Annotated in this window: 59 protein-coding genes (1 of these 59 cut by a window edge); 29 read left to right on the forward strand and 30 right to left on the reverse strand. The window is 50.9% G+C overall.

Annotated features, from left to right (window positions below; translation table 11 throughout):
• Positions 1-9: 9 nt before the first annotated feature.
• Both PsAD13_RS05250 and PsAD13_RS05255 read right to left on the reverse strand, forming a co-directional pair.
• The gene (locus PsAD13_RS05250) at positions 10-753 is read right to left on the reverse strand and encodes a VOC family protein (protein ID WP_063317486.1); all 744 of its coding nucleotides are present in this window, start codon (positions 751-753) and stop codon (positions 10-12) included.
• A 42-nt stretch (positions 754-795) separates the two neighbouring features.
• A complete protein-coding gene (locus PsAD13_RS05255; protein WP_193777028.1) occupies positions 796-1254 on the reverse strand; it encodes a nuclear transport factor 2 family protein in 459 nt (152 codons plus the stop codon).
• Between the two features lie 108 nt (positions 1255-1362).
• Between PsAD13_RS05255 and PsAD13_RS05260 the strand changes: the two genes are divergently transcribed.
• From PsAD13_RS05260 to PsAD13_RS28035, 5 genes are all read left to right on the forward strand, one after another.
• Positions 1363-2268 (forward strand): LysR family transcriptional regulator, encoded by a 906-nt coding sequence (locus PsAD13_RS05260; RefSeq protein ID WP_063317487.1) that lies wholly within the window; start codon positions 1363-1365, stop codon positions 2266-2268.
• Between the two features lie 182 nt (positions 2269-2450).
• The gene (locus PsAD13_RS05265) at positions 2451-3329 is read left to right on the forward strand and encodes an alpha/beta fold hydrolase (protein WP_063317488.1); all 879 of its coding nucleotides are present in this window, start codon (positions 2451-2453) and stop codon (positions 3327-3329) included.
• A 110-nt stretch (positions 3330-3439) separates the two neighbouring features.
• Positions 3440-3934, forward strand: a complete 495-nt coding sequence (locus tag PsAD13_RS05270; protein WP_063317489.1) for a DUF2165 domain-containing protein — start codon at positions 3440-3442, stop codon at positions 3932-3934.
• Between the two features lie 137 nt (positions 3935-4071).
• Positions 4072-4731, forward strand: a complete 660-nt coding sequence (locus PsAD13_RS05275; RefSeq protein ID WP_063317490.1) for a hypothetical protein — start codon at positions 4072-4074, stop codon at positions 4729-4731.
• A gap of 118 nt (positions 4732-4849) precedes the next feature.
• Positions 4850-5002 carry a hypothetical protein gene (locus PsAD13_RS28035; RefSeq protein WP_208986447.1) on the forward strand — a complete coding sequence of 51 codons (153 nt, stop codon included), beginning with the start codon at positions 4850-4852 and terminating at the stop codon, positions 5000-5002.
• Positions 5003-5277: 275 nt separating this feature from the next.
• On the opposite strand, the gene PsAD13_RS05285 is transcribed toward PsAD13_RS28035, so the two are convergent.
• The 5 genes from PsAD13_RS05285 to PsAD13_RS05305 all read right to left on the reverse strand — a co-directional run bounded on the left by PsAD13_RS05285 (position 5278) and on the right by PsAD13_RS05305 (position 10532).
• Entirely contained in the window at positions 5278-5730 is a 453-nt protein-coding gene (locus PsAD13_RS05285; RefSeq protein ID WP_063317491.1) for a hypothetical protein, read from the reverse strand.
• 286 nt (positions 5731-6016) lie between these two features.
• Positions 6017-6595: an alkylphosphonate utilization protein gene (locus PsAD13_RS28270; RefSeq protein WP_063286714.1), complete on the reverse strand. Its 579-nt coding sequence runs from the start codon at positions 6593-6595 to the stop codon at positions 6017-6019.
• 316 nt (positions 6596-6911) lie between these two features.
• On the reverse strand, positions 6912-8717 hold the full coding sequence (gene lepA / locus PsAD13_RS05295; RefSeq protein WP_063317492.1) for a translation elongation factor 4: 1806 nt from the start codon (positions 8715-8717) through the stop codon (positions 6912-6914).
• Positions 8718-8846: 129 nt separating this feature from the next.
• A complete protein-coding gene (locus PsAD13_RS05300; protein WP_057464232.1) occupies positions 8847-9590 on the reverse strand; it encodes a hypothetical protein in 744 nt (247 codons plus the stop codon).
• A 429-nt stretch (positions 9591-10019) separates the two neighbouring features.
• Positions 10020-10532: an outer membrane beta-barrel protein gene (locus PsAD13_RS05305; protein ID WP_193777029.1), complete on the reverse strand. Its 513-nt coding sequence runs from the start codon at positions 10530-10532 to the stop codon at positions 10020-10022.
• Between the two features lie 434 nt (positions 10533-10966).
• Between PsAD13_RS05305 and PsAD13_RS05310 the strand changes: the two genes are divergently transcribed.
• Complete coding sequence (locus PsAD13_RS05310; RefSeq protein WP_063317494.1) at positions 10967-11494, forward strand: GNAT family N-acetyltransferase; 528 nt, start codon at positions 10967-10969, stop codon at positions 11492-11494.
• Between the two features lie 68 nt (positions 11495-11562).
• Here the strand turns inward: PsAD13_RS05310 and PsAD13_RS05315 are convergent, their stop codons facing one another.
• From PsAD13_RS05315 to PsAD13_RS05330, 4 genes are all read right to left on the reverse strand, one after another.
• Positions 11563-12267, reverse strand: a complete 705-nt coding sequence (locus PsAD13_RS05315) for a hypothetical protein (RefSeq protein WP_063317495.1) — start codon at positions 12265-12267, stop codon at positions 11563-11565.
• 575 nt (positions 12268-12842) lie between these two features.
• On the reverse strand, positions 12843-13835 hold the full coding sequence (mepA, locus tag PsAD13_RS05320) for a penicillin-insensitive murein endopeptidase (protein ID WP_063317496.1): 993 nt from the start codon (positions 13833-13835) through the stop codon (positions 12843-12845).
• An 88-nt stretch (positions 13836-13923) separates the two neighbouring features.
• Positions 13924-14967 carry a patatin-like phospholipase family protein gene (locus PsAD13_RS05325; protein ID WP_063291314.1) on the reverse strand — a complete coding sequence of 348 codons (1044 nt, stop codon included), beginning with the start codon at positions 14965-14967 and terminating at the stop codon, positions 13924-13926.
• Between the two features lie 132 nt (positions 14968-15099).
• A complete protein-coding gene (locus tag PsAD13_RS05330; protein ID WP_063291424.1) occupies positions 15100-15690 on the reverse strand; it encodes a flavodoxin family protein in 591 nt (196 codons plus the stop codon).
• Positions 15691-15780: 90 nt separating this feature from the next.
• On the opposite strand from PsAD13_RS05330, the gene PsAD13_RS05335 reads away from it, so the two are divergent.
• A complete protein-coding gene (locus tag PsAD13_RS05335; protein ID WP_063291315.1) occupies positions 15781-16704 on the forward strand; it encodes a LysR family transcriptional regulator in 924 nt (307 codons plus the stop codon).
• Between the two features lie 26 nt (positions 16705-16730).
• On the opposite strand, the gene PsAD13_RS05340 is transcribed toward PsAD13_RS05335, so the two are convergent.
• On the reverse strand, positions 16731-18755 hold the full coding sequence (locus PsAD13_RS05340) for a hypothetical protein (protein ID WP_084404647.1): 2025 nt from the start codon (positions 18753-18755) through the stop codon (positions 16731-16733).
• A gap of 310 nt (positions 18756-19065) precedes the next feature.
• The gene (locus PsAD13_RS05345; RefSeq protein ID WP_057464221.1) at positions 19066-20049 is read right to left on the reverse strand and encodes an AraC family transcriptional regulator; all 984 of its coding nucleotides are present in this window, start codon (positions 20047-20049) and stop codon (positions 19066-19068) included.
• 197 nt (positions 20050-20246) lie between these two features.
• On the opposite strand from PsAD13_RS05345, the gene PsAD13_RS05350 reads away from it, so the two are divergent.
• Together PsAD13_RS05350 and PsAD13_RS05355 are read left to right on the forward strand one after the other, a co-directional pair.
• On the forward strand, positions 20247-20939 hold the full coding sequence (locus PsAD13_RS05350; protein ID WP_063317498.1) for an SDR family oxidoreductase: 693 nt from the start codon (positions 20247-20249) through the stop codon (positions 20937-20939).
• A 34-nt stretch (positions 20940-20973) separates the two neighbouring features.
• Complete coding sequence (locus tag PsAD13_RS05355; protein ID WP_063317499.1) at positions 20974-21849, forward strand: nucleoside-diphosphate kinase; 876 nt, start codon at positions 20974-20976, stop codon at positions 21847-21849.
• Positions 21850-21872: 23 nt separating this feature from the next.
• Here the strand turns inward: PsAD13_RS05355 and PsAD13_RS05360 are convergent, their stop codons facing one another.
• The 3 genes from PsAD13_RS05360 to PsAD13_RS05370 form a co-directional block, all read right to left on the reverse strand.
• Entirely contained in the window at positions 21873-22193 is a 321-nt protein-coding gene (locus PsAD13_RS05360) for a multidrug efflux SMR transporter (RefSeq protein ID WP_057464218.1), read from the reverse strand.
• Between the two features lie 148 nt (positions 22194-22341).
• Positions 22342-22959 (reverse strand): flavodoxin family protein, encoded by a 618-nt coding sequence (locus PsAD13_RS05365; RefSeq protein WP_063286728.1) that lies wholly within the window; start codon positions 22957-22959, stop codon positions 22342-22344.
• 129 nt (positions 22960-23088) lie between these two features.
• Positions 23089-23598 carry a lactoylglutathione lyase family protein gene (locus PsAD13_RS05370; RefSeq protein ID WP_063317500.1) on the reverse strand — a complete coding sequence of 170 codons (510 nt, stop codon included), beginning with the start codon at positions 23596-23598 and terminating at the stop codon, positions 23089-23091.
• A gap of 130 nt (positions 23599-23728) precedes the next feature.
• Between PsAD13_RS05370 and PsAD13_RS05375 the strand changes: the two genes are divergently transcribed.
• A complete protein-coding gene (locus tag PsAD13_RS05375; protein ID WP_208986448.1) occupies positions 23729-24625 on the forward strand; it encodes a LysR family transcriptional regulator in 897 nt (298 codons plus the stop codon).
• Between the two features lie 34 nt (positions 24626-24659).
• Here the strand turns inward: PsAD13_RS05375 and PsAD13_RS05380 are convergent, their stop codons facing one another.
• Entirely contained in the window at positions 24660-25448 is a 789-nt protein-coding gene (locus PsAD13_RS05380; RefSeq protein WP_063317502.1) for an alpha/beta hydrolase, read from the reverse strand.
• Between the two features lie 131 nt (positions 25449-25579).
• On the opposite strand from PsAD13_RS05380, the gene PsAD13_RS05385 reads away from it, so the two are divergent.
• From PsAD13_RS05385 to PsAD13_RS05415, 7 genes are all read left to right on the forward strand, one after another.
• The gene (locus PsAD13_RS05385) at positions 25580-26755 is read left to right on the forward strand and encodes a glycosyltransferase family 4 protein (protein ID WP_057464213.1); all 1176 of its coding nucleotides are present in this window, start codon (positions 25580-25582) and stop codon (positions 26753-26755) included.
• Between the two features lie 190 nt (positions 26756-26945).
• Positions 26946-27488, forward strand: a complete 543-nt coding sequence (infC, locus tag PsAD13_RS05390) for a translation initiation factor IF-3 (protein WP_082596985.1) — start codon at positions 26946-26948, stop codon at positions 27486-27488.
• 129 nt (positions 27489-27617) lie between these two features.
• Positions 27618-28124: a nucleoside deaminase gene (locus PsAD13_RS05395; protein WP_063317503.1), complete on the forward strand. Its 507-nt coding sequence runs from the start codon at positions 27618-27620 to the stop codon at positions 28122-28124.
• Between the two features lie 111 nt (positions 28125-28235).
• Positions 28236-28892, forward strand: a complete 657-nt coding sequence (locus PsAD13_RS05400) for a lysoplasmalogenase (protein WP_063295129.1) — start codon at positions 28236-28238, stop codon at positions 28890-28892.
• A gap of 184 nt (positions 28893-29076) precedes the next feature.
• The gene (gene rpmI, locus PsAD13_RS05405; RefSeq protein WP_057464257.1) at positions 29077-29274 is read left to right on the forward strand and encodes a 50S ribosomal protein L35; all 198 of its coding nucleotides are present in this window, start codon (positions 29077-29079) and stop codon (positions 29272-29274) included.
• Between the two features lie 29 nt (positions 29275-29303).
• Entirely contained in the window at positions 29304-29660 is a 357-nt protein-coding gene (rplT, locus tag PsAD13_RS05410; RefSeq protein ID WP_008553032.1) for a 50S ribosomal protein L20, read from the forward strand.
• Between the two features lie 227 nt (positions 29661-29887).
• Positions 29888-30859, forward strand: coding sequence for a hypothetical protein (locus PsAD13_RS05415; RefSeq protein WP_153040848.1), 972 nt, complete (start codon positions 29888-29890; stop codon positions 30857-30859).
• 198 nt (positions 30860-31057) lie between these two features.
• On the opposite strand, the gene PsAD13_RS05420 is transcribed toward PsAD13_RS05415, so the two are convergent.
• Positions 31058-32959, reverse strand: a complete 1902-nt coding sequence (locus tag PsAD13_RS05420; RefSeq protein ID WP_063317505.1) for a PhoX family phosphatase — start codon at positions 32957-32959, stop codon at positions 31058-31060.
• A 341-nt stretch (positions 32960-33300) separates the two neighbouring features.
• On the reverse strand, positions 33301-33762 hold the full coding sequence (locus PsAD13_RS05425; protein WP_084404649.1) for a GNAT family acetyltransferase: 462 nt from the start codon (positions 33760-33762) through the stop codon (positions 33301-33303).
• A 163-nt stretch (positions 33763-33925) separates the two neighbouring features.
• Here PsAD13_RS05425 and PsAD13_RS05430 point away from each other — a divergent pair, with 163 nt between their 5' ends.
• Positions 33926-35401, forward strand: coding sequence for a methyl-accepting chemotaxis protein (locus PsAD13_RS05430; protein WP_063317507.1), 1476 nt, complete (start codon positions 33926-33928; stop codon positions 35399-35401).
• A gap of 103 nt (positions 35402-35504) precedes the next feature.
• Here the strand turns inward: PsAD13_RS05430 and PsAD13_RS05435 are convergent, their stop codons facing one another.
• Positions 35505-35957 (reverse strand): YtoQ family protein, encoded by a 453-nt coding sequence (locus tag PsAD13_RS05435; RefSeq protein ID WP_063286740.1) that lies wholly within the window; start codon positions 35955-35957, stop codon positions 35505-35507.
• Positions 35958-35998: 41 nt separating this feature from the next.
• Positions 35999-36631 (reverse strand): DUF2799 domain-containing protein, encoded by a 633-nt coding sequence (locus PsAD13_RS05440; protein WP_063306311.1) that lies wholly within the window; start codon positions 36629-36631, stop codon positions 35999-36001.
• Between the two features lie 204 nt (positions 36632-36835).
• Between PsAD13_RS05440 and PsAD13_RS05445 the strand changes: the two genes are divergently transcribed.
• Both PsAD13_RS05445 and PsAD13_RS05450 read left to right on the forward strand, forming a co-directional pair.
• Positions 36836-37252, forward strand: coding sequence for a GFA family protein (locus tag PsAD13_RS05445; RefSeq protein ID WP_063286742.1), 417 nt, complete (start codon positions 36836-36838; stop codon positions 37250-37252).
• Between the two features lie 72 nt (positions 37253-37324).
• A complete protein-coding gene (locus PsAD13_RS05450) occupies positions 37325-37738 on the forward strand; it encodes a GFA family protein (protein WP_063286743.1) in 414 nt (137 codons plus the stop codon).
• Between the two features lie 67 nt (positions 37739-37805).
• Here the strand turns inward: PsAD13_RS05450 and PsAD13_RS05455 are convergent, their stop codons facing one another.
• From PsAD13_RS05455 to PsAD13_RS05465, 3 genes are read right to left on the reverse strand one after another with little or no spacing between them, the layout of a single operon-like run.
• On the reverse strand, positions 37806-38669 hold the full coding sequence (locus PsAD13_RS05455) for an SDR family oxidoreductase (protein ID WP_063286744.1): 864 nt from the start codon (positions 38667-38669) through the stop codon (positions 37806-37808).
• 21 nt (positions 38670-38690) lie between these two features.
• Positions 38691-39527, reverse strand: a complete 837-nt coding sequence (locus PsAD13_RS05460; RefSeq protein WP_063286745.1) for an RNA methyltransferase — start codon at positions 39525-39527, stop codon at positions 38691-38693.
• A 4-nt stretch (positions 39528-39531) separates the two neighbouring features.
• Positions 39532-40488 (reverse strand): class I SAM-dependent methyltransferase, encoded by a 957-nt coding sequence (locus PsAD13_RS05465; RefSeq protein ID WP_063317657.1) that lies wholly within the window; start codon positions 40486-40488, stop codon positions 39532-39534.
• 605 nt (positions 40489-41093) lie between these two features.
• Between PsAD13_RS05465 and PsAD13_RS05470 the strand changes: the two genes are divergently transcribed.
• From PsAD13_RS05470 to PsAD13_RS05490, 5 genes are all read left to right on the forward strand, one after another.
• Positions 41094-41795 (forward strand): carbon monoxide dehydrogenase subunit G, encoded by a 702-nt coding sequence (locus PsAD13_RS05470; RefSeq protein WP_063317508.1) that lies wholly within the window; start codon positions 41094-41096, stop codon positions 41793-41795.
• Between the two features lie 193 nt (positions 41796-41988).
• Positions 41989-42477 carry a (2Fe-2S)-binding protein gene (locus PsAD13_RS05475; protein ID WP_057464199.1) on the forward strand — a complete coding sequence of 163 codons (489 nt, stop codon included), beginning with the start codon at positions 41989-41991 and terminating at the stop codon, positions 42475-42477.
• Positions 42478-42585: 108 nt separating this feature from the next.
• Complete coding sequence (locus tag PsAD13_RS05480) at positions 42586-44949, forward strand: xanthine dehydrogenase family protein molybdopterin-binding subunit (RefSeq protein WP_063317509.1); 2364 nt, start codon at positions 42586-42588, stop codon at positions 44947-44949.
• 3 nt (positions 44950-44952) lie between these two features.
• The gene (locus PsAD13_RS05485; protein ID WP_063309501.1) at positions 44953-45450 is read left to right on the forward strand and encodes a hypothetical protein; all 498 of its coding nucleotides are present in this window, start codon (positions 44953-44955) and stop codon (positions 45448-45450) included.
• A 41-nt stretch (positions 45451-45491) separates the two neighbouring features.
• Positions 45492-46292 carry a xanthine dehydrogenase family protein subunit M gene (locus tag PsAD13_RS05490; protein ID WP_057464196.1) on the forward strand — a complete coding sequence of 267 codons (801 nt, stop codon included), beginning with the start codon at positions 45492-45494 and terminating at the stop codon, positions 46290-46292.
• Positions 46293-46324: 32 nt separating this feature from the next.
• On the opposite strand, the gene PsAD13_RS05495 is transcribed toward PsAD13_RS05490, so the two are convergent.
• The gene (locus PsAD13_RS05495) at positions 46325-47050 is read right to left on the reverse strand and encodes a hypothetical protein (protein ID WP_208981043.1); all 726 of its coding nucleotides are present in this window, start codon (positions 47048-47050) and stop codon (positions 46325-46327) included.
• A gap of 165 nt (positions 47051-47215) precedes the next feature.
• On the reverse strand, positions 47216-47977 hold the full coding sequence (locus PsAD13_RS05500; RefSeq protein ID WP_063305553.1) for an SDR family oxidoreductase: 762 nt from the start codon (positions 47975-47977) through the stop codon (positions 47216-47218).
• A gap of 117 nt (positions 47978-48094) precedes the next feature.
• On the opposite strand from PsAD13_RS05500, the gene PsAD13_RS05505 reads away from it, so the two are divergent.
• A complete protein-coding gene (locus PsAD13_RS05505; RefSeq protein WP_063305554.1) occupies positions 48095-48304 on the forward strand; it encodes a (2Fe-2S)-binding protein in 210 nt (69 codons plus the stop codon).
• Between the two features lie 54 nt (positions 48305-48358).
• Positions 48359-48844: a bacterioferritin gene (gene bfr, locus PsAD13_RS05510; RefSeq protein WP_054784322.1), complete on the forward strand. Its 486-nt coding sequence runs from the start codon at positions 48359-48361 to the stop codon at positions 48842-48844.
• 53 nt (positions 48845-48897) lie between these two features.
• Here bfr and hrpB read toward each other — a convergent pair whose 3' ends face one another.
• The 4 genes from hrpB to PsAD13_RS05530 all read right to left on the reverse strand — a co-directional run bounded on the left by hrpB (position 48898) and on the right by PsAD13_RS05530 (position 54024).
• Positions 48898-51351, reverse strand: coding sequence for an ATP-dependent helicase HrpB (gene hrpB / locus PsAD13_RS05515; protein WP_063317510.1), 2454 nt, complete (start codon positions 51349-51351; stop codon positions 48898-48900).
• Positions 51352-51451: 100 nt separating this feature from the next.
• Positions 51452-52495 carry a glucokinase gene (locus PsAD13_RS05520; protein ID WP_063317511.1) on the reverse strand — a complete coding sequence of 348 codons (1044 nt, stop codon included), beginning with the start codon at positions 52493-52495 and terminating at the stop codon, positions 51452-51454.
• A gap of 14 nt (positions 52496-52509) precedes the next feature.
• Positions 52510-52938 (reverse strand): methylglyoxal synthase, encoded by a 429-nt coding sequence (locus PsAD13_RS05525; RefSeq protein ID WP_063286753.1) that lies wholly within the window; start codon positions 52936-52938, stop codon positions 52510-52512.
• A 261-nt stretch (positions 52939-53199) separates the two neighbouring features.
• Positions 53200-54024, reverse strand: coding sequence for a DUF1194 domain-containing protein (locus PsAD13_RS05530; RefSeq protein WP_208860247.1), 825 nt, complete (start codon positions 54022-54024; stop codon positions 53200-53202).
• Positions 54025-54752: 728 nt separating this feature from the next.
• On the opposite strand from PsAD13_RS05530, the gene PsAD13_RS05535 reads away from it, so the two are divergent.
• Together PsAD13_RS05535 and PsAD13_RS05540 are read left to right on the forward strand one after the other, a co-directional pair.
• The gene (locus tag PsAD13_RS05535) at positions 54753-55685 is read left to right on the forward strand and encodes a sugar-binding domain-containing protein (RefSeq protein WP_244271720.1); all 933 of its coding nucleotides are present in this window, start codon (positions 54753-54755) and stop codon (positions 55683-55685) included.
• A gap of 69 nt (positions 55686-55754) precedes the next feature.
• A protein-coding gene (locus tag PsAD13_RS05540) for a BMP family ABC transporter substrate-binding protein (RefSeq protein ID WP_082830530.1) crosses the window boundary here: on the forward strand, positions 55755-56629 show its 5' portion. The gene runs 124 nt beyond the window's last position; only the first 875 of its 999 coding nucleotides appear in the window; it begins with the start codon at positions 55755-55757; its stop codon lies beyond the right edge, outside the window.

Raw genomic sequence — 56629 nt, forward strand, 5'->3', positions numbered from 1 at the left:
GCCGTAGTCTCAATTTGCCGTAATCATCAGCCGCTCAGAATGTAAAGGTGCACCGGCTGAGCCAAATATCAGGCCGCCATATCCTGCAGCACCAACCTTCGGCAAACTCTCCGTCTCCAGGGCAGAAACATGCTGAATTTCCAGCACCGTATAAGGCCGCTGATAGGTCCAGGTCCGGTTCTCAACTCCGGTGAGATCAGGGTTTGGAGGCTGTTCAGTCGTGAAGGCGTAAAAGTAGAGCGTGAAACCAAAAGGCTCGACGGGCTGAACAGAGAGCGGCGTCATACCCCAACTGAGAATATCGGGCTCAATTGCCGTAATGTCGCCAGTGCGCAAGGTCACAAGGCTGAGATGCGGACCTCCACCTAGTCGGCTCTCATCAAACTCCAGATCAGGCCGGTCGTCTTCAAACCAATGGTCAATCAGCTCAACCACAAAACCTTCCGGATCTGTGAGTTTGGCAAGGTACCCAACATCCCGAAACTGCTGCGGCCCTGTAACATAGACACCGCGCGCCTGAAGCTGGGTACAAGCCAGCTCGATATTGGGAACTGAGAGTGCGATTTTCCAATAAAGATCGGTAGCTTGTGGCGTGTAAGGCGCCTCCGCCTTGATGAACAGAAGTGTCGTCTCTTCCGCACAATATCCGACCCGCCCGTCACCCTGATCGGACATACCCAGGACATCGCAATAAAATCGCTTTTGAGCCGCCACATCACGGACGCGCAAACGAAGAGTATCAAGCTTTGTCATAACGGGCTGTCCTTTATCAGGGCACAAGGCAAATACGCGTGTTTATTGAGCGATCTCGAAGTGGTCCTCGCGCAGCAAGGCTCGGCCATCCGGCTGCAAAACCCAAAGCTCATTGGTGATGACGCCATGGGCGTTGTTCATCTTCCAGTTGGCTGCAACGCGGGCAGAGGTCTGATCCAGAACAGTGGTGACGGTACTGCTGTAAACCACATCATCAAATCCCTTGGAGATGATGTCTGTCCAAAAGCCCTCAATCGCTTTGCGTCCTTTAAACGTGCCAAATGGCTTCACAACCATCACGGCATCATCCTCATAAAACGCTGCAGCACCTGCTGCATCACCTGCGTTGAAGGCATCACGCCAGGCACGGCTTGCAGTGGCAACAGCGGTGTTGAGCTTGTATTCACTTTCAGCCAGTTTTCCTGCTTCGTCAGCGATGGCTTGTCCGCTCAATCCAACCGCGACAGTAGCAGCAAGAGCGATAGATTTAATGAAAGTCATCACGTGATCTCCGTTCAGATGCGATGTTGATGACTGTCTTTTGCCGCACTTGCATTGTTTGAAAAACAATCTATTTCTGAAATCACTATTCATATGAAGAGAACAATCATGCTCTCAACGCTCCCGCTCTCCTTCGTCACAATTGTCGAGACCGGCTCAATCACACGCGCAGCCGATGAGCTGAACATCGCCAAATCCGCCGTTAGCCAAAATCTGAAACGGCTGGAAGAACAGCTGGATGTAAAACTCGCCATCCGCACCACGCGCCACCTCTCTCTGACCCCGGCAGGGGAGCGCTACTACCAGCGCTGCAAGGAAATCCTCGCGCTCTCACGGCAGGCGGAAACCGAGATGGAGAGTTTCGGAGCGGTCCCGTCTGGCCCGATCACCATCACAGCCCCCCACGCTTTCATCACGCCCGTCATCGCACCGGCCCTGGCAGTTGTGAAAGATAAGTTCCCGAACCTTCAGCCTTCAGTAATAGCGGAGGACAAGCGCCTCAATCTGATCACGGAGGGGATTGATGTTGCGATCAGTGTCGGCCAACTGCCAGACAGCACGCTTCAGGCGCGCCGCATAGGGACCCTGCGCGATATTCTGTGTGCCGCGCCAACTGTTATGGAAAAGGTGCCTGCCGTTGATGATCCGCTCTACTGGCAATGGGTGCAATCCCTGCCGTACATCGCTCATACACGAGAGCCTGCTGTGGTGCGGCATCGCCTCCCGGTTCAGGAAAGTTCAGAGAGCATTGAGGTGAGCTTCAGATCTGCCGTCAAAGCCAACACCATTGAAGCCATCGCAGCTTTTGCTCGAAATGGCCTGGGCGTTGCGCTCCTGCCAGATATCGCGATTGCGCAGGACCTGAAGACTGGAACCCTCCAGCCTTTACGTACTCTGTCAGAGCCAGAACCAACACCAATTTATGCCGTGCACAGCTATGATACTTTGCCACCCAAATCGGTGCAGGAGACAATCACGGCAATTCAGCAAGCCTTGGCGAAAGCACTGCAATAAGGCAGGTCTCGCCTGATCTCCATCTCTGATAAAACACACAACATGCTCTGAAATCAGAATGTTTCCGAGAATGAACTCATGAAACCTTCTCTTAAAAGCGAGCGGTATATTTTACCTTCTGACTTTACCTATACGTTAATATGTGGTCCTATGCGGCTATCGTAAGTTGAAAAGATACCGCTATGAAGCAACTGGAAGAAATGATGGCTGAAAGTGAGCAGCGCGTGGAAACAATCACAATTCCCAGCGAGGGGGCCACACTGATTGGCAAAGCCTACTGGCCAGTGGGTGACCCAAAATCCTCAGTCATTATTCACGGCGCAACCGGTGTGCCGCAGTTGTTTTATGCCAAGTTTGCCCGCTGGGTCGCAGAGCAGGGCCATCTCTGCCTCACCTATGACTATCGCGACTTTGGTGCCTCTAAACAGATACATCCACGCAACTCTTCCGCCACGATGTCTGATTGGGGCCTGTATGATCAGCAAGCTGCCTTTGATGCGCTGCTGCAACTGGCTGATACACCCAGCACTCACGTGATTGGTCACTCTCTTGGCGGCTTCATGTTGCCATTCCATCGAAACCTGGACATGGTCGATAAGGTCACCACAGTTGCCTGCGGTCAGGTTTATTGGCGTGACCACCATATGCCATATTTCCTGACTGTTGTTGCCTTCTGGTATTTGCTAGGGCCAGCTGTCACACGTATGAAAGGTTATTTGCCCGGTAAGGCACTTGGGATCGGCGCAGATATCCCTGCTGGTGTTTACTGGCAATGGCGTAAATGGTGCACTTCTCCAACCTTCTTCAAGGATGATATCGGTAGTGCTTTACCTTCCATGAACCCGAAGCCCTTCACTGGCCCGATCAAAATCATGTCGTTCACCGATGATGATCTTGCCCCCAATGCCTCAGTTGAACGCCTTCCGCCTCTCTACAAAGATGCGCAGGTCACGCGACAAATCCTTAATCCGGCAGACTTCGAGCTCAAGGAAGTTGGGCATCTGAAGGCCTTCGCCAAGCAAAACGCGGTCTTGTGGCCTGAGATTCTGGATATTTCTTGAGGCAGGCCGCTCCACTAACAAAGGGCAAATGAAAAAGACCAGAGCTGACGAGAGCACCTAACCACGCATTAGCGCCAATCTGCTTTACTGGCGAAAAAGTGGGTAGTCCCATGCTTCTTCGACTGATCAAAGTTCTGGTCTCCTTGGCGTTCGGCGGTTTTGCTGCTCTGGTCTGCTTCAACAATTATCAGGATGCACCGGCCAATCTGGCGTATATTGAAAGCGTCATTTCCATGGTGGACACGTTCCCAACCAGCCCCAAGTTCCGGGCTGTGTTTCCTCTGGAAACCGCACCCACCTTCCTCACCATTATTCTGGCCATAGAAGGCTTCATTGCTCTCCTGCTGGTTCTGGGAAGCTTGCGCATGCTGGCCAGCATTCATCGGCCAGCGGCCTCATTCAATCGCTCTAAATCCACCGTCTCCTTCGGCTTTTGCATCGCCATTCTGCTTTGGTTTGGCATCTTTGTAACAGGAGCAGGAGAGTGGTTCCTCGCATGGCAATCTCCACTCGGGAGAGGGGCTATAGACACCTCCTACAACATCAGCATCATCGCGTTTTTGGTGCTGATCTTCGTGAACCAGAAAGAGGAAGACCACGGCTGAGACGAAAGGAAAACCCTGAGATCCACCCAATTAGATGTAACCTAAGACTATCCATCTGAGGCATTTGAAGGACTGCTTTTGCCTAGGAATTGTTCCACGTTTGAAACATCGACCACTTGTGGTGACGGGGAACAGAGATGGATATCAGGTTTGGGAGGAATGTGTTTTCAGGTCAACCAGCCGCTTCAAACAGGAAGTCGCATAAATCCATACCTGCGCGCTTTCTTGATGATGACTACTTGATTGGCCTTGGCCTGGCCCTGCAGAAGAAAAGGCGGGGCGAGTATCTGACAGGAAGTGGCAATACCGTCCAACGCTATATCGCCAACCAACCGCAACGGGTGACGCTCCAATACACCAACAAATCCTTCTATTTCTCCTCCATTTGTGATGGCGCCATCGTGGTGTTTGATTATCTGCGGCATAATGAAAGCATGGCACACTTCAACGAGTACGCCCATGTCGGCAAGCGCTTCGCCACGATCAAGAAACCGCAGATTTGCGAAGTCCACCGCGTCGCTGAAGAAACCAATGCCGCCAACGCCATAGACCTGCTCCTCGCCGACTACCCCGGCAACCTCACCATGCTGCACCCACTCAAGACCAACAAATGGTTCAACAAAGACCGCATAGATTGGTACGCCCGCCAAGGCGGCCGCCACTACCGCATAGAAACCTCAAACCTCGGCTCAAGCCTCTATCAATGGAAGGACAACCAAATCCTCCTGCGCTTAACCCCCGAGCAGATCTTGGTGCATTCGCAGGTTCGCCTACAGCGTAATGGTGAAGAGAACTAGCTAACGGCTTCTTATGCAAACTTGCTCTCGTTCTTTTTATAGAGCCGTGGTGATTAGCTTTAGTAAAGTATATGCTCAGGCTTTGAGCGAGAAACTTCGAATATTCAAGAGGCTAAGGTTGATCTATTTATTATGGCTCATTCCAATTGGTATCGTGGCTGCTGTTGTCTACGATCTACGGCGTTCACGAAAACGCCACCAACCTTACTCTCCCAATCGTGAGGATCCTGATGATCTGGGAGGCATCTATGGTGCTGAGCTGTCCTACTGACACGGTGACTTCCAGCAAAGGCAGAAGCAGGAATATCTTGATTGGCTGCGTGATATGAATAAGAAGTGCTGGAAACGAGAGGATAAGGAAGCAGGTATCAAGCCGAAAGAGAAATGGGAATAAAACCAGAAAAAACGGCGAATTAGGCCGCTTTCTGTTCTTTTAGAAGAAGCTAACACTTTAATATTTCTTCGTAATAGAAGTTAAAGTAACAATCCACGGGTCGTTGGCTCATATGATAATCTTGCCCCTGCAAAATGATGCTTCGTACTCTCTTAAGGTCGGCATCCTTTGTTCTTCTTCGTACATGCCTTATTTCGTGTCAGTTTTGCAGTATAGCCAACCTCTTTCATGGCAGTTTCGATAGAGACATAAACTTTGCTTGGCAATGTTTGGGGAAGCTTGTTTGTACGCTTAAGGCGCAATAGGTCTCCCTCTCTAATTTCATTGAGGCCACCTATGTAACGAAGAGCAACATGACAATTCCAATTCTTATCAATTTTGGGAATTGTTGAGTTCTTGTTGCTAGGTATGTAGTTGAAACAGATTTCTGCATTGCGTCCAGTTTGGATGACCTGCCAACGTCCCTGTATTACATGAGTTTTTTCAGGATAAACAAGGTAACTACGGCCATTTTCTCCGAGATACTCAAGTAAAGTTCCGTATTTTTTACTCCATGATTGAGTGGTCGTGCCGGATAGGGTGTCTTTATAGGCGTATACTTCCATTGTTTTCTTGGAAGTTGCAATGCGTTTATCAAAGCATTCTTTTGATCCGTCGCAAGTGCTTTGACATCCTGAAATTAATATTAGGAGAGAAAAAAGTATAAATAAATGTCGCATTACACAACAGCCTTTTACAACTATAAATTGAACGTATTGCTATGTGTAGCATAGGTAATTTGTAGTAACACGTGCTTTTTTATTAAAAAGAGTGTGAGCTCAATGACAACGGGCGAATAAAAAAGCGACCCTTAAGGCCGCTTTCTACGTCTCACGTTTTCAGTGCCAAGCCTCAGGACTTCTTCACGAATTCCGTCAGAATAACAATACGTTGGTCGTTGACGCGGCCTTCGATGTGTTCTGCATTATCCTGCACCAGAGTAATGTTCCGCACCGCTGTGCCGCGCTTGGCAGTGAAGCCAGCGCCTTTGACCTTGAGGTCTTTAACCAGCGTCACGGTGTCGCCAGCGGAAAGCACAGCGCCATGCGTATCCTTGTGCACGATGGAGTCTTCATCCTCTGCCGCTGGCATACCGGACTGAGCCCACTCAAGCGTTTCCTCATCCAGATACAGCGTATCCAGTAGGTCTCGTGCCCACGCTTCACCGGAAAGGCGGCCAAGCAGGCGCCATGCGCTCACCTGAACCGCTGGCTCAGTGTTCCATGCGCTCTCATTCAGGCAGCGCAAATGGTTCACATCCAGCTCAGCTTCACTCTCCAACTGCGCAGAGCAGGTGCCGCAAACCAGAATGGATTTTTCTGCACTGCCATCGCTATCCGGACCAACTGCGACTGCAGCAAGATCCTCTGTTGCACCGCAAAGCTCGCATTTATCGTCTGCGCGGCTGCGCAGGTCATTCTCAAGAGACATGGCTAAAGGCCTTTAGATCGTTGTTTCACGAAAAAGGCGACCAGAGGCCGCCTTAAAATTCTTTGCCGTAAAGTTGGCTTGCCGCAAAGCTCACCTGTCCTGAGGTTTTGCTTGCCCGCTCGACGGTGCTTTGCACCTTACCCTCGCGTGCCTTCGAAACTCGCAATGATTCACTGGATCATTACGTCGAGCCTACTGGCCCGACCGTTCCTTTTGCTCGCCAGCTCGCCGCAGAAAAGCTGCTTACTCGCGCGCGGCCTTCGCACCTTCAAACGACTCACTGGATCGTTTGATCTTGTTAAAACAAGACCGGTGCTCAGTCATCCATCTTCAGCGCTTGAATGAACGCTTCCTGAGGGATCTCAACCTTACCGAACTGGCGCATCTTCTTCTTACCCGCCTTCTGCTTGTCCAGCAGCTTGCGTTTACGGGAAGCATCACCGCCATAACATTTCGCGGTCACATCCTTACGCAGGGCAGAAAGGGTCTCGCGCGCAATCACGCGGCCACCAAGCGCTGCCTGAATAGGGATTTTGAACATGTGCCGAGGGATCAGCTCCTTCAGAACCTCACACATCGCACGACCGCGTTTATCTGCCTGTGACCGGTGCACCAGCACAGAGAGCGCATCAACCGGTTCGTCGTTCACGAGAATAGACATCCTGGCCAAATCACCAGCACGGTATTCGCTGATTGTGTAATCAAACGAAGCATAGCCTTTGGAGATGGACTTCAGACGGTCGTAGAAATCGAAAACCACTTCGTTGAGCGGCAAGTCATAAGTGACCATTGCACGAGACCCAACGTAGGAAAGGTCAACCTGCACACCACGGCGATCCTGACACAGCTTCAAGATGGCACCGAGGTACTCATCCGGCGTCATGATGTTCGCGCGGATCCAGGGCTCACGGATCTCTTTGATCTTCACAACATCCGGCATATCAGCAGGGTTGTGCATCTCAAACTGAGAACCGTCTGTCATCTCCATCTCATAAACAACAGATGGCGCTGTTGCGATCAGATCAAGGTTGAACTCACGGGACAGGCGTTCCTGAATAATCTCAAGGTGCAGCAGACCAAGGAAACCACAGCGGAAACCAAAGCCAAGTGCAGCCGATGTTTCCATCTCATAAGAGAAGGATGCATCATTGAGGCGCAGCTTGCCCATAGCAGAGCGTAGGTCTTCAAAGTCGTTGGCATCCACCGGGAAGAGACCACAGAACACAACAGGCTGAGCAGGCTTAAAGCCCGGCAGTGCTTCTGTGCAGCCCTTTTTATCCGTAGTGATGGTGTCACCCACACGAGTATCAGCAACTTCCTTGATGGAAGCTGTCAGAACACCAATTTCACCCGGTCCAAGGCGGTCCGTTGCAACGAAGGCTGGGGTCATCACACCAACGCGGTCAACTGGATAAACAGCGCCCGTGCCCATCATCTTGATGGAGTCGCCTTTTTTCAGTTCACCGTCGATGATGCGAACCAGAACCATCACACCAAGATACGTATCGTACCAGCTGTCCACCAACATAGCCTTCAACGGGCCACCCGGATTGCCTTTTGGTGCAGGAAGCTGTTTGACGATTGCTTCCAAAACATCAGGAATACCAAGCCCGGTCTTCGCTGAAATCATCACGGAGTCAGACGTATCAAGGCCGATCACATCTTCGATCTGCTCTTTGATGCGATCCGGCTCAGCAGCAGGCAGGTCAACCTTGTTGAGAACGGTCACGATATCGTGGTCGTTGTCGATCGCCTGATAGACGTTCGCAAGCGTCTGCGCTTCCACACCTTGGGAGGCATCAACCACCAGCAGGGAGCCTTCCACCGCAGCAAGGGAGCGAGAAACTTCATAGGCAAAGTCCACGTGACCTGGGGTATCAATCAGGTTCAGCGTGTACTCTTCACCGTTATCGGCCTTATAGATCAGGCGAACGGTTTGAGCCTTAATGGTAATGCCGCGCTCCTTCTCGATATCCATGGAATCGAGAACCTGCTCCGTCATCTCACGATCAGTGAGAGTGCCGGTAGACTGGATGAGGCGATCGGCCAGGGTGGACTTACCGTGGTCGATGTGCGCGACAATCGAGAAATTGCGAATATTGGACAAAGTTTTGGTCGTCATGGGCGCTCAATTACCACTGCTTTGCTCTATGGCAAAGCACATAATAAGCGCCCACGCGCTTTTTTGCCGTTTTCCAGCCAATAAAGTGAATAGCAATTGGCTTTCTCTCAGATTTTCGCTGCTATCTGGCTAAAAGTGATACTCAAAGCCAAGACCAAACAAATGAGCTGACATATCGGTCGACGCGTTGCCAGAGCCGGAGATATTGTCCGTTGTGCTCAGTGAGAAATCCGCGGTCTGGAAGAACCCGTATTCGAGTGTTGCTCCAAGTTTGGGGTTAATCGCTATGGTTACACCCCCGCGAGCCAACAGGGCCCCTACCGTCGACTGACTGCCTTTGATTGTGAACTGATCCCCGTTAATTGTGCCATTGATCGTCCCGATGACAGGAAATGCAGCCCCAATGCTGATCCCGGCAAACGGAATGACTTTTTTGGTGAGGGGAGAAAGGGGAGCAGAAAGAATAACGCCGCCCATCACATAGGCGGCGGCCACAGTTCCACTTCCGCCGTCCACCCCGGAAAGGTTAGAAACGCTATTGCTGATGTAACCGGTATCCAGCTGCAGTTTGACAAAGTCCCCTGCCGTTACACCGCCAAAAGCGGCGGCATTCCAGCCGATATTGTATTCGAAAAATTTTGTCCGCCCAGTCCCGGGTGTATAAAAATCACCGTCAGGTGCATAAGAAACAAAGGCCTTTGCACCTGCATAAGGTTTGAGTGGAAACATGCCCATCGCCGCCTTTTCAGCCGCTGCTGCAGCTGCTTCTTGCGCAGCCGCCGCCAAATCCGCAGCATAGGAACGGGCAGAGAGTGCTCCTGTCGCCAATAACGCAGAAACTAACATGATCACAGTAGAGGAAAACTTTCCCATTGCGCACTATCTCCTGAAGTCCTGAAAGGGAGATTCGCGCAAATAGACAAGTCTTACCAAATAATTAATGATGTAATTCACAGAACATGTAAAATATAGGCATCAATTACAATGATATAACTTGTCTGGTATCTATAAAGTCTGATGATATTACCAGTAGTCGCTACGCGCAAAACAAGGCGGCAACCTGCCGCCTCTGTCAATAGTGAAAATTAGCGAAGTTCTTACATATGTTACCCACTAAAAATCATAGCGAAGACCAACGCCAATGAGGTGAGAACTTAGATCTGACTCCAGTGTGTTTTCTACAGAAACGCCGCTTTGGGTTGTTTTTTGCTTGATGTCAAAATCGGCCGTTTGGAAGTAAGTATAATCTGCAAAAAGGTGAGTATTTTCATACGCCTCATAAGAAAGGCCGCCAGTGAGTTTCTATGCAAAAACATATTGATCTTCGATCTCGATTTGCCGTGTCTGACCCAAGAGCGCATTTGAGAGGATTGTTTTATCCATATCTGGCTTTGCAATGCCAATACCACCTCCCGCGAAGGCCGTCAGCTGATCTGTAAGAGCAAAATCAGCAAGTATGTTTGCCATAGTATATCTGGCAAAGATTTTTCCTCTTGAGCTGTAATCGATTGGAATGGTGTCACTGCTCATATCTTTGACCGAGTTGACAAGATATCCTAGTTCACCTTCAAGACGAAGATACTCATTCAACCTATATCCAAGGCTAGTGCTTGCCGACCATTCGCTTTTATAGTCAAAATCATAGCTATCAGTTGGCACACCTCCGATTGGATCAAAGGTGCTACGAAGTGAAAATGCCTTTGCGCCTTTGAGCGAGATATACATGCCACCATCTTGAGCGTGTACGGTGGATGCTCCGGCAATTATTAATCCAACGCCTGCAATAAGGGTGGAAACACACAGAACCTGTTTCACTTCGAATACTCCAGATATGAAAGTGTAAGCAGGGTGATGTTCAAGGAGTAAGACAATTGCTGCTCAGTAAGAAGTTTACTTTCTGTTAAGTAATGCTTATCCGTAGGTGCAGTAATTAATTGATAACCTTAAAATAAACCATTGAAATTTGACGTAATGATCAAAAACTATGGTTAAATTTACGTAAAATAATCTGATAATTAGTAAATTTCACTTATCTGATGTCCGGTCGGTTTTAACTCAAGACTCCAGACTATCCTGCAATAAACTCAAGTGTTTGCGTGCGGTGTGTTCTTGAGGCCTATCGCAAAATATGACAATCCTGCTGAAAGTTAAGGCGTATCTATCAAAACTACGCAAAAAGTAGATTTCCGGGGCAACACGCATACCTTCACTCTGGCGTTATTTGCCCTGGGTGTTTTAAAGGGGCTTCCATGAAACTGCGTCATGCAACCAAATCTGATCTTCCCGTCATCCTGGGAATTCACAATGATGCAGTCAAAACTCTAGCTGCCATCTGGACCGATTCATTAGAGACTTTGGAAGATCGCAAGACCTGGTTTGAAAGCCGGATTGCTGGCGGATATCCGATCATCGTAGCTGAAGACGACAACGGTGATGTGCTGGGTTACGGCAGCTATGGCCCGTTCCGTGAGAAGTCTGGATATAACAAAACCATGGAACACTCAGTTTATGTAACGCCGCAATCTCGTGGAAAAGGGGCCGGATCTGTGCTGCTCGAGAAACTGGTTGAACTTGCAAAACAAGACCAGCGTCACGTCTTAATCGGTGCCATCGACAGCGACAACAAAGGCTCAATCCGCCTACACGAACGCTACGGCTTCAAAGTCAGCGGAGAGCTCCCACAAGTCGGCTTCAAATTCGGCCGCTGGCTGAACCTGACCCTGATGACGCTCATCCTGAACAACGACAAAGCCCCAGCTGCCTGCATGCATGATTGAGGAAAAAGGGAGCGATAGCGCTCCCCGATATATATGTCCAATCATAGAAGAATGAGTGGCGAATATCTTTAGGGCCACGTGAAGTAGAAGGCCAGATTTTTGGCAACTTGCACATAGTACGCGTTGTGGCCTGTTCTCTTATCAATTGAGCGACCTTCGTCATTTACATAGGTGAGATCTGCGAACAGGCTATCAGCACTCGCATACTCTCCAACGTGAGTAATCGAAGACATTCCTACGACATACTCTCCATCAGGATTGAGATAGACGATGTAATCAGATTTTGTCTCAAACCCATAATCCGCCATATCTTCCATCTGGAGCGTGCCGTCTTGCATAGCTTTTTTTATCTCGATTGCAATGGGATCGCCGGTCTTTGCACTGGCATTGATTGCGCTCATAACCTCGCGGAAAACAACTTCACTATTCGGATCTGTCCAATCTTTGGATATATCAAAGAATTTCTGAATAGCCTTAGCCTTGCGGGCTTGTTGTGAAAGGTATAACTGTATGACGTTGTTCATTGCGTCAAGTTCGAGCCCAACAAGGACTTCAAAGATTTTGCTTATGGCTTTCTTCGCAGGATCATTGCTGTTTTCAGCCGCAGTCTTCGCACCCTGGCTTGCGTTCCGCAGCTCATTGTCTGGCGTAAAGCGAACAATGTCTTGAAGCAAGCCAATCGCAACTTCATCCTGCGTCATAACTGGAGCAGGATCATTGTTCCCAGCAAAATTAGTAAATGAAAAGGATAAGCGAACGCCACTAACATCCATAATGAATACCTCTACAGAATATCGGTAAATTGCTATTGAAATCAGCGCGTACACTGAAACAGCAGACATCATATCTGTAGGTAGCAAAGTCTAGCTCTTACATGAGCTGAGAAATAAGTAAACGTGTTTGCATTTTGAGTCAAATACTTGAATTTATTTGATTTTACTACAATTTTAATGTTGTAAGTGTGTTGGGTGTATTTTAGCAGGTCGGGCGCTGTTTACGTATTCATAAAGAGCTTACTATGGATGATCATAATTCATCTATGTCATGATGCGTTGATTATGAATACTCTGTCAGTTGGCTGACACGAAGAATACCGATTTCTGCCGACACTGCTTGTCTAAAAAGTGCAAATCTGTTCTGAGCAACCACTCATCTCATAAGATGGTGGAGTAAAAGAACTCAGTAGTTTGCTTGCAAACGTGCGGGGGATTCTCAACGGCCATGAATATGGTTTTTCTACCTCAACCTCTTCCGAAAGGCATGGATTGAACACCAGCACAAGAAAGCAGTCACCGAAGAACAAACCGGAGGTTGTTCGATCAGCTACATCATCATGTGCGTGCCAACCTTACTCTGTTCTCAAAACCGTCGCGCAGCTGTTAGGCAGGTCAGCAACAGCAAGCGGAGGCTTTGGCTTGCGTGGTTTTGGTTTTTCACCCGGTTTCGGCTTTTTAGGAACCCAGGGAGCATCAGAAAGCCAATAGGTCAGCTCTTTGCCGCAGCCATCACCAGCAGGTGGCACGGCCTGATTTTTACACTTTGTGCTGCCGTCTGGGCAGGCCATCCGTACGTGGAAGTGATAGTGGTGTCCCCACCAGGGCCGTACTTTACGCAGCCAGTCGCGATCGCCAGTCTCGAACTCACATAGCGCTTTTTTGATCGTCGGATTCACAAATATGCGAGCCACACCATCGTCCTGGGCAGCGCGGCGGATCAGCTTTGCATGGGCATCCGTCCAGCGCTTCGGGTTGACACGGCGGTCCGCCCCCGGTTTGCTCAGGTTGCCATTCAGCATGGAAATTGCGCTCTCTGACTCGCGCTGCTTGGCGCTGAAGCGTGTGTCTGGCATTTGTCTCAGCCAGATATCAGCATCCAATCCAATCTGATGAGAAGCATGACCCGTCAACATCGGGCCACCACGCGGCTGCGAAAGGTCGCCAACCAGCAGGCCATTCCAGCCCAGATCAGGCGCATCAGCAGCCAGACGCTTTAGAAAGTCAATGAGAACAGGATGCCCCCAATTGCGGTTACGAGACAGGCGCATGACCTGCCAGTTCTCACCGTCTTTTGGGATGGAAACAGCTCCTGCGACACAGCCTCTTGCATAGCTGCCAAAGGAGAGAGGCTTTGTTTTGGCAGGCGTTTTCTTGTGTCCGAAGTGATACTTGGCGGCGCCTGGAAATTCGGGCTGCTTTTTCAGCGCCTCGCGGTAATCCTCAGCAGAGAGAGGAGGCTTTGTGTCAGGAAGAGGCACAGCATGAGCGCCCGCAGAAAGCAGGCTCACGACAATTCCACCAGCCATTAAGGCAATCGTGCGCTGATGACCTCTCAACCCAAACATGTTTCCTCCGACGTACCCACGGCTCTAACGTGAATCACTTTCACTATTCATCCTAGTGGTTGTAGCAGGGGCGGAAGGATTGTGAAGCCTAAAAGCCGGGGCCATCCTGCCTTTCTTCCATGATGTCGGCCAGTTTGTCCAGCTCATCTCCGTGGCCGGAAAGGAGGTCATCTGCAATGCGGTTGAGCTGAAGCACTTCGCCCGGACGCACGCTATAAATGTCGCTGCCAAAGTGTGGAAGATCAGCGTTGAGGCGAATGTACTCAATCCCCGGCATGTCTTTAAACAGCACGTCAGCATACTGTCCCGTGGAGGCCGTTTGCCCATGCATGTAGCTGGAGAGCAGGGGCGTACCTTCTTCTGGAGAAAGCCATCCACTGGTGCCCCAGTTCACTGCCTGATTAAAGCTATGCTTCTCTTCAACCGGATTACCTGAGCCAAGCGAGAGAATAATGATGTCTTTAGGCGCCCATCCATGACGACGCGCCTCTGCATAGGCTGCAAGTACTGGGTCATTCAGGAAGCCGGCAGCGTCAATCATGATTTCTTCATCGCCAGTTGTCAGGTTCTCAACGCGGGCTGGTTCAAACCACGATGGGGAGGAGGTCGTTGCCCGCACAGCCTGCCAGAAATAATAATCATCCCGCCCGGTTGTGTTGTTGCTCATGGAAACAACACGGCGGTTTTTCAGGTCATACGCAGTCAGCAGAATAGCCGTCATACTGCAGGAAAGTGCACTCCAGCCAATATGCTGCTTGATAGCTTGCTCAATGGGCCGTTCCTGAATGCCCTTATTGAACTGCCCGAAAGTATGGTAGAGGCGCCGAGGCAGCCAGTGCCTGCGGTTGTTCATGTAAAGCTCACGGGCTTCGATCTCAAAAAACTCTTGCAGCTCGCTGAGCGTCATCGCTGGCTGGCCGGATTTGTCACGGTCTGGGTTCGGTGCTGTCAGCCCAGCAGCAATCAGGCCACCACTGGATGTTCCGCAGATCAAATCAAAGTATCGGCAAAGAGGAGCGGATTTTCCGCGCTCATATAATTTGGTCTCAAGGCCGCGCAGCAGTCGAATTGGAATAAGGCCGCGCGCTCCGCCACCGTCAATGGAAAGGATAATGCGTTTTCTTTTTTTCATAGACAAACCCGATACAGTGATCTTGTGTTTTAATTTGCTCTTATACGTATCGAGTTTGTCCAAAAATGAGGTGAAGAGATGGCACCTGTACCCGCAGAAATACAAGCACTTGCAATTGCAGTGAATTAAGGGTTAAGCCGCTTCACTCACAAGGGTGAGGGAGGCTGCAACCTTCGCAATTCTGCCACCAAGTGCTTTAGCTGTGTCCTTATCGGCTGTTGGCGGAACAACCTCCGGCCCTTCATCTGCATTGGCCTGTGCCATAACACCCAGCGTGCTGCCCAAACGGTTGAGGTCTTCCTCAGAGCCTTTGCTGCTGTTGTTGCCGGGCATAAGATCCAGCCCAACCCAAATCATGCCATGCTGCGCAGCAAACACGCTCAGCTGTGTCAGTGTGCCAAGTTTATCGCCGCTGCGAGAAGCGGAAACCGTAAACGCTCCAGCGACTTTGTTCACCCAACCGCGCTCCATCCAAACTTTGGAACTGGCATCCATAAAGGCTTTGAACGGTGCACTCGCACTGCCCATATATGTCGGCGAACCAAAGATAAGGGCATCAGCCGCGGCCAGCTTGTCCCAGTTCAAATCATCCAATGTGGCAACAGACATCAGTTCAGCATCCGCACCCACATCCAAGGCACCCTGAAGCACGGCTTCCGCCAGCACCTGAGTGTGGCCATACCCACTATGATAAACGACGATGACCTTGCTCTGCACGCTCATTGCAACTTCCTTTTCCTGCACTGTGAGATCGACAGCCCCTGTCTATTCGGCTAAGTATCATTCGTCTAATGCATGTAAGGTATAATCATTATGCGTCAGGTGAATTTACGCAGTGTAGACCTGAACCTCCTCGTCGTTTTGGAGAAGCTGCTGGAAACGCGGCATGTATCTGTTGCTGCCACACAATTGCACATGAGCCAGCCTGCAGTGAGCCGTGCCTTGCAGCGTCTCCGCGATGCCCTGCAAGATCCCTTGTTGGTGCGCATTGCCGGAGATTATGAGTTGACGGAAAGAGCTATAGAGATCCAAAGGCTGCTCCCGTCCGCTCTGGCAACTATCAAGGATGTGATCGCTAAACCGGAGTTTGACCCCACAACTGCAGAAGAAACCATTCGTTTCTCTGGGCCGGAGTTGGAGTTGAATCTGTATGGCCCTCCACTTCTACGACGGATGAAGCGTGAAGCACCCGGCATGAAATTGGAGATGAAGAGCGACATCCGCAATCAGTTCGAACCGCTGGAAAATGGAAAAGCCCACTTCGTCTTGTCAGGCCAAACCCCAACCACAGCAACAAGCCAGCTTCACTGCTTTTCGCTGGGCCGCTTCAGCTACGTGTGTTTGATGAGCAGGAACCATCCACTTGCAGGCAAGCCCGTCTCATTGGAGGATTACCTCAGTCAGGACCATATCTCGGTCATGATCACCGGGGCGGGGCACAGCATAATTGATGAGAAACTGGCAGTGCTGGGCCACAAAAGAAACGTCGCTGTAAAAATCGGCAGTTTCTTCGCCGCCATGCATTTCTGTGGCCAATCCGACATGCTCTTTTTGGTGCCCTCCATTTTTGACACCCAAATCTACAACGGCCACAACACCGTTCCCTCTCCAGTGCCCGACTTCCTCAAGGACCACCACCAGGAATTCTTCCTCTACTGGCACGAGCGCTACCACCACGACCCAATGATCAAATGGACCCGCGACCTGATGAAAGAAACTACGAAGCAATACCGGTAGCTAAAGTGACGATGTATGCCACGCACTTAAAAACTGCTTGAGAACCTGACAGCAAGATCGCCACTAAGCTGGTCCTGATAACGGGCCGAAAAGACCTTCCCCATGACCTCAACGCGGCTTTGCTCAGTCATATTATAGGCTGCACTTGCTTCGGCAACAAAACGAGCTCTGTTCTTTGAACGATCTGCACCAACAGAAAAATGTGCCAGACCGGGGATATTGGTAGAAGCTGATACCTCAACGTCATCTACAAAGAAGTCCACTTCCCCCTGCAAACCAAAACCGAGTTCCAGTTGCTCGAAAACAGAAAACCGGGAGCGGAGGCCAAAGACACCAGCAGCTGCACTTGTCGAGTTACCGTGAATATAGGCGATGGTGTCCAGCTCTGTTTGCTCGTCATATCCAGCTTGATAGGTGTTCTCCCAATATGCGCCGATATAGGGGGAGATCATGAAATTCTCTGAGAGTTGATGATCTACAATAAGTCGCGCACCCACAGTCCTGCTGCTGAAATGAGTGGAGCCCCTTCCTACCTGTACATCAGTGAAATCTTGCCCACGTGTGACATCTGCATCGCTATAAAGCCATGCCCCATCAAGGCGGGCACGAACAGGCGTATCCTTAGGACCGAGAGGTAACGAACCAATCAAATACTCGGCGAATGCACCGACGCCAATACCGTAGTTCAAGTCCAACGTTGAACCAGTATTCCCTTCTCCATAGGTCCCAACACTTGCACCGAGTTTGAAAGCATCGCTGATGTTGACTGCACCAGTTAAACTACCACCAAAAGCATTGGTCCCCTGAAACAAACTAGTTGCGCCAGCCCGAACACCCAAACAGGCATTGCGGCCCTGCGAAATGTGGCACTCTTCCTCCCTAAGCTTCCTCGCTAAATGACTATTCAGATCCGCGGCATTCGCAAATTCATTTGCGACCTCAATGGCAGAAGCTTGCACGTTAGTGAGATCTTGAATAGCTGTGCGATAAATGAAGGCGCTGTACGTGGTTCCATCATATGAGTAGCCGGTAATCGTTGAACCGTCAGCGCTAATGTCAATCGCATGAGTAGCAACAGCCCCTGTCAGTTGGCCGAGATCTTTCATTTCTCCATTTTGCCATCGAAATGCGCGTGTTCTGGCAGCTCCGATTGAGTTGCCGACAACAACACCGCTGCTATCACTTATCCCCAAAGCATAGGAGTAGGAATCTCCGCGAAGAGTCCCCAAACTTTCAACTTTGCCATTGACCCATCTCGTGGCATTGGGAGTGCTACGGTCTCCAGAATGCCCTACGATGATCCGTCCATCAGCACTTACATCTTTTGCATCAGCCTCAACATCCCCTGTGAGAGGATTGAGTTCTTCCATCAGGCCATTTTGCCATCGAAACGCTCCGGAGATCTGGTTTCCTTTATTTAAAGTGCCGACGACTACGGTTCCATCGGCATTTACATTTTCTGCTGCTGCTTCACTAGCGCCCCCAGTCGTACCTAGGTCTTGCATGCTGCCATTTTGCCAAAGAAATGCGCGTGTGAGGCCGCTGGAATTATCTGCGTTGCCCACCACAATCTCTCCAGATGCATTGGTCGCGGTTGCAAATGCCTCGTTTCCTCCAGGAAGGTGCCCAAGGTCCTGTAAGTGACCTCCCTCCCAACGGAATGCATGTACCACACTCGAATTTGAATATTTTATAGAGTTGCCAATAACAACTTGCCCATTAGCGCTGACCCCTGTCGCAAATGAGCTCGAATATCCTGGAAGATTGCCAAGAAGGACAGTGGGGGACTGAGTTGTATTCCAGACAGCTGCGCTAGAGGCCCCTGCCAGGCCCTGTACGCCAACGACTATTGTCCCATCTGCATTGATAGCGTTAGCAAGAGAGAGAGTTACAGAAGGGTCTTGTGGGTGAGGTAGAGAAGTGACCACCTCCAAAGGTGGCCATTGAAGCTGGCTTTGTGCAAGGCTCGTTGTGATGGTAAAAGGTGACCAAAGTAAAGTAAGCGCCAAACCTGCTAGATGAAATTCTGACGAGAAAGGTGAAAAGTGCATGAGCAATAAGAGTCCGAAAAAGCGAGGCTGAATCTTGGCCGCTAATCATCCAAAAGTACCGAGATAGAGAGCACTGCAAATATTTGTTTCATTCACTGATGAGCATAAATTGAAGTCCTGGCAAAAATGAAGTGTCCGACAATTACGGAAAAACTCACAGTTAAGGACTGCCATGAAGCACCAGAGAAAATAGTTCGGAGGTCTTTGGGCTCATTTGACACGATGAAGCAAAAGTAAGCCTCACTCATGTGTTGTCAGTGAAGAGGTAATTTCTTTTATTTATCAACAGTTTAAATTCGTCACACAGAAATTATTGTGCTTTGGCCCAATGAATATAAGTATTGAGTGGAGTCCCCTTGCTCCGATGCAGTTCATTCAGCATTTCACTGGGGCTCATGTCAAACTCGCTTCGAAACACCTTGGAAAATGTCGATAAGTGCTTAAAGCCACACGCCTCAGCGAGCTCTCCAATTTCTTTCCGATTTTGCAGGCGTAGGAGCTGGCGGGCCCGCGCTAACCGCATGGTGCGTAGGTATTTTGCAAAGCCTCCCATCGGATCAAGCAGACGGTAAAGGGTACTTCGCGAAATACCCATCAAGTGGGCAAGATCATCACTGCTCAGGTCAGGGTTAGATAAGTTGTGTCGGAGCAGGCCTTTTGCTTGAAGCCTGCGGAGATGCTGAACTGAACGGGAAAGTGTAGAGCTGGAGTTTTCATTGTCTTGATGTGACACGATCTGTCCGACCAACTCTGCGATGCAATCAACAATGCTGGTGTATTGATCATCTGTAAGTGTGTTGATCTCTGTGCTGAGACTGAGCATCAATTGCCGAATGATTGGCAAGGGAGCAGCATTACCGCGAAAGATCTGAATAGGGTGGCTACGCTGGGCTGAAATGTAACCACTCAACTTCTCGCGTGGCAGCATCAACTTGCAAAGTTGATAATCTGCGTGATGTGCAGACATGGGCTGTGTAGCATCATAAAAAATCAGATCACCGCTCTGCAGTCCAAAGCTCCCTTTGGAGCATTCAAGTTCGCTTCCTCCGGTATGGCAGTAGAACTGAATGCAATACACATCGATGTTGTCTTGTGCAGTTCGCTTCTCAGTTCGCTCGACATAATAGTGACCACCGGAAATCAGACAAAGGCTGGCATCTGGAAGAAATCGGGCGCTCACAGATGCAGAAAAGTTCTCTACGGGCGGGCAATAGGCTTTGTTCACCACATCCCCGGTAACCGCTTGATAGGTTTCTACCCAGTCCCCCCACCGAACGTCTTTTTGCCGATGCAAAGAAATATGATCTGATTTTTTTCGCAAATGAAGATGATGCCAATACGTTGCAGCTGATGGTGGTAGTGTTAACACTTGGAAATCGAGGGAGCAAGTGAGTAGGACGCTCTGCAGAATCGTTTCGGACCTACGCTTCAATCTCCTTTAACTGACCAGAAACTTTGAAGCTCAATGCAAATCTGAGAAAGCATCATTTCGTGAAAAAGAATATTCTGATTGTTGGTGGTACGTCTGGCGTAGGTCTTGAGCTGGCGAAGCATTATGTAAAAGAAGGCCATAATGTTGGGCTTACTGGGCGCCAAAATCCTGAGCTTGAAGGAGCGACCTTTCAAAAATTCTCGATGACAGATGACCCGGTTCAGTTAGCCCGTGACATCGATCAGGTGTTGGACGGCTTCAACAATGTTCATACGCTTATCTACGCCGCAGGTTTCCTTCAACGTGGGCATATTGACGAGCTTGCTGATGATCAACTCGGGACTATGGTCAATGTCGGCTTGCTGGCACCTATGATGTTGATACAGCGCCTGAAAAGAAGATCAGATCATCCTCTTAAGATCATGCTCATCACCTCCAGTTCGCAGTATACGCCTCGTGAGTTGGAACCAGCATATTGCGCGACCAAATCTGCTCTAGGAATGCTAGGCGCGTCACTCGTGCGTGACAAAAGCCTCGGCAAAGTTCTTATCGCAGCACCGTCGGGAATTCGAACGCCATTCTGGGACGATACCGAGGAAGATACAGAGACGATGCTTGATCCGTCCTGGGTATCAGAACAAATTGTCGAGCTCTCCGGTGGCAGCTTTAAGTATAAGTTTGCAAAACTGCTGAGAGACCCGGCACGCGTAGAGGTTGTCGAAACTTTGGATAATAATCTGGTAACAATCTAGGCGATTAGGCAGCTTGCAGACGGGAGGAGCCTTGATGGAACACAACATGATCCTCGTTAAGCCAGACCCGTCTAATCAACAAAGGTTTGTCGAGGCCATCAGAGCTGACTTCTTGGAGAGCGGATACGAGATTGTTGCAGTTAGATATAGGCAGCTGAGCTCTGCGGAATTTGAAGGCAATTTTATCTGCAAAAATAGTCAGCATTTAACGTACATGACCAGTGGTCCAATCGCAGCAATACTTTATCGTGGCCATTCTGCTGTTGGCTTCGGAAGGAGCTATAAGTTCCATTTCAGAAAGCAGTACTCAACGGATAAGCTCAAAAACATCCTCCACTCGACAGAACCTGGCAATGAATTTGCCGTGCAGTTCGAATTGTTCTTTCCAAACCTGAATATCACCGAGCATCATCAGTTTGCTGATCAGGGCGTCTATTTTAGTAATTTGAACGAGATACAGTCGGGCGAGCTATCGAGACTTGCCAGCTTCAATCTGATAGCGGCTAATAACGAAGAGGCGAATTCGCGGCAGTTCAGGGAAACATGCAGCCTGAGAAACTGCAGGTATGTTGGATACCGCGAACGCATTCATAGCAGCACAGAATTGTTGCGGTATCGAAGGAAAGCAGATTTAAGCGCTAAAGATATGCCTGAAGTGAGGGTCTTGCTTCTGCATGATCTGCAGGAATATTCGCAGCATATCAGACACATGAAAGAGACGCATAAGATACACGGAGTGGTGTGCTACAAGCCGAAATTCACACTTATGGAAACGGAAATGCTACGCACAGCGATACTGGAGAACAATCTGTTCTGTGTTGGTGGCAGCTTCGGCGAGCAATCGCCGGGTTCGATCAGAGCTTCGCAAGAGTTAGCCGATATGTTTGATACCCACTTTGAGCGTATCTAAAAAATATATCTCTCTCTCCTCACCTATCCATTAGAAACAAACTTCAGCCCGACGATTGCAGCGATGAGCATGGCTATGAAGAAGAGGCGGAGGAAGGTGACTGGTTCTCCAAAGAGGAAGATGCCAAGGATAGCGATGCCAGAGGCACCGATCCCCGTCCACACGGCATAGGCTGTACCAAGCGGTATGGACACCATGGCTTTGGTCAGGAAGTAAAGTGACAGCAAAGCCGTGATGATAAAGGCAATTGTATAAAGCGGTCTGGTAAAGCCGTCAGACAGCTTGAGGCAGACGGCAAAGGTCATTTCAAACAGGCCTGCGATGATGAGCCAGATCCATGCCATTCAGTTGCCTCCAACGCAACGTCTACAGCGTAACCTCTGTTCACCAACAACGGTGCGCTTAAGAGAATACGCGATGAAACAAAAGCTTGATGCCGTTTGAGCGTTCCACTCCAAATTAAGTCGCCTATAAGAAGCGCGGTTTAGGCCCTCAGTGTAAAGGGCTCTTTCCTTGAGATGGATGGTTTTCTCCACCTTCCACCCATCGGCGCGTCGCCTTTGCAATGCGGGCGCCATAGGCAAAGGCTGTGTCTCTGTCTGATTGAGGAGGAGCCACTTCTGGCCCTTGATCCATGTTGGCCTGCGCTGCCGCGCCATAATACACGCCAAGACGATTGAGATCTTCATCGCTGCCAAAGCTGTAATTATTGCCCGGCGGCATGCCAAGGCTTACCCAGATCATGCCATGCTGGGCTGCAAAGGCTGCCATTTGAAGGAAGACGTTGTGCCGGTCGCCGCTCATGGAACCTGATACGCTGAAACCACCGGCGATCTTGTTGATCCAGCCTTGTTTGTACCAAACGGTTGCAGAGGCATCCATGAAGAATTTGAAAGGGGCAGCCACACCTCCCATGTAGGTCGGGCTTCCAAAAACGATGGCATCAGCAGCTTCCAGAGCGTCCCAGTCCGTATCCTCATAATCGCTGACAGGCACATAAGTGACCGTGGCACCGTTTTCACTGGCACCGCGGGCGACTGCATGTGCCAGTGCCTCGGTATGTCCGTTGGCAGAAAAAAAGGCGATTGCTACCAGAATGTCTTTTGACATGGACCGTTACTCTTCAAGCCTGTCAGAATTCCGGTCTATTTGGGAGCAAACGCCTTTCAGCTACTCTAAGATAGCTTGGGCAGATTTAGATGTGCTCGATTAAAATTCTTCACGCACATACCTGTTTACCTAGGATTCCTTATAGGCTCCGCTGGAATAATGCAGCTCATAGGAGTGGCTGTAGATTTCCAGAATGTTGCCGAATGGATCTTCCATGTAGATCATGCGGTACGGCTTCTCTCCCGGATAATAGTAGCGTGGCTCCTTCATGCGGCGTTTCCCGCCAGCAACCTCAATCTTGGCAGCTAGACCTTCCACATCCGGGTCCTGAACACAGTAATGGAAGATACCGGTCTTCCAATATTCGAAGTTATTTTCCGGTGTCTCGTTCTGCGCAAACTCAAAAAGCTCCACACCAATGCCATCACTGGTGGAAAGATGAGCGATCTTAAAGCTCTTCCAGCCTTTACCAAACACGTCAGTACACATTTCACCAATCGGACTATCATCTTCAACAATCTCGCTTGGTTCCATGATGATGTACCAGCCCATCACATCACGATAGAACTTCACTGCGGCTTCAACATCCGGAACGGAAAGACCAATGTGAGAGAAACGTCTTGGATAAGGTGCGGACATAACAGACCTCGCTACGCTAAACATTACAGGCGGAATGCCTTGGATACGTTGGATGTAGCAACTCTGTGAGAAAACCAGAAATTATCATTTATTAGTTTTATGATAATTTAATGTTATGTATGCTCGGGCCATGTTGAATTCTCAGTGGCTTAAGACCTTCGTTAAACTAACTGAAACTGGTCATTTCACCCAGACAGCCAATCAACTTGGTATGACACAGCCGGGTGTAAGCCAGCACCTGAAAAAGCTCGAGCAGCAAATCGGTGCGCCGCTGATCACAAAAATCGGTAAGGGCTTTGAGTTGACGCGGGAAGGGGAGCTTCTGCTGGGCTTTGCATTGAAAGCAGAGAGGCAAGAAGCAGACCTGCGCGAAGCCATTCAGCAAGATGATCCCAATATCGGTGAAGTCCGTATTGCGTGTTCCGGGTCCATGGCGCTCTACCTCTATCCCAAACTTCTCAAGCAACAGAGCGTCCATCCCGGTTTACTGCTGAAAGTCGAAGTGGCTCCAAACCATCGCAGCCTCCAACTGTTGCAAAACAATGAGGTCGATCTCTGCATCGTTACTCAGCGGACTGTTCAGTCCTCACTTGTGCAACACCACATCGGCGATGAACCGCTTTGCCTTGTGGTGCCAGCCGGTTTCGATGGGAGCCCGTCGGTCTTCGCGGACCTGGAGTCGCTAGGCTTCATCGATCATCCGGATGGACAACACTATGCAGAGCGCCTGCTCACGCCAAATTTTCCAGAGATAAGTGCTGTTTCTGCTGGCCTTAGAACAACCGGTTACATCAACCAGCTCAGTCAGATCCTTGTGCCTGTTACGCAAGGACTAGGGTATACAGTTTTGCCGGAAACCGCCGTTCGCAGTTTTGAAGCACAAGCGAACATCAGAATTGTGGAGCTGAAAGAACCCGTCAGTGACCCGCTCTATCTGACAGCGAAAAAACATCGCACATTGGCAGCGCGTTATGACTGGTTCAGCAAAAAAATCGCAGAACTATGCGGGCAAATGAGCAGCAGTTAGGCTCCCATCACAGAAGCCTAACCACAAAATCAGATTAGCGCTGGGCCAGTTCCGCCACAGCAGCAATCATGCGGTCCAGATCTTCCGGGCGAGACAGGCGGTGATCGCCGTCTTTCACCAGTGTCAGCACCACATCGTCATGGGCCATGCCTTCAACAATGCGCAGCGCATGCTGCCACGGCACTGCATCATCCTTCTGACCTTGCAAAATGATGGTCTTGCAATTGGTGATGATCGGCGCGCCAAGCAAAAGGTTTGTCCTGCCATCCTCGATCAGATCGCGGGTGATAATGTATGGGCTGTCTTCATACTCGGATGGGCGCTCAAAGCGGCCTTTCTCCATGATCTCCTGCTTGATTTCATCGGTAAACTCATGCTTCCACATCAGCTCCTCAGTGAAATCCGGGGCAGGGGCAATCAGGACCATGCCGGAGAGGGTGCCCTCAATGGTCTCGGAGGCTTCATGCAGCGCCTTTGCCAGCAACAGTGCCATCCAGCCGCCCATGGATGAGCCAACAACAATAGTCGGTCCTTTACAGAACTGCTTGAACACAGCAACGGCTTCTTCCAACCAAAGAGAGATGGTGCCGTCAACAAACTCACCGCCGGATTCGCCATGACCGGAATAATCCATGCGCGTGCAGGTCAGGCCTTGCTTCTCAGCCCACTCACAAAGCACTTCGGCCTTGGTGCCCAGCATGTCGGATTTGAAACCGGAAAGCCACAGAACACCCGGCGCACCGCGTTCATCATGTCGCACTGCGATCTTCCGTGCACTGTCTCCTTTGCCAACGCTGATGAATTGCGGTAAGTCAGCACTCATTCATAACCTCCAAACACTTATCGGCTTATACTGGCCGGCAATTGTTCGGAAACCTGATTACAGTGCCTCCACAGTTGCCCGCCGGATATTTTGGCGAGCATAGTTGGATCACTCTCAAAAAACATAGAGAAATGTCCAAAGTGCCGACCATTTTGCAAATTGTCCCCGACCTTCAAACCGGCGGAGCCGAGCGCACCACAGTGGATGTCGCAGAGGCGATCGTCAACGAAGGCTGGAATAGCCTTGTGATTTCGCAGGGCGGACGCATGGTCCCCGAGTTGGAAGCAACAGGGGCGGTGCACTTTGAACTGCCAGTGAAGTCCAAGAACCCTTGGACCATGTGGCGTAATTCCTATTTGATTGAGCGTATCTGCCAGCAGAACAGAGTTGATCTGGTGCATGCCCGATCCCGTGCCCCCGCATGGTCGGCCTTGTGGGCGGCTCACCGTCTTAACATTCCTTATGTCACCACCTATCACGGCATCTATAAGGAAACGAACAAGTTCAAGGCGTTCTACAACTCCTCCATGACCCGTGCGGACAAGGTAATTGCCAACTCCAGATTCACAGCGGATTTGGTGGAAAAACGCGACCCGCGCACCAAAGGCAAAACCTCGGTTATCTATCGCGGCCCGGATGTGGAATCCTTCAACCCCGACAATATCAGCGATGAGCGTATCACAGACCTGCGCGCGCGCTGGGGTGTCTCTGACAACCGCCGCGTGGTGATAAACCTTGCCCGCCTGACTGAATGGAAAGGCCAGCGCGTGCTGATTGAAGCAACGCGCCAACTCATCGAACGTGGCGGCTATGATGACGTGCTTGTGGTTTTGGCGGGCGATGATCAGGGGCGCGAATCCTATCGCCAGTCATTGGAGCTTCAGATTGCAGAATCTGATCTGACAGAACGCGTGCGCATCGTTGGGCACTGTTCAGATGTTCCGGCAGCCCTCGCAATAGCAGATGTTTCTGTTGTTGCTTCCATTGAAGCCGAGGCTTTTGGTCGTGCAGCTGTAGAAGCGCAGGCCGCTGGCGTGCCGATCATCGTCTCCAACATTGGCGCAGTACCGGAAACAGTTCTTGTACCGCCTGTTGTAAAAGCTGAAGAGCGTACTGGTTGGCATTTTGAAAATGGTGATGCTGAGGAACTCTGCGAGTTGATGGCTCAGGCCTTGGATATGAGCGCTGGAGATCGTGCCAAACTCACCAAACGGGCTCATGACCATGTAGAACGGTCATTCACCAAGCAGGCTATGTGTGATGCCACACTAAACGTTTACCGCGAGCTGTTACCAACAGGAAGCTAACTGGTTGTAAATGTCGCGTCAGAACCTACAAAACTAGTGTTGACTTACGTGGCATTTTTCCTGATTCTAGCAATGCAGCGCAATTGATGCCCTTCCCACGCGTTTCTCGACTTGACGAAACAGTCGGAACCAGTCATTGAACTGTTACCAAATATTCGCAAGTTCGGCAGTCTAAAGAGGAGATACTCACATTCGCCGTCCGTTTCGCGCACCGCCACCCACTAAGGAAGGGCCGCGCACCAATAAAGAGATTCGCGTTCGCGAAGTGCAGCTGATCAACACCGAGGGTGACAACCTCGGCCCAACTCCAACCGAAGAAGCCCTCGCAATGGCGGTGGAACAAGGTTTGGACCTGGTCGAAATTGCTCCGAACAGTCAGCCACCTGTTTGTAAGATTCTGGACTATGGTCGCTATAAGTACCAAGCTCAGAAGAAAGCTGCAGAAGCACGCAAAAAACAGAAGATCGTTGAGATCAAAGAAATCAAAATGCGTCCGAACATCGACACTCATGATTATGAAGTGAAGATGCGGAACATGAAGCGGTTCTTTGAAGATGGTGATAAAGTGAAGGTGACACTTCGCTTCCGTGGCCGTGAAATGGCTCACCAGGATCTCGGCATGAAGTTGCTCCTGAAGGTTAAAGCAGAGACTGCGGACATCGCTAAAGTCGAGTCCCATCCAAAGCTTGAAGGCCGCCAGATGATGATGGTGCTCTCACCTATCGCTCGTTAATACGGGCAGGTTGAAGCGCTCCGGCTTTGTTTCCGTGTAGCTACTCAACCGCAGCCCCCAGAGAATTTTGAGATTACCCGGCACATTGTGTCGGGTATTTTCGTTTGTACCTGAGAGTGGAGGCTGATTATGAATGACGAGATGAAATTACATCACGAGCGAATGCTAGCGCTTGTTGCCTTCACTGCTTCCTCCTTTCAAACCTCGCATCCTTCTCCATTCGGTGGGGCGATTTATACCGCAGACGGAAGATTATTGGCTCAGGCCTACGACAGTGTGATCCGGGAGTGTGACCCGACCTGTCATGGAGAGGTCAATGCCATTCGGCAGGCCAGTAAAGTATTGGGCTCTCGCTGGCTTGACGGTTGCACCATGTACAGCACCTGTGAGCCTTGTGCCATGTGTACCGCCGCAACCATATGGGCTGGCATTGATCAGGTTGTTTTCGGCGCTTTCACCAATGAGGATGCGACCCACTTCTGGCCTCAGGAAATGGATTTGAGAACGAAGGATCTGACAGGTCATATGGTGCAACGCCCCCAGATCACAGTGATTGAAGGAGTTGAGCGTGAAGCCTGTAAGCTGCTTTTCACGCAGTGCGCAAGCGCGATGCAAAGGCTTGGGATTGAGATTTAAAGCCTTTCATGGTCCGGCAAAGTTCTTTGTAGAAAATTATTTGCCGTATAGGCTATTTCATTCGATCAAAAGGCGCCTTAGCCTGATTTCGATATGTTTTGAAATTGGGCGATGATAATGCGACAGGTTATTTTCTTAATTAGCTTTAGTTTTGCGCTTGCCTATGGAGTGTATTTTTGCTGGCAAGACCCGTCATTACTGAAAACCGTTGTGAAAACAACTGCTCTCGGAGTTGTCGCTCTTTGGGCTTTTGTAACGCAAGCTCCGCTCCTGCTTGCATTGGCCCTGACGACATCCTCAGTGGGAGATGCAGCTCTGGCAGTGCCGGGTGAGGTTCGGTTCCTTGTTGGGCTTTGCAGTTTTGCGATCGCACATGTTTTTTATATCGTCTTATTCTCTCGAAAAATCAGGCATTTCGATTCCAGGATATTCATAGTGTCAGGAGCTGCTCTCTCAGTTCTGGTGCTGTCGACCGGCTGGTGGTTGCTCCCCTTTACCGGTGATCTCATGATTCCAGTTGCCATCTATATTATTTTGATAGCAACTATGGGAGGGATGGCAGCACAGGTTGGTGGCTGGGTTTTGATAGGCGCTCTCGCCTTCATGATGTCTGACACTCTGTTAGCTATCCAACTCTTCCGTCTGGACGATATCAGCCCTCTCCAGCTACCGGTTTCAGTAGCACTTTGGACATTATATTATTGTGGTCAGATGTTGATATTCCTAGCTATCAGCAGAGACCGGGTTCCAGTCAGCAAGTTCTCTTGAAATCTGCTTGCATTCCCATGCTGGCAGTTTTATAAGGCCTCGTTCAAAGTCGCCCGGCTGTAGTTTGCCTCCTAGGTATTTATAGGAAATCAGGCAGAAATTACAGGGCATGCCGTGGCGGCTTCTGATGCATCCATTGCAAATTTTTGATCAGTTTACTGATCATCACAAGAAAGGACGCAAAATGCCCAAGTTGAAGACGAAGTCTGGAGCTAAAAAACGCTTCAAGCTGACCGCGACTGGCAAAGTTAAGTGTGGCCAGGCTGGCAAACGCCACGGCATGATTAAACGCACGACTAAGTTCATCCGTAACGCACGTGGTACAACCACTCTGTGCGATGCAGATGCGCGTATCGTGAAAAAATATCTGCCTTACGGCTAAGCCTTAAAACCTGACACTAGGAGACTACCATGTCACGTGTAAAAAGAGGCGTTACCGCCCACGCTCGTCACAAAAAAGTTATTAAGGCAGCCAAAGGTTACTACGGCCGTCGTAAGAACACCATCCGCGTTGCTAAGCAGGCAGTCGAGAAAGCGGCACAGTACGCTTACCGTGACCGTAAAGCTCGCAAGCGGAACTTCCGTGCACTCTGGATCCAGCGTATCAACGCAGCGACCCGTGAACACGGCATGACCTACGGCCGCTTCATCGATGGCTTGAACAAAGCTGGCATCGAAGTTGACCGTAAGGTTCTTTCTGACCTCGCGATCAATCAGCCAGACGCATTCAAAGCACTGGTTGAAAAGGCGCAGGCTGCTGTAGCTTAATTGCTATAGTAGAAAGCAGAAGCTTTTTTGAAAAAGGCAGGTTCCGAAAGGAGCCTGCTTTTTTTGTATTTGGTGATTAGTAGTAGGATGAGTTGTGAAAGTAAGACGGTATAGAGGGGGCTGCATCACAGTTATTGTCTTTTTGAAGCAAGTGGGTTGTTGTGTCAGGTGAGGTGTGTGCTCTTATTGTAACCAGCACTCATTGAATTGCTTAGGTTCAAATCACTATGCAAGATACAGATTACGTCATCCCAGAATATAGCCACAAGATTGACCACTTAGTTTCATCATCAAAACGTCTGTCAGGTTTGCGTGAATGGATGATCGAGACCGTTCCTTGTTTTCCTGCTAGTTCTGACACAAAGAGTCATCTCCGGAAGATGAGTTTGGACCAATTGATGCGTGTATACATCAACTGGATAGACAGATTCATTCCTACCAATCCAAGGCAACCAATGGTTTGGGATGGGTTTTGGACTCGTAATAATCCGAGACAATATGCTGATCAGATAAATGTTATCATTGAGAAAGCTCGAGTGGGCGAAGACCTTACTCCGTACCTTTCTCAAAAGGTTCATACTCATGGATTTGTGCCGTACCCCCCAAGCCGCAGAGGTGTAAATTGGGGAGACAAAGACATGGCTTTAAATGCCTATGATGTTCACCACTTGCATTTGATTCCTGCCAACAAGAATAGAAAGCGCAAGGGGGATAGCAAGCATCTGCTATATGTCGGAGTGAGCCGCGAGGAATTTCGTTTTCTGATGCTTGGCAATCACAATAGCTTTGATGATGGAACACTTGCAGAAGCAGTAGCGGCGCACCGAGCCGATTCTGATCTGGCCCTTAAGGGTGTTGTTGGCTTATCTAGAGAGATGTCTGCAAAAGAAAGTCAGCAACTTGCTCGACACGGCATTTCAACCCCAATGATAGCCGGCAATAAGGTCGTATTGGGGGCGATGATCTCCAGTGTAGGAACAGCGTCGGGTCACGTGATCCACGTTGACCGATGCTGTGAAGTCATAGAAAGAAACGAAGAGGTTATAGATGACCGTAGTCGTTTGATGGATTGGCTTCAGTTATCAGAAGAGGATGTGCCAGAAAAACCCGATTGGCGCTGGCAGTTTTACCATGCGAATCTGTACCTTGTTGAATGCTGCACCGCAAAAGGCTTTCTTGTCTGTAAATGGCGGCGTTAGTTGCGACACTCAGCGAAAATGACTAATCGTCTCTGAAGGAAAAGGCTATTTGCTGAAGACATTGGACCGTAATCCATGACACCTCACTGCCAGTGTAGGAACTTCTTAGGTATCTGAAGATCTCTGTTCCTCTATAAAATGTAAAGTAAAAGCCCTCCGGAACTTCTCCCGAAGGGCCCAAGTCTTCACTTCAATGACTTACCCAATCACACCATTATCATCACGCTTAATGACAATGACGGAAGAGCGTGGCAGCTTGCCGCCGTCTGGCCAGTTACCGCCCGGGTGCTGAATGCCAACAAACATGCTGCGGCGATCAGCAGACCAGGTCAGGCCAGTGACTTCACTGCCGGTTGGTCCGGTCATGAAACGCTGGATCTCTCCTGTTACAGGATCACCAACCAGCATCTGGTTGTTGCCCATTCCGGCAAAATCGCCTTCATTGCTGTCGTTGCCATCTGTCTGGATCCAGACCATGCCCGTCTCATCAAATGCCATACCATCCGGTGAGTTGAACATATTGCCAGCATTAACGTTTGCAGACCCGGCCTTAGGACCTTCGTGAACGGCCGGATTGCCAGCCATCACATAAAGATCCCAGTCAAACGTATCAGCGGCATGATCCTCATTGTGCGGACGCCAGCGCACGATTTGGCCGTATTTGTTGGTCTCGCGTGGGTTCGGGCCGTTGATGGAAGTGTCGTCACCACCGGCGTTTGGCTTCACGCCGCGGTTCTTGTTGTTGGTCAGACAACAATAAGCTTCTACTGCATTAGGATTGGCAGAAATCCATTCTGGGCGATCCATGGTGGTTGCACCAACAGCAGAGCCGGCAATACGGCTGAAGATCGCGATGCTCGCCGCGTCCATACCAGTGGTCTCTGGGGTTAGCGCCAGCCACTCACCTGTCTGGTCATCGTTGAACTTGGCAACATAGAGCGTACCCTCATCCAGCAAGCCATCAGTTGGCTGCCCTGGAGCGTAAACGCCGTTGGAGACAAAGCGGTACATGAACTCACCGCGCTCATCATCCCCCATGTAAACGACCACGCGGCCATCTGGTGCCAAAACAGCTTCTGCATTCTCATGCTTGAAGCGGCCCAGAGCAGTGTGTTTCACCGGTGTTGAGGTTGGGTCTGTTGGGTCGATCTCTACAATCCAGCCAGCACGATGCGGTTCGTTCGGGTTCTTCGCAATGTCAAAGCGCTCATCGAACTTATGGTAGTCATAGTTGAAACCCGTCTCGTTGATGCCATAACGCTTATAGCCAGCATCAACACCGTCCAGACGTGCCGCAGGAGCAGCCTCAGTCGCGCCAAAGTACCCGTTGAAGTTCTCTTCGCAAGTCAGGTACGTACCCCACGGTGTTTTGCCGGAACCACAGTTGTTGAAGGTGCCAAGCGATTGCGTACCGGAAGGGTCAGCTGCTGTCTGCAGCAAAGGGTGACCAGCAGCAGGGCCTGCCAGCGTCATCGGCGTGTTGTGTGTGATGCGGTGGTTGAACGGACTGTTCTTTACAATAGCCCAGCCATTGTCCCCGTCTTCCACTTCAATGACGACTACGCCTTGCAGATGTTGCAGCTTCAGAACATCCTCGGCGCTCTTGGGGGCACCATCTTCGTTCTGAGGCAGGTTTATCTTGCGGTTGGCGTATTCATGGTTGATCGCCAGCAACTGCTTGCCCTGAAACACGAAGCTTTCCATGCCGTCGGTGTTCTCACCAAACACCTTGTCAGCACCAGAAGCAGAACCACCTGTCTCATGGTTGAAGGCTTCAGCACCATCCACCAGTGCATCACCCCAGCGCGCCAGTATTTCCCAGCTGTAACCCTCAGGCACATGTACAGTCGCATCAGTGTAAGTTGGGATGGGCTTGAACGCGAAATGTGAAGTAGAAGCTTTGGCTTCAGACATGGAGAGGCTGAGGACACCAGTGCCCATCACAGCTGCGCCGGAACCAAATGCCAACACGCCCCCCAGAAACCCGCGGCGTGAAATCGCACGCTCGACAACGCGATCAAATTCATTTTCTTCAGCACGTGGGAAGTTCTGTTCATCCCATTCATCTGCTGTGAGTTCATTCATAAATTCATTCGTCATTGGAAAAATCCCGTAGAAGAAGGTGAGCGCACACTAGAGCGCTAACATGACATCTTCACGAAGCAATAGGGCGATGAAAATCCTGCAGATGTAATATGAATATCGTATTCAAGTTAAAGTGCGTCGCATGTTGGAGTAAGGATCTGTGATGGATCTTAGAGTTAAGTTGTTGAAGATGATAATTATTGTTGATTTTTATTATTTAAATTTGTTGATTACTTAAATTTGTAGGAATAATTCTGTCAGGGTGCGGTCGCTGATCAGAAAACTAAGTATTGACGTCTAATGATATGGTGTCGCAAGTAAATTTCAGGAATGCTTCAAACCAAGCAGGTAAGCTTTCAACTGTTTCCAAGAGCCTTGTGAAAACCGCGTAAAACTATGCGTCGCAGCGGTTCAATCACCTTTTGCAAACAGATGGCGTGGGTGTCATTGTACCCCTGTCCTTCATAGAAGCTGACAACCTGCGCGTTATCACCACGCACAAGCAGCTGGACCTTCCAAATACCTCGAGCCCGCAACCACTCTTCTGCTGCTGCCGTGATTGCCTTGCCCAGCCCTTTTCCCTGATGGTCTGGATGTGTGCTTACATAATAAAACCAGCCACGATGCCCGTCTTCACCGCACATAATGCTGGCAACAATAGCGCCATCCAACTCACCGATTAAGATCGTAGAGTGTTCGCCTTCCAGTGCTTTTTCGATATCTCGCATCGGATCATTCCATTCACGGAAGACCCCGGCAGCTTTCCAGAGAGCAATAACTGCGTCCTGATCTGATAAGCACATTTCACGACAAATCATATGTACCGCGCATAGTAGTTCGAAAATAGAAAAATAATCACAGGATGTTTTGTAATTATCCTTTTTAATACAGTAGCTTGAAATTGAGAAGAGGAATAATAACAAGGTTAATAATCTATAAGTAAAAATATGAAAATCTTTGCGCGATTGAGAGGTTTTCGATATGGCTTTTTTTAAGCGTAATACACAAATGCTTGCTGAAGCCGCTGCAAATGACCAAGGAGAAGTAATCGGTCAGTCTGCAGTGGTGGAATTTACAGAACCTAAGAATTCCATTGATAGTGCACGCTTGTTTGGCGAATTGGATGCGCTCGCGTTGGACATGGCATCAGCTGCGGGAGAGCTGGACGCCGTGAATAACACTGCAGGTGCTTTGAAAATGGCCATGGAAAGCCTCCAGGACGCGTCTGGACGCGTTGTCGAAAGTAATCGGGAAGTGAGTGCCGCGGTTGAACAAACTGCTGAGCAGACGTCTAACGCCCGCGATACTATGTCTAAGTCTCAGGAGGTGGTGACCGACGCGCTCGCCAACATCAACAGCCTGTCGACAGCCATCAGCAGCATCAACAGGCAGCTGGAAGGTCTTCAGGCTTCATTTGCCAATGTTCGCCAGTTCTCCAGCTCCATTGATGCCATTGCCCGCCAAACCAATTTGCTGGCGCTCAACGCAACCATTGAAGCAGCTCGTGCCGGTGAAGCAGGGAAAGGCTTCGCTGTCGTAGCCAGTGAAGTAAAGGCTCTTGCAACACAAACGACTGTTGCGACGGAGCAGATCGACCAGACCATTCTCCAACTCGGCAAAGAAGCGGACACCTTGGTCGATTTAGGCAAGGGCGCGCTTAGCACAGTCGGAACTGCTGAGAACAGCACACAATCTATCAATGACCTCTTCCATGAACTGGAAGCGATGGTAGACAACATTTCCGCGAATACGGACTCCATACGAACGGCTTGTGCAAACAACGATGCAGATACCGAAGAGCTTCTGCGCAACCGTGATGAAGTGATAGGTGTTGTCTCAACAAATGCGGAAAGCATCGAACAGATCTCGGGCCAGATGCTGGGAACCTCTCAGACTGCCGACGCGCTTCTCGCTGAAGTGGCTGTCGAACATGGCGATAACCTCAATCAGCAGATGATCGAAGTAGCAAAAGAGACTGCTGGCAAGACCATGGAAGCGTTTGAAGCTGAAGTGGACGCAGGCCGGATCTCAGTGAATGATCTCTTCGATTTCAACTACACGCCAATTGAAGGCTCCAATCCAGCTCAGTTCATGGCGCTTTTCACCCCAATGACCGACCGGGTGCTTCCAGCTATTCAGGAGCCAGTCAAAGATCTCGATGACCACATCGTCTTCTGCGCAGCGCTAGATAAGAACGCTTATCTGCCAACACACAGCAAAGACTATTCAAAGCCACAAGGCAATGACCCGGTCTGGAATGCAGCAAACTGCCGTAACCGCAGAATGTTCGATGATCATGCGGGCCTGAACGCAAGCAAGAACACCAAGGAATACAGCCTGCAAACGTATCGCCGAGATATGGGGGGCGGCAAAGTAATGATGATCAAACTGGTCTCAGCCCCAATCTGGGTCAAAGGTCGCCACTGGGGCAACACCCTCATCGCATTCAATACTTGATGTTCAGAGCCCCAAAAACAAAAGGCCCCACACTCATCCCTCATAGTGAGGTGAGAGTGTAGGGCCGTGGTGAAACAGCGTCTTCCCTTGAATTGGGAGGGGCTTACAGCTCGCCGCGGATCACGTAACGAAGCAGATCAACCACCTGGTCAGGGTCTTCGGCAACAGCAAGGGCTGCTGCATCCACTTCCTTCAATGGGTGCGTCAGAGCTGGTTCGTGCAACACGATGATGCTCTTGCCCAATGCTGAGGCGAACCCTGCATCGAAGGCTGCGTTCCATTGGCGGTACTTGTCGCCAAAGCGAACCACAACGATATCGGCCTCAGAGAGCAGCGTGCGAGTGCGTATTGCATTCACCTTTGCCCCCTTGTGATCTCGCCAGAAGTTGTTTTCTTCTGGGCCTAGAATTTCGACACCGCAATCATCACTGGCTTCGTGATCGGTCACGGCACTGTCAAAATGAACAGGTAGGCCTGCATCAGCCGCACCATGTTCAATACGCTCTCTCCAATCGGTGTGGATCTCACCTGAAAGATAAACACGCCACGTTTTCATCGGCTCGCCTTCCCCTAAGAATCTGCATTTGCCTGCAAATTTTAAGAGGGGTTGTAGCTCGGTTCAAGGTCAAGCAGCTTATTGGTGACTTCTTTTCGGACACGATCGCGTTGGCGCTCGCGAGAGAATAGCCTGTTTTGTGCAAGGAGCAGATCTGCACGAGCCAGATACGAGTCGGTCCGGGCGGCATCAGCAGCTTTTCGGCAGGCCTTGCCTTCCTTGCCAGACTTGCAATCTTCGCCGCGCGCTTCTTCTTCAAGCCGGTCTATACGGCGTTGAATTTCCCAGACTGCTTCCTGAGCTTCACTGGCAGTCTCATTGGCTGAATAAAGCTGGTTGCCCAGGGAGTAGCCAACTTTGAAGCTCTCTTCTGTAGCGATTGGGCATACACCGCGATAGCTCTTACCCTCACGACCCTGCTCAAAGCCTGAGATTGGCGTACAATAGCTTTGCAGGCCAATGGTGCGCCCAGCCATATAGGCACTCACATCCGGTGTGACGCCGTATTTGCCGCAAGCTTTTGTATGTTCATTCAGCTTGTCAGAGGTGTAACCAGCGCGCCCATCAACAACACCAATGCCTTGCCAGTCGCCGACCTTGCAATCTTCCTCAGAAAGGGAGGCGCAGCCACTCAGCGCCAGCCCAAGTCCAACAACAGTAAAAAGTACCCGCATCCCCAACATGCCTTCCCTAAAATCCAATCGCGTTTGTAGTGCCCTGCACATCTGATTGGACAAAAATTGAATCTATGAAATCCAGATACGAGACTTAACCTGAACGCTTGCTGAATACAAATGTTCGCTATATGTTCTCTTTAAGGAATCGCATAGCCCTCGATTCGAGAGGCCATCTCATTTCAGTAGGTATTGGAAAGTCAGATGACGAAGACCATTGAATTTAAAGGGCGCTGCCTGTGTGGCGCGGTCACTTTTGAAGGTGAAGCGCCGAATGAACCGGTCAGCAGCTGCCATTGCAAGCAATGCCGTCAGTGGGGCAGCGGCCCGTTTGAGGCATTCAGCTTGCCGCTGGCAGATCTGAAGTTCACCTCAGGCGAAGATGCCGTCAAATACTATGAATCCTCTGAGTTTGCCCGCCGCGGCTTCTGTTCAAAATGCGGATCAAACCTGTTTTGGCATGCAGACCGCCATCCTCAATGGAAAGACCGAATTGCGATTGCCGTGGGTACGTTGGAGCAGCCAACAGGCCTCACAGCAGGCAATCATATCTTCTGTGCCACAAAGGGTGACTACTACGAGATCGAAGATGGTCGCCCTCAATATGCCTACGAAGATTGATGAGGAAATTGATCTTATCCCAAACCGTGGCCCTCGGCTAAGGTTACCCAACAAGCTCTAAGGGAGAGAGATATGTCTGACTTGCGGATTTATAAAGCGAAATGCCTTTGTGGCGAAGTCTCATTCAAGGCTGAAGCGCCCCAGAAAGATATTGGTTTATGCCATTGCACAATGTGCCGTCGTTGGAACAGCGGGCCATTCCACGCAATCGCAATTCCGTTTGATGCTTTGAAGGTTGAGAGCGGAGAAGAGAACATCTCATATTACCGCTCCTCTGATTACGCGAAGCGCGCATTTTGCAACAACTGCGGCAGCAGCCTGTTTTATCACGGAGACAAAATCCCCGAGATTGCTCATGAAGTTTACTTCAGCGCTGGGCTTTTGGAAGAAACGACAGGCTCGAAACTGGCAGGTCACATCTTCTGCGCCAGCAAAGGCGATTACTACGAGATAGAAGGAGACCTGCCTCAACACGAAACAGTATAAAAATCCGCTCTGCGGTCAAAACCGGTGCAAGGTGAGCGGTTGGATCAAGGCGTGTTCTTCACACGCTCTAGCTCCAGCCGTTCTCCCACATATAATCCAACGCTTCCCGGTAGTTTGGAAATTTGAATTTATACCCCAATGCGCCTTTCAGCTTGGCATTGCTCGCGCGTTTCACTTCGCCGTAAAACGAAATCGCCATAGGCGAAAGATCAGCATCTTCAAAGGCGATTGCGGGCGGTGGCTCCACACCCATCAGACGAGCAGCATATTCCACCACATCTTCTGGCGGACACGGCGCATCATCACACACGTTGAAAATACCGGAGGCGTTGTCTTCAAACGCATGCTGGACAGCTCCAGCAATATCACTCACGTGAATACGGTTAAAGACCTGACCTTCTTTGATAATCCGGCGGGCTTTACCTTTGTCCAGATTGCAAAGCGCATTCTGGCCACGGCCATAAATGCCGGCAAGGCGCAAAATGCTGACTGGGATGCTGGTTTCTTCTGAGAATGCGAGCCACTCGTGCTCTGCTTCCAGACGCTGCTTGGAGCGTTTGGAGGTTGGATTGCACTCCGCTGTTTCTGTCACCCAACGACCTCCGTGGTCGCCATATACCCCGATGGTCGAGAGATAGCAGATCGCCGTTGGCTTTGCTTTCGCAACTGCGTCACGCGCAGCATTCAGCAGAGGGTCACCATCGTCCGTTGGCGCGGCAGAAACCAGAATATGAGTTGCAGTGGCAATAGCCTCCAACAGCTCATCGCTTGCTGTTTGTCCGTCAAAGAGGATCGGCTGAACCCCTTTGGACCGCAGTTCCTCCATTTTCTCAGGAGAGCGGGTCGTTCCGCCAATCCAGGAAAACTCGGTCCCGTACATTTTCACAAAGTGGCGAGCTGAATATCCAGCTCCCAAAATCAACAAGCGCATTCCAAGCCCCCCGGCTTACGTTTACAGCTTCAGATAGTTCCTGCGCACTTCATAAAGCATCACAGCCGTTGCAACAGCCAGGTTCATTGAATCAGCCTGCCCCGCCTGCGGAATTTTCACCAGATCAGAGCAGGTGTCAGCCAGTTTATCACTCAGGCCAGCCTGCTCATTGCCCATCAACAAAATGACAGGTTCTTTATAATCTACAGCACGATAGTCCTTTGTGCCCCGCAAATGAGTGCCAACCACAGATCCGGACCAGCTCTTGCGGAATTCAACGAACTCATCAGCAGTACAGCGCACAAGTGGCATATGGAACAGAGAGCCCATTGTCGCACGTACAGTCTCAACAGCAAATGGATCAGTTGTTTCGTCAATCAGAATAACGCCAGTCGCACCAACCGCATCGCCGGTGCGGATGATGGTTCCCAGATTACCGGGATCACGGACACGATCGAGCGCGATCCATGTCGTGGCACTTTTCGGGTCAATGTCGCTCAGCTTCATGGTCTGCTGTTCGTAAACACCAACCACCATCTGCGGGTTGTCACGGCGGGTGATTGCACCAAGCACAGCCGTGTTCACCTCAAGAATGAGGGCACCACGGGCTTTTGCTTTCGCAGCCGCTTCTAGCGCAATCTTGTTCTCACGAGCTTCAGGACCAAGCGCCAGATATCGCACACCCCAGCCAGCTTCCAATGCATCGGTTGCCAGTTTCAGGCCTTCAGCAACGAACAATCCGGACTGTTTGCGATTCTTGCGCTGAGCAACAAGGCCTTTGATTTCCTTCACAATCGGATTGGAGTGTGAGGTGATCTGCTTTACTGCACCGGCACGGTGATTATCTCTGGTTTCCATCGGGTTATGCTCCCTCAACCTTATTGTTTTCAGGTGCGCTCCACCGGCTGAATAGGGAGGTTGAGAGCAATCGTGGTCCATCAAGTTCGCGAATAGCCAGCTCACCAGATTCAATCGTGCCCGGCAAACCATCAAGGCATTCACGCATCAACTCATGAGAAGACAGGAAGCTGGCACGGATAGCGTAGCTGGACATCAGAAGGAACTGCGCATTGGGCGAGAGCAGCTTTCGCACGCACGCTAACATGTGCGGCACGCTCTCAAAGAAGTCCCAGACCTCTCCATTCGGCCCGCGACCATATTTCGGCGGGTCAAGGATAATGCCGTCATAGGTGTTTCCGCGGCGCACTTCCCGCTCCACAAACTTCATGGCGTCATCACAGATCCAGCGAATTGGCTTATCTTCAAGGCCGGATAACTCCTGGTTCTCACGTGCCCAGACAATGGCCTTTTTAGAAGCATCAACATGAGTGACTTGCGCGCCAAGAGCAGCAGGCAATAGCGAAGCCATTCCTGTGTATCCAAACAGGTTGAGAACTTTGAGCGGACGATCTGCTTTTTTGATCTGCTCACCAACCCAATCCCAGTGCGCTGCCTGTTCAGGAAACACACCCACATGGCGAAAAGACATGAACTGGCCATTGAAGGTGGCAGGGCCGTATTTCATCTGCCAGATCTCATCAACCTGATTGGCAAACTTCCAGCGGCCAGGGCCTTCTTCTTCAACGTCACCGGTAAAGATAGCGTCTGCGCTTTTCCATTCGCTTTCTGGCAGGCGAGGGGCCCCCATCGCCTGCGCTTCAGGGCGGATCAGTTTATAGCGACCATAGCGCTCAAGCTTTTGTCCGTGTCCCATATCCAGCAGGGCATAATCGTCCCAACCGTTCATTTCCACCATCACAGGCAAAACGCTGGCAGGGGTGGTGAAGCGGGCAGATGTTGGCTTGTGTTCGCGCACAATGGGCTCAACAACCGTGGTGGCTGGAGCGCTACGCGTTTGGTCTCGCCGGATCGGGCGCGTTGCTGCTGCGCTATCTTTCTTGCCACCACGAGTGTCGCGGGGATTGCGCGCCTCTCTCTGGTCCCGATTATCTCGGGTATCGCGTTTGGCAGAAAAACCACGCTTCGGACCGTTGTCCTTCCGTGCTCCGCCTTTTTTGGATTGCGCATTGCGGGTTCGTGGAGCGCCGCCTTTGGGTGATTTGCTCAAGGATGTTGCCTTTGATTTTCTGCGCACAAACGCGAGACAAAGCCTCACGCTGAATTCGTTTATTTAATGAAAAGGCATTAAGGCGATGCGGGCCTCGGGTCAACGCTTTAGCGCAAAACAAGCTCTTTACCGTTAAGTGAGTATCCACAGCGTGGGAACACCAGCATAATGCAGGACGTATAAAACGTCGTTGTGTTCTGAAAAGAAGTTTTGAGCATCCATGACAATTTTAACACGAGAGGTACTTGTCTTTTCCCTCGATTTAAGTCCAATCTACATGACGTGGAATGCAAAAGTGACCTTAAGGCGTGGAGCCTACCTAAAGGAAGCACTGAAAAGAACGAGGGGGCCAATCCATGGAAATGTCTGGAGAGCAGCAAATACCTGCGAGTCAGGAAAAGGTTTGGGAAGCTCTCAACGATCCTGAATTGCTGAAAAAGTGTATTCCCGGTTGCGATAGTCTGGAAAAAACCTCCGACACTGAGATGTCTGCCACGGTCACAGCAAAAGTGGGACCGGTCAAAGCCAAGTTCAAAGGAGAAGTAACCCTCTCTGATCTGAACCCGCCAAACTCCTACAAAATTTCCGGAGAAGGCAAAGGCGGTGTTGCAGGGTTTGCGAAGGGCTCGGCAGATGTAACCCTGTCAGAGAGTGGGGATGGCACACTTCTGAGTTATGAGGTTAATGCAAAGGTCGGTGGTAAACTTGCTCAATTGGGAAACCGGTTGATCGATTCAACTGCCAGGAAGATGGCTGAGGAGTTCTTCTCGAATCTGAACAGAGAACTCGGTGGAACTCCGGTAGCAGGCAAGGACGAGCCGCTAGAAGCTGTTGAGTTGGATCCGGGTCTGATCGAGGAAGCCAAGTCTATCGCAAACGAGCACGCCATCGAAGGATCAGTTGAAGCCATGGCTGATGCTGAACATGCGTTGGAAGATGCAGTCAAAGACGTTGAGGAGAAGGTAGAAGTTGCGGCGGGCAAGGGATTCCTGGGTGGTCCGCTGGGTTGGGGCCTTATGGCTCTGGTTGTTTTGATTGCTCTTTATTGGTTACTTTGAAACTAGGAATTTGGCGGTCGGAGATTGCAAGGCGCGTAGAGGGCGCTTTGTAAGCTAACGGCCCCGCCGAATAACAAGGCCAATGGCCTAAATTACAACCAACTGCCTTGATAGGACGGGAGATCCTGACCAAGGCTGTTGGCTTCATAGTCTGCGGACGCGAAATTGCAGGCTTTTTTGAGGGAGGAAAACCATGACGACTGTCTCTATGACGGTGAATGGAAAGCAGATTTCTGGTGAGGTCGAAGACCGCACTCTTTTGTCTACATTTCTGCGCGAAAATCAGGGACTGACCGGAACACACATCGGCTGTGACACCTCACAGTGTGGTGCATGTCTTGTGCACATGGACGGTAAAGCAGTGAAGTCCTGCAGTATGCTTGCTGTTCAGGCAACTGGCTCTGCTGTCACCACAATTGAAGGCGTTTCCCAAAATGGCCAACTGCACATCATGCAGAAAGCCTTCAAGGAAAACCACGGTCTTCAGTGCGGTTTCTGCACCCCTGGCATGATCATGTCTGCAATCGATATGATTGATCGCCTGGGTACAGATCTCGACGAGAAAACAATTCGCCATGAGCTGGAAGGCAACATTTGTCGCTGCACCGGCTACCACAATATCGTCAAGGCAATCAAAGCCGCAGCTGACGAAATGGCCGAAGTTCTCGAAGCCGCAGAATAATTCGGAAATTCAACTGATCATTGATCCTGCTGCACCTTATTTCAGGTGCGTTGCACTGCTGGAGCCTATGAACAGTTGCTGAAGTCAACCTTCCGGGAGGGGATGGAAATGACAGCAGAAGGAATCGGCGCACGAGTGCTGCGCAAAGAAGACAAAAGATTTATTACCGGAAATGGCCGCTATACGGATGACATGACCATGCAACGCATGGGTCACGCTGCTTTCGTCCGCTCAACACACGCTCATGCTCGTATCAAGTCCATCAACACAGATGATGCGATGAAAATGCCGGGTGTTGATGCAGTCTTGAACGGGCATCAGCTGGTTGCAGATGGCATCGGCAACATCATTTGCGGATGGATGATCCATTCCAAAGATGGTTCTCCAATGAACATGGGCGCGTACCGTGCTTTGGAGTCGGAAACAGTCCGTTATGTCGGTCAGGCCATCGCAGTTGTTGTTGCTGATACTCAGCAGCAGGCACGTGATGCAGCAGAAGCTGTTGTGGTGGAATATGAAGACTTGCCAGCTGTCGTTGACAGTCTTGATGCTCTGAAAGACGGCGCACCACAGCTCCATCCGGAAGCCGCCGGCAACCTCATCTACGATTGGGAGATTGGCGAGGAAGCTCCAACGGATGAAGCGTTTGTAAACGCAGCACACATCACCCGGATGGACATCGACAACAACCGCCTTGTTCCAAATCCGATGGAACCACGCTCTGCTCTGGCCCATTTTGATCCGTCAGAAGAGCACTACACGCTTTACACCACCTCTCAGAACCCGCATGTGGCACGCTTGGTACTCTCCGCGTTCTACAACGTGGCACCTGAGAACAAGCTGCGCGTAGTTGCACCGGATGTTGGCGGTGGCTTCGGCTCCAAGATCTTCATCTATCCCGAAGAGATTGCTTGTCTTTGGGCAACAAAGCGTGTTGGCCGTCCAGTCAAGTGGACTTCCGACCGTACAGAAGCCTTCCTGACAGATGCGCATGGTCGTGATCACCACAGCACCGCAGAGCTGGCTCTGGATGCGAACAACAAAATCACCGGGTTCCGTGTGAAGACAGTCGCCAACCTTGGCGCTTACATGTCTTTGTTTTCATCTTCTGTACCAACCTATCTGTACGCGACGTTGCTGTCGGGCCAGTACAACATTCCAAACATCTACGCGAATGTGAAAGCGGTCTACACCAACACCACTCCAGTGGATGCATATCGCGGTGCAGGACGTCCGGAAGCCACCTATGTGGTTGAGCGCATGATGGAAACGGCTGCAAAAGAAGTTGGCATGGCGCCAGCTGAATTCCGCCGCATCAACTTTGTGCGCGAGTTCCCGCATCAAACACCAGTGATCATGGCTTATGATGCCGGTGATTACGAAGCCTCTCTTGATGCAGCCATGAAGGCTATCGATTATGATGGTTTTGCTCAGCGTCGCACTCAATCCGAAGCCGCTGGCAAGCTCCGCGGTATTGGCATGTCTTGCTACATTGAGGCATGTGGTATCGCACCATCTCAAGCTGTCGGTTCACTAGGTGCAGGTGTAGGTCTTTGGGAATCTGCTGAGGTTCGTGTGAATGCCGTTGGAACCATTGAGGTTCTGACTGGGTCGCACAGCCATGGTCAGGGTCACGAAACCACATTCGCTCAGTTGGTCTCTGACCGGCTTGGCCTGCCAACGGAGAGCATCTCCATCGTCCATGGTGACACCGACAAGGTGCAGATGGGCATGGGCACATATGGCTCCCGCTCTGGTGCCGTTGGTATGTCTGCAATTGCTAAGGCACTCGACAAAGTCGAAGCCAAGGCAAAGAAGATCGCAGCGCACCTGATGGAAGCGTCCGAAGGAGACATCGAAATCGAGAACGGTGAGTTGAAAGTCACCGGAACCGATAAGAAACTCACCTTCACCGAAGTTTCTCTGGCAGCTTACACAGCCCACAACCTGCCGGAAGGCATGGAACCCGGCCTGAAGGAAGGTGCCTTCTACGATCCAACTAACTTCACGTTCCCAGCAGGGTGTTACATCTGCGAGGTCGAAGTTGATCCGGATACGGGCGTTGTCTCCATCGAGAACTTTGTCGCGGCTGATGACTTCGGCACCATCATCAATCCGATGATTGTGGAAGGTCAGGTGCACGGTGGTTTGGTGCAAGGCATCGGGCAGGCCATGCTGGAACACACCCAGTATGACGAAGACGGTCAGCTGCTTACAGCTTCTTACATGGACTACACCATGCCGCGTGCGGATGATGTGCCGTCCTTCACGTTGGAAACCACAGTGACCGAATGCCCGGGCAATCCGCTCGGCATGAAGGGCTGCGGAGAGGCTGGCGCGATTGGGTCACCACCTGCTGTCATCAACGCCGTAACGGACGCCCTTGGCATTCGTGACATGAATATGCCTGCCTCGCCAAACCGCGTCTGGCAGCTCATTCAGGACAACGGCATGAAGCAGGCAGCGGAGTAATCAATGGCACAGGCTGGCGCTAAATCGACATTGGATCACAAGTTCATCGCCATCGAACTCAATCAGCGCGCATGGGCTCTCTTAGAAAATGAGAGCCGCTCGCCCGAGGAAAATGACGAGATGCTCCATGTCGCCCACGCCAGCCTTTGGCACTGGCTTCAGGCCGGAACGAAAGTCCATCACCAACGTGGCTTGTGGCTGGTAGGTCGTATCCATGTTCTGCTTGGAAACCGTGAAGCTGCAATGCGTTACGCCCGGCAGACCATGGACCTGACAGAGGTTCATCAAGAGGATATGGCAGACTTTGACCACGCCTATGCCTCTGAACTTCTGGCACGCGCCACATTGCTGGCAGGGGAAGAAAGCGAAGCCTCAGTTCTGTTTGAAAGAGCTGCGCGGCTTGGCCAACTGATCCACGGTGAGCAAAATCGCAAGATTTTCTTTTCTGATCTGGAAGCTATTCCGTACCCGAAAACTGAATTGTCTGAACTTAACTCATAGCAACTCTGCCAAAGACCCCTTTAGGGGATGGGAGGCTAAAAATGTACGAGACCAAATATCATCGCGCATCAACAGTGTCAGATGCTGCGGCAATGCTGAAAAATGCTGATGATGGCAAACTGCTTTCTGGTGGTCAGACCTTGATCCCAACCATGAAGCAACGCCTTGCAGCGCCAAGTGACTTGATTGACCTGCGCCACATCGGAGAAATCTCCGGTATTGTAAAGCAGGCTGATGGCTCTATCCGCATCGGTGCAGCAACTTGCCATGCAGATGTCGCGGCCAATGAAGATATCAAGGCTGTCCTTCCAGGACTGGCTGATCTGGCAGGCACAATCGGTGATCCACATGTCCGCCATATGGGTACGATTGGTGGCTCTGTCGCCAACAATGACCCGGCAGCGGATTATCCGGCAGCTTTGCTGGCTCTTGGGGCAACTATTGAGACCAACAAGCGTGAGTTCTCTGCGCAGGATTTCTTCACTGGCATGTTCGAAACCGCACTAGATGAAGATGAGATCGTGACTGCGGTTGTCTTCCCGGTCGCATCGAACACTGCATACGCGAAGTTCCCCAATCCTGCCTCGCGTTATGCAATGGCTGGTGTCTTTGTAGCAAAGACCGGGGCAGGTGCTCGTGTGGCTGTGACAGGTGCTGGCCAGGATGGTGTTTTCCGCATGCCTGACATGGAAAAAGCTCTGGATGGCAACTGGTCTGCCGATGCAGTTGCAGGCATGGCGCCATCTGCTGACAACATGCTTTCAGACCTTCACGGTACCGCTGCCTATCGCGCTAATCTGGTGACGGTCATGGCGAAGCGTGCTGTTGCGGCATCCAGCTAACACATTGAGGGAAGGGGCTTTGTCCCTTCTCCTCACTTCTCGGGTGTGACATAACCAGCCTGAATTGATCGCTGGAATGTAATGGCCGCGTACTGGTGAACTTCACCCAGATAGGCGAGCAGGGCAGAGAGAAAGGTCGTCAGGCCAACCAGCTCAAATGTCTCTTCCAAAATGTAGAAGATCTTGTAGCCAAGCGCGTCATAGCCTTCGCTGCCAGCAAACACGGCTCCCAGCATCTCAAAACCGATTGCACCGGACAGATAGATGCTGCCTGACAGCACAAACAAAACAGCAAACCGTTTTGGTAACCGCATGAGAAAGCGAAGATAAATCAGCCCAAGCGTTCCAACCAGAACCACAGCAGGCAACACCCACGCAAAGTAAAAAGCACCGCTCAGGTTGAATGCATTGCGTAGCGGATCGATTGTGACTTCATGGATTGCGATGTTCTCATCAACGGACATGTAGAGAAAACCAAAGGCGAGCACCAACCAGTAGGGCCAGTTTTGCGGTTTCTTGGAATGTCGTTCAATGATGCCAATCAGAGCAGTCAAACCGGCAATGCAGAGCATCACCATGGAGGAGAACCATGCGCCGAGGTTGAGTTCTTCATCCAGTGAGATATGCCGCAGGTCTTTCAAAGGCGTTTCAATGCCAATGGTATCAACGAACACCTGCTGAACAATGCCGAGCAGCACTATCAGAAACACCATGCCGTACAAAACGACGGGCACCCTCTTTAAGTTGACCGCTGGCATGTGTTTGATCCCCCAACACTTCTTGATGCAACCAGCTAATTAAATCAGAGGATCAATAAAAAAGAGCTAAGGAATATTGCCAATGATTGGCGCTCTTCAGCACGCAAGCTTGCAACAAAAAAGGGCGCCCAAAGCGCCCCTTTCACGTTTCACATAAGAACGCGTTTATACGTGCTGACCGCCGTTGATATGTATTTCAGCGCCTGTCACGTAAGAAGATGGAGCAGAACACAGGAAGTAGATGGTGTCTGCCACTTCTGTGGTGCTGCCAAGACGGCGCATTGGAATGGTCTCAACGATTTTCTCGGTACCCGGTGAGAGAATCGAAGTGTCGATTTCACCCGGAGCAATCGCATTCACACGAACGCCATGTGGCCCAAAGTCAGCAGCCATTTCACGTGTCAGGGAAGCAAGAGCCGCCTTGGAAGTCGCATAAGCTGTTCCAGCAAACGGATGCACACGGCTCCCGGCGATGGACGTGACGTTCACGACGGAACCTCTCGCAGCCTTCAGCTCATCAAACAAACCGCGAGCCAACATAATTGGCGCGAAGAAGTTTACCTGAAACACATCTCGCCATGTTTGCATTGGGGTTGTCAGGGAATCGAGGCGTTGGCCTTCCTCGTCTTTCGGGCTGATACCCGCATTGTTGACAAGGGCATGAAGCATGGAGCCGTTGTCTTTCAGACGCTCTTTGATCTGGAGAACGGCGTTTTCCAGATTACCTGCATCACCCAAGTCCACTTCAATGTGGTCTTCCGGCCCGGATGGCCAAGGGCATTTGTCAGAAAATGGTTGTCTGGAACAGCTAATGACCCGATAACCCGCTGAAGAAAATTTCTTTACGGTTGCGTGGCCGATTCCACGGCTTGCGCCCGTTAAGACGATTGTCTTGCGGAGATCCTTCGTCGTTTGGTTGGTGTTCATAGGGGCTTTGCTCGTGATAGGACTGCAGGAAACTGGAGTATTATTCTCTAGTTTTAAAAGATCTACTGTTTATATAATGCTTTGCAAGCGAAATTGGGAGCCCGAAAGCAACCAACAATGATCATTTGTCACTGCAACGTCATTAATGACAAACAAATAAAACAAGCTGCACGTGAGCTTTGCGAGAATCCTGAGGGGGTAGTCCCCACTCCGGGCGCGGTATTTCGTCACCTTGGGTACAGGCCAAAATGTGGTGGTTGCTTTAAAAGCATCATCGAAGTTGTATACGCTGAGGCTGAACAAGTTAAAGATGACTCTGGACAGTAACTTGGAATTATTCTAAAAAAGGTCAATACCTCAATTTGTCAAGGAGAGAGTGACATGAAGGGTGAACCTAAAGTACTGGAATATCTCAACAAGGCTCTACGCCACGAGCTGACCGCAGTAAATCAATACTGGCTGCACTACCGTCTCCTTGAAGACTGGGGCTTCACAAAGCTTGCAAAAAAAGAACGTGAAGAATCCATTGAGGAAATGGAACACGCCGATAAACTGATCGAGCGTATCATTTTCCTCGAAGGTCACCCGAATCTGCAGACACTCGATCCGCTGCGCATCGGTCAGGACCTCAAGGAATGCCTTGAATGCGATCTGGCAGGTGAATACTCCGCTCGTGCTCTTTACAAAGAAGCACGCGAAGTTTGCCGTGACGAAGGTGATTACGTCACCATGAAGCTTTTTGAAGACCTGATGGCAGACGAAGAAGGTCACATCGACTTCCTCGAAACCCAGCTGGAACTTCTGGAAAAGATTGGCGTCGAGCGCTACGGCCTGCTGCAGGCAACTCCTGCAAACGAAGGCGAATAAGCTTTTCACCTACGAGTTTTAGAAGGCCGGAGAGCGTTATGCTCTTCGGCTTTTTATTTGCGCGGTTTCACCCGGCGCGTGGCTTCTGCATCCAGCGGATTATCAGGCCACGGGTGTTTTGGGTACTGCCCCTTCATATCAGCCTTCACATCCGCCCAGGACCCTTGCCAGAATCCAGGCAGGTCCCTGGTGATCTGAATAGGCCGCTGAGCAGGGGAGAGCAGTTGCAGCACCAGCTGAACCTTCCCACCGCAAATGCTAGGGTGCTCCGCAAGGCCAAACAACTCCTGCACCCGAACGGAAAGCATCGGCCCTTGCTCGCCATCATAATCAATCGGAATGCGCGATCCGGTGGGCACGACAAAGTGTGAGGGGGCCAGATTGTCCAGCTCCGAACTCAACTCCCACGGAACCAGCGTTGCAAGCGCGTCCCCCAACGTGCCCGCACTCACTTGAGACAGCGCCGTCTTCCCTGCCAGAAACGGACGCAGCCACTCAAAGTCTGTACTCAGAGCCTTATCGCTCAAGTCCGGCCACTCTTTCCCAGCAGTCTCGCGCAGATAAATTACCCGTCCGCGATAGCGTAACTGATCCTTGCTCCATGGCAAACGGGCCGCGCCTTTACGGGCAATCTGTTCAAGCAGTGCATCAACAATCGCTTCTGGATCGGGATCAGAGATTTTTTTCTCGTTCAGCACCAGTTTGCCAAGGACCCGCTGCCGGACCGCCTTGATGGTGCCATCTGGCATCAGCTGGACCTGTTCCTTCTCTCGGATGTGAGAGGCAAAGCGGGCTTCGAGTTCATTGAAGGAAAACGGCGCAGCCAGCAAAATGCGTGCGCGAGCTGCTGTACCGGTCACTTCAGCAATACTCAGAAATTTCTCGGCATAAAGCGCCTCGCTCTCTTCCAGCTGGGCTCCACGCCCATTGGCAAGGCGGAAACTTCCTCGTGCACCGCGTTGCTGTGCGATGCGGTCAGGATAGGCAAGGCTTAGAATATCGCCGGCATCTTCAAAGTTGGCACGCTCAGAGGAGCGTCCGCCAACAAGCTTCACCCAGCGCTTGGCCTGCGCCCGTGCCTCTTTGCCTCGTGGGCTCTGGTCTTGCATCAATCGGCGCAAGCGATCTCGCAGGTCAGTCGAGCGACCGCCCAAACCATGTTCACCAATAATCACGGCAATCAGCGATGCCAGCTCGGCCTGTCCTTCTTGTGAGGCTTGCATCAGCATGTGCCCGAGACGAGGGTGCAGCGGCAGTCCGGCAAGGTCACGCCCAGCTTTGGTCAGTCCGCCATCTGCATCCAGCGCGTCGAGCTCTTCCAGCAGCTCTTTAGCCTCAGACCAGGCAGCAGCAGGCGGCGGTGTCATAAACTTCAGCTGAGCGGGATCAGAAACACCCCAATTGGCGACATCAAGCACCAGTCCGGAAAGATCACTCTCCAAAATCTCTGGCTTTTCAGCAGCAGGCAGGGCCTTCGTCTGCGCTTCTTCCCAAAGTCGATAACAAATGCCCGATTCCACACGGCCCGCGCGCCCTTTACGCTGCTCTGCAGTTGCACGAGAAACCTTCACGGTTTCAAGGCGCGTCAAACCCGTTTGCGGATCATAACGCGGCACACGGGAAAGACCCGCATCAATCACAATACGCACGCCCTCAATAGTCAGGGATGTCTGCGCAATGGCTGTGGTCAGCACCACTTTCCGCTGACCGGGCTTGGCAGGACGAACAGCCAGATCCTGCGCCTTACTATCCAAAGCGCCATAAAGAGGAGCAATGCTCACATCAGCAGCAACGCGTCCTTCCAGCAAGGATTGCGTGCGCTTGATCTCACCCTGACCCGGCAAGAATACAAGCACAGAGCCTGTCTCTTCAGCCAAGGCTGAACGAACAGCCCGCGCCACCTGGTCTTCCAGCCTTCCTCGCGGATCGCGGCCAATGTAACGCGTCTCAACCGGATACTGCCGGCCTTCACTCTTCAGGATTGGTGCATCATCCAGAAGCTTGGAAACTTCAGCCGCATCCAGTGTTGCAGACATCGGTACAATGCGCAGGTCATCGCGCAAAGCTTCCTGAACATCCAAAGCAAGCGCAAGTCCAAGGTCCCCGTCCATGGAGCGCTCGTGGTATTCATCAAAGAGAACGGCAGCCACACCGGAAAGCTCAGGATCATCAAGGATCATGCGGGTGAAGACACCTTCCGTCACCACCTCAATGCGTGTTTTGCCTGAAACCTTGCTGTCCATGCGCACACGATAACCAACCGTCTCGCCAACGCTCTCACCCAGCGTATGCGCCATTCGTCGCGCAGCAGCACGCGCTGCAAGGCGCCGAGGCTCCAGCACGAGGATCTTTCCATCGTCTCGCCATGGAGCATCCAGCAGGGCGAGTGGCACACGGGTCGTCTTACCCGCACCCGGCTCGGCAACAAGAACCGCATTGGTGTTTTGCTCAAGAGCAGAGAGCAAGTCCGGCAGGATCGCTTCGATTGGCAAAGAGGATGACGTCATGGGCTCCGCAAAAAAGTAGGCGTCAAAAAAGAGAAAGCAGCTCCCCAGACCTTAATCTATGCAAAGCTGCTTCCAGTCAATTTGGAATTTAAGCACAAGGCTAATCTGTAGTCTTGGCATCTTTGCGGTGCCAGCTACGGCCCGTCAGATCCACAAGATACTCATCAGGTGCGCGGGTATAAGCCGCAAGACCTTCAAGGGCAGGGCTTTTGTGCGTGATGATGTAAGTCGGAATAGACTTCATGATACCTTCATGCGGAGCTTTGGCCTCAAAAGCAGCCCGAAACTCACCACCATGCAGCCAATGTGAAATCTTTGGCGGAATGCCGCCCGCCAGATACACACCGCCGCGCGCAAGATTGGTGATCGCGAAATCTCCCGCAACACGGCCAAGTGCAGCACTGAATAATCGCAGCACTTTTTGCGCAACTTCATCACCATCATCCGCCGCTAAAGGCACATCCGATGGCTTCTCATAGGTACGATGCACCCCATCAGCCTGCAGCACAGCTTTAGCAAGGCGCACAAGGCCGGCACCACAGACAACCTGCTCAGCACCAACACGCCCGCCAATGCGCTCGATATGCGGCCAGATGCGGTATTCTTCCTCACTCAGCGGACCAAGCTCAACATGGCCGCCTTCACCGGGAACCGGAATCCATTTTCCGCAGGAGCGGATCATCGCACCAGCACCAAGGCCAGTGCCCGGACCAACAACAAACTTGGTTGCGTTCTGCTCAGCCACGCCGCCGCCCACCTGATCCAGATCGACTGGAGATAGGGATGGCAAGGCAAGGGCCTGTGCCTCAAAGTCGTTGAGAAGAACCACCTGTTCCAGACCAAGCTCTTTGATGAGAGCGGGAGGCTCAATCACCCAGCTTGCATTGGTCAGGGCGATCCGGTCGCTGGAAACGGGAGCAGCAACAGCCAGCACCGCAGACCGTGGCGCAGCGTAGCCTTGTTCCAGAACTCCGGCGCGAATGGCATCCTGAATGGTTGCATGCGCCTTCGTTCCTTCCTGACCACAAAGCTTGGTTGGCTCATTGGGGCCTTCTATCAACGCAAAGCGAGCATTCGTGCCGCCGATGTCAGCGACAAGGACCGGGTAGGGTAGGTTTCTTGTAAGCGGAGCAGAGTGCAGCATTTATAAGAGTGACTTTATTGTTGGCTGGAAATTTCTGGTGTTTGCGAGGAAGTGGAAAGTCCCGCTAAACGTGCAGAGCGCAAAATGATGTCTGCTGTACTGCGGTTCAACGCCATTGGAATATCGTAGACCAGCGCCAGACGCATCAATGCTTTCACATCCACATCATGCGGCATTGGGGAGAGGGGGTCGACGAAGAAGAACAGGCCATCCAAGGCGCGGTCAGCAATCATTGCACCAATCTGCTGGTCACCACCAAGCGGGCCGCTTTTCATGCGTTCTACATCCAAAGATGGGCATGCATCCTGAATACGGCCACCCGTTGTCCCCGTCGCAAAGAGCTTATAGTCAGCGAGTTTGCTTTCGTGCAATTTGGCAAACGCGACCATTTCGTCTTTTTTTGCATCATGGGCGATAAGGGCGAGAGTTCTACGCTCGGTCATTTGGGCTCCGTCAACACGTCGCTGGAGCGCATCCCTGAAAGGTGGTTCCGTTTTTCGGAGAGGGACACGCAGAAACAAAAACTTAGAGCTTGCCTGAAACTGTGCACGGCATGCTCTAAGTCTCTTGGGATTACTTATCCTTTAGCGCGTCTTGACAGGCTTTGAAAGAGTCAACTTGCGCCGTTTGTGCCTGATATCTGAGCGGCGACAAACGGCAGCAGGTCATACACAGGTTTCCGAAACATTTCGGAGCCAGCAGCATCAGTCAAACAAAGAGCACATGACCATATCTCTGCGTGACTTGGCGCGGATGAATTTGGGTTTGTCATCGACAAGACCGGCAATCTCCAGCACAAGTTTCATGCGGATGGCATCACTGAAGCCTTCCTTGGAGCGGACCGGGATTGAAAACGCCCCAGGCCCACCAATGACACAGTCTTCATAGTAATGGTCCAGATGCAGCATGGATTGCCACGAAATACTCTCTTCCTTCAGCATCAAAGGCAGACCGTTGACTGTCATACCCTGCGCGATCGCAGCATCACGCGCTTCGGTGACAGCACTGCCCTGATTGTTCGGACCATCGCCGGAGATATCGATGACCTGACGCATGCCGTTGTATTCGTTCGCGATGACCAGATTGACCGCCTGCGTCAGCGCGGAGGAGATGGAAGTGCGCTGTACACGGCGCAAGGGGGCCTCGGCAATTTTACCTGCAAACTTACCCGCAGTTGCCTCGTCCGAAATAATGGTCCAGTCCGCAACAACAAAATGCTCGTCTTTGCCACCCCACTCCATGTAGGCAACAGCAATGCGACCGATGGGGCCGTATTTGATCGCATCAAGCACCTCGTCAGATGTCAGTGCCGCAACATACCCTTCTCTTTGAATGCGCTGTTCCTCTGGATCCATGCTTTGAGAAATGTCCACGGCCAGAACCAGTTCAAGGTCCACCTCCTTGGACATATCGAAGTTCAAAGATGCATGAGTATTGGAAGTTGCCAGGATGGGGGTAGAAAACAAGAAACCACCAAGTGCGAATGCGCCCGCAATCGCAGTGAGGGGTTTTGTGCACATGGGCCGCATTTTCAGCCTCCTTTTTTGCAAGGTTCAGGGTGTCCCGGTCACGGACCTCCCCGCCTCAATTTTTTTGTTTTGCTGCAATCGGCACTGAGCTAACGAAAACAGGTTACATCCATAGTATTCCCACGGTCATCCATGAATGTGGAAGACCATTCACTAGCATTGATATATATAGGGTTGTATTAAGCTGGCTCAGCGGAAAATAACTGTTTGATTTGCCAGTAAACGCAATCTGAAGATTTTGCGGCGACAAATGTTGTGCCAGTTAGTGCGTTGAAAATATTTTGTTTATTTTACAAATATTGAGAGTTGATCAATTGTTACATAAAGTTGATTAATTTCTTCATGATCGCTTTGCAAATTTGACCTGAGACGTGAGTCGTAACCTAAGTAATTTCCGCAAGTACTTGAATTGAAACTATTTGATTTTATTAGTATGGCAAAAACAGTGGTTTAGTTAGCTAGCAATAAGATTCTGCAAATCGCGCAGTTTATTTCCTTGACCTTCCGTTTCACCTAATGCAAATGTGTGGTTGAAATATTTCTCACGAGGTGAAGAAATATTCTTCTCTGATTTGGGGGAGTGCTCAGAAGCTCTGAAACTGAGCATTTCGGTAGGAAAATTGGGAATGGATTCTGGAGGTATTTCCAGAAAGCCATATAGGAATATAAGAGGCTAGACCATGAAGGCAGACGAATGGACCACATCTTTGGCCATTAGGGCCGCTTGGATGTCTTTCATTGGCCGAAGCACTCAGGGAGAGATTGCTGGCCGCCTTGGGGTTTCTCCTGCAAAAGTTCATCGCCTAATAGCACATGCTCAAAAAGAAGGCTTGATAAAATTTCATATCGAAGCCCGGCCTTCTGAATGCGTTGAATTAGAACAATTTCTCTGTAAGCGAATGAATCTGGAAAATTGCTTTATTGCTCCGGATCTTGGCAGCGGTGACGAAACAGACTCTTTCACGGCAGTTTCATCTTTTGCTGGCCAATACCTTCATTCACTTTTTACAACGAATCCACCTAAGCGCATTGGCGTAGGCATGGGGCGCACGCTCCAGTCCACCATCGAGGCAATGCCTCGTGTTCACCTTCCTGAGCTTGAGCTGCTGTCCGTATCCGGCTCGCTCACCCGTCGTCTTTCTGCCAACCCGTATGATGTTGTGCAGCAGCTATGTGCGAAGACAGGTGGTGAAGGTTTCTATCTTCCTGTTCCTTATATTGCTGAAACCAAAGCAGAAAGAGACACTTTTGTGTCTCAGGGCGCTGTGCAGGAGCTGCTCGCAAGAGCGAAGGCCGCAGAACTCTTCATCATCGGCATCGGGTCCGTTGAGAAGGAAGGCCACCTTGTACAACGCAAGCTGATTACCTCTGAAGAACGTGAAGAGCTGCTGGAAAGCGGCGCGTGTTCTGACGTGATGGGCCGCTTTGTCGACATTGACGGCAACGAAGTGGCCTGTTCTCTAAACGAAAAAGCAGTTGGATTGCACTTTGATGACGTCCGCAAGGCGCATGTTGTCGCGATCGTTGGCGGTTACCGCAAGGCGAAAGCAACACTGGCAGCATTGGCGACCGGCATCATCAAGGATCTGATCATCGATGAGGTTTTGGCCAGAGAACTCGCTGGCCTGCTGAAAGAGAACGAGCTCGAAGCAACGACATAAGTTGGGAGTCTGTTCTTCTTAAGGGAGAGTCCTTTCCGCTCTACGGGAAGATATAATAAGGAAGAAACCGTGAAAACCACAACAATCCTCGGTGCAGTTGCTTTAGCAGCAGTCATGACGACTGGAGCTATGGCAGAAACTTTCAAGCCCGCAGTCGTTTATGATTTCGGCGGTCGTAATGACCGGTCTTTCAATGAAGCAGCTTACAAAGGCGCGTTGCAGTTCGAAGAACGCACAGGCATCAAGTTCCGCGATTTTGAGATCCAGAATCCATCTCAGCGTGAACAGGCTCTGCGTAACTTCGCGCGACGTGGTCTCGATCCAATCATCACGATTGGTTTCGCTCAGGCAGCTGCACTGGAGAAAGTTGCTAAGGAATTTCCTGACACGCACTTCGCAATTGTTGATTCCGTTGTAGACCTGCCAAACGTGCGTTCCATCGTCTTCAAAGAAGGTGAAGGTTCATTCCTCGTTGGTCTTCTGGCTGCAATGTCAACTGAATCCGACACCATCGGTTTTGTTGGCGGTATGGACATTCCGCTGATCCGCAAGTTTGCATGTGGTTACAAGCAGGGCGCGAAATACGCGAAGCCTGACATTGAAATCATCGAAAACATGACCGGAACCACCGGCGCAGCATGGACTGACCCACTCAAGGGTGGTGAACTTGCTCGTTCACAGTTCGCGCGTGGCGCAGATGTTGTGTTCCACGCAGCAGGCTTGACCGGCACTGGCGTTCTTCAGGCAGCTGCAGATGAAGGCAAGCTGGGTATCGGTGTGGATTCCAACCAGAACCACCTGCATCCGGGTTCTGTTCTGACTTCCATGATCAAAGCAGTAGATGTTGCTGTCGATAAGACGCTGACAGATGCTAAAGAAGGCAAGTGGACTTCAGGTGTTGAAGTTCTCGGCCTTGCTGAGAATGGTGTTTCCTGGTCTTACGA

Source organism: Pseudovibrio sp. Ad13 (assembly GCF_001623225.1).
Classification (GTDB): Bacteria; Pseudomonadota; Alphaproteobacteria; order Rhizobiales; family Stappiaceae; genus Pseudovibrio.

Coding starts and splice junctions, on each gene's coding strand:
- rpmI (WP_057464257.1), top strand. CDS start 29,077: ATGCCCAAGTTGAAGACGAAGTCTGGAGCTAAAAAACGCTTCAAGCTG.
- PsAD13_RS05275 (WP_063317490.1), top strand. CDS start 4,072: ATGGATATCAGGTTTGGGAGGAATGTGTTTTCAGGTCAACCAGCCGCT.
- PsAD13_RS05380 (WP_063317502.1), bottom strand. CDS start 25,448: ATGAGTGCTGACTTACCGCAATTCATCAGCGTTGGCAAAGGAGACAGT.
- rplT (WP_008553032.1), top strand. CDS start 29,304: ATGTCACGTGTAAAAAGAGGCGTTACCGCCCACGCTCGTCACAAAAAA.
- PsAD13_RS05520 (WP_063317511.1), bottom strand. CDS start 52,495: ATGCTGCACTCTGCTCCGCTTACAAGAAACCTACCCTACCCGGTCCTT.
- PsAD13_RS05325 (WP_063291314.1), bottom strand. CDS start 14,967: ATGAAAAAAAGAAAACGCATTATCCTTTCCATTGACGGTGGCGGAGCG.
- PsAD13_RS05375 (WP_208986448.1), top strand. CDS start 23,729: ATGTTGAATTCTCAGTGGCTTAAGACCTTCGTTAAACTAACTGAAACT.
- PsAD13_RS05485 (WP_063309501.1), top strand. CDS start 44,953: ATGGCACAGGCTGGCGCTAAATCGACATTGGATCACAAGTTCATCGCC.
- PsAD13_RS05340 (WP_084404647.1), bottom strand. CDS start 18,755: ATGCACTTTTCACCTTTCTCGTCAGAATTTCATCTAGCAGGTTTGGCG.
- mepA (WP_063317496.1), bottom strand. CDS start 13,835: ATGTTTGGGTTGAGAGGTCATCAGCGCACGATTGCCTTAATGGCTGGT.
- lepA (WP_063317492.1), bottom strand. CDS start 8,717: ATGACGACCAAAACTTTGTCCAATATTCGCAATTTCTCGATTGTCGCG.
- PsAD13_RS05505 (WP_063305554.1), top strand. CDS start 48,095: ATGATCATTTGTCACTGCAACGTCATTAATGACAAACAAATAAAACAA.
- PsAD13_RS28270 (WP_063286714.1), bottom strand. CDS start 6,595: ATGTCTCTTGAGAATGACCTGCGCAGCCGCGCAGACGATAAATGCGAG.
- PsAD13_RS05440 (WP_063306311.1), bottom strand. CDS start 36,631: ATGCGGGTACTTTTTACTGTTGTTGGACTTGGGCTGGCGCTGAGTGGC.
- PsAD13_RS05460 (WP_063286745.1), bottom strand. CDS start 39,527: ATGGAAACCAGAGATAATCACCGTGCCGGTGCAGTAAAGCAGATCACC.
- PsAD13_RS05400 (WP_063295129.1), top strand. CDS start 28,236: ATGATAATGCGACAGGTTATTTTCTTAATTAGCTTTAGTTTTGCGCTT.
- PsAD13_RS05300 (WP_057464232.1), bottom strand. CDS start 9,590: ATGGGAAAGTTTTCCTCTACTGTGATCATGTTAGTTTCTGCGTTATTG.
- PsAD13_RS05530 (WP_208860247.1), bottom strand. CDS start 54,024: ATGCGGCCCATGTGCACAAAACCCCTCACTGCGATTGCGGGCGCATTC.
- PsAD13_RS05525 (WP_063286753.1), bottom strand. CDS start 52,938: ATGACCGAGCGTAGAACTCTCGCCCTTATCGCCCATGATGCAAAAAAA.
- PsAD13_RS05420 (WP_063317505.1), bottom strand. CDS start 32,959: ATGACGAATGAATTTATGAATGAACTCACAGCAGATGAATGGGATGAA.
- PsAD13_RS05360 (WP_057464218.1), bottom strand. CDS start 22,193: ATGGCATGGATCTGGCTCATCATCGCAGGCCTGTTTGAAATGACCTTT.
- hrpB (WP_063317510.1), bottom strand. CDS start 51,351: ATGACGTCATCCTCTTTGCCAATCGAAGCGATCCTGCCGGACTTGCTC.
- PsAD13_RS05415 (WP_153040848.1), top strand. CDS start 29,888: ATGCAAGATACAGATTACGTCATCCCAGAATATAGCCACAAGATTGAC.
- PsAD13_RS05255 (WP_193777028.1), bottom strand. CDS start 1,254: ATGACTTTCATTAAATCTATCGCTCTTGCTGCTACTGTCGCGGTTGGA.
- bfr (WP_054784322.1), top strand. CDS start 48,359: ATGAAGGGTGAACCTAAAGTACTGGAATATCTCAACAAGGCTCTACGC.
- PsAD13_RS05265 (WP_063317488.1), top strand. CDS start 2,451: ATGAAGCAACTGGAAGAAATGATGGCTGAAAGTGAGCAGCGCGTGGAA.
- PsAD13_RS05270 (WP_063317489.1), top strand. CDS start 3,440: ATGCTTCTTCGACTGATCAAAGTTCTGGTCTCCTTGGCGTTCGGCGGT.
- PsAD13_RS05285 (WP_063317491.1), bottom strand. CDS start 5,730: ATGGAAGTATACGCCTATAAAGACACCCTATCCGGCACGACCACTCAA.
- PsAD13_RS05365 (WP_063286728.1), bottom strand. CDS start 22,959: ATGTCAAAAGACATTCTGGTAGCAATCGCCTTTTTTTCTGCCAACGGA.
- PsAD13_RS05435 (WP_063286740.1), bottom strand. CDS start 35,957: ATGAAAACGTGGCGTGTTTATCTTTCAGGTGAGATCCACACCGATTGG.
- PsAD13_RS05370 (WP_063317500.1), bottom strand. CDS start 23,598: ATGTCCGCACCTTATCCAAGACGTTTCTCTCACATTGGTCTTTCCGTT.
- PsAD13_RS05315 (WP_063317495.1), bottom strand. CDS start 12,267: ATGGATGTTAGTGGCGTTCGCTTATCCTTTTCATTTACTAATTTTGCT.
- PsAD13_RS05355 (WP_063317499.1), top strand. CDS start 20,974: ATGGAACACAACATGATCCTCGTTAAGCCAGACCCGTCTAATCAACAA.
- PsAD13_RS05330 (WP_063291424.1), bottom strand. CDS start 15,690: ATGAGCGTGCAGAGCAAGGTCATCGTCGTTTATCATAGTGGGTATGGC.
- PsAD13_RS05450 (WP_063286743.1), top strand. CDS start 37,325: ATGTCTGACTTGCGGATTTATAAAGCGAAATGCCTTTGTGGCGAAGTC.
- PsAD13_RS05475 (WP_057464199.1), top strand. CDS start 41,989: ATGACGACTGTCTCTATGACGGTGAATGGAAAGCAGATTTCTGGTGAG.
- PsAD13_RS05260 (WP_063317487.1), top strand. CDS start 1,363: ATGCTCTCAACGCTCCCGCTCTCCTTCGTCACAATTGTCGAGACCGGC.
- PsAD13_RS05470 (WP_063317508.1), top strand. CDS start 41,094: ATGGAAATGTCTGGAGAGCAGCAAATACCTGCGAGTCAGGAAAAGGTT.
- PsAD13_RS05455 (WP_063286744.1), bottom strand. CDS start 38,669: ATGCGCTTGTTGATTTTGGGAGCTGGATATTCAGCTCGCCACTTTGTG.
- PsAD13_RS05310 (WP_063317494.1), top strand. CDS start 10,967: ATGAAACTGCGTCATGCAACCAAATCTGATCTTCCCGTCATCCTGGGA.
- PsAD13_RS05500 (WP_063305553.1), bottom strand. CDS start 47,977: ATGAACACCAACCAAACGACGAAGGATCTCCGCAAGACAATCGTCTTA.
- PsAD13_RS05335 (WP_063291315.1), top strand. CDS start 15,781: ATGCGTCAGGTGAATTTACGCAGTGTAGACCTGAACCTCCTCGTCGTT.
- PsAD13_RS05445 (WP_063286742.1), top strand. CDS start 36,836: ATGACGAAGACCATTGAATTTAAAGGGCGCTGCCTGTGTGGCGCGGTC.
- PsAD13_RS05535 (WP_244271720.1), top strand. CDS start 54,753: ATGTCTTTCATTGGCCGAAGCACTCAGGGAGAGATTGCTGGCCGCCTT.
- PsAD13_RS05495 (WP_208981043.1), bottom strand. CDS start 47,050: ATGCCAGCGGTCAACTTAAAGAGGGTGCCCGTCGTTTTGTACGGCATG.
- PsAD13_RS05490 (WP_057464196.1), top strand. CDS start 45,492: ATGTACGAGACCAAATATCATCGCGCATCAACAGTGTCAGATGCTGCG.
- PsAD13_RS05425 (WP_084404649.1), bottom strand. CDS start 33,762: ATGATTTGTCGTGAAATGTGCTTATCAGATCAGGACGCAGTTATTGCT.
- PsAD13_RS05480 (WP_063317509.1), top strand. CDS start 42,586: ATGACAGCAGAAGGAATCGGCGCACGAGTGCTGCGCAAAGAAGACAAA.
- PsAD13_RS05250 (WP_063317486.1), bottom strand. CDS start 753: ATGACAAAGCTTGATACTCTTCGTTTGCGCGTCCGTGATGTGGCGGCT.
- PsAD13_RS05385 (WP_057464213.1), top strand. CDS start 25,580: ATGTCCAAAGTGCCGACCATTTTGCAAATTGTCCCCGACCTTCAAACC.
- PsAD13_RS05395 (WP_063317503.1), top strand. CDS start 27,618: ATGAATGACGAGATGAAATTACATCACGAGCGAATGCTAGCGCTTGTT.
- PsAD13_RS05430 (WP_063317507.1), top strand. CDS start 33,926: ATGGCTTTTTTTAAGCGTAATACACAAATGCTTGCTGAAGCCGCTGCA.